Genomic DNA, 56,834 nt, shown 5'->3' with positions numbered 1-56,834 from the left:
ACCTTTGAAAATGACGAAAAGCAAAAAGCTCTGAAGATCTGGAGACACTGCTAGCCCTACGGTAGACAGTGTGCGGAGTAAGACGCCGGATACTAGTGTTTTCCTTACGTCATATCGATCTATCAGCGTTCCTACGATAGGACCTAGAAACAACATAGGGGCACCCAGGCAAAAGGCCAAGAACGCTATTGATGAAGGAGAGGCATGCCATAGATAAACAGGAACCGTGAAGATTAAAAAAATATCAAGCCATAGTGAGAAACTGGATAGCGCTTGCACGAAAATAAGCTTGCTTGACGTTTTCATCAGGTCGATCTGAATGTAGGAAAAGTGTGTCTTCAAATACGAAGCCGTCGAGCTCATGTTCACTGGCGAATCGATACAAGTCGCTAAGTCTATTTATAAAGCCGCGTCCGTTAAAATTTAAGGAAGTGTTACAAAGTACGCCGACTCCTGACATAGCACGATAGGCGACTAGCAGTTGATGTATACGAAAATTTTGCGATTTATTGACTGATTGAGGGCGCGCTGAGTTATCAACGTGCGTCACCGCCGGAATGCTAGCTGAAATAACTTTGCGAAACTCCAGCATGTAGGGGGAGGGGTTAGACGGGCAGAAGTATTCAGCCATACATTCTTCTAAACATATCGGTGCTATAGGGCGAAATCCTTCGCGCTTCTTGATTTTGTTCAATCTAATGAGATTTTCTCTATTTGATTACTAGCTTTCTGCTGTCAGAAGCTTCGATAACGCTACCCCCATCGTTGGGAATAAATTTGTAGCGGGGTACAGTCACCGTCTTAATTGAGAAGTGACGGGTCTGGTACGCGTCGTTTGACTGATTGTTGAGCGTCGGTTCTATAATTACACGTTTCATATATAGTTCCTCTGTGTTGGTGTCTTCGCAGATTTGCGATGCATTTAAACCGTATGAGCGCTTATTGCGAATGTCAATTTGTATTTTTTGAATTGTATTATTTTTCAGCTGAGTCCTTGTGTGTTTTTGTAGGGGTTTGTCGGATAGTTCTGATTGGTATTTCCCACATCTCGCTCTGTCGCTGATATCTAAAAATACTGATTAATACACAAGGCTGTAACATCCAGTTGCATATATACCGAAGATTCGGTTGTCATTGTGGTTCACATGTTTTTCTTCGCGGGTGCTCAATTTAGAGCGTTCAGTCGGGGACACCAAGTGCGGCGTATGGAATGTCTACGTTGATAGTGACCTGCATCTGGGATTTACCCTATCGGCCTTGAACGCCATGCGTGCTGTGTATTACGCGTTATAAAGCGTGTGGTACTGCGGGTAATGCTTCGAAGATCAAACCTGTCTCGTTGGAAGCGATGTATCAGCGGTATTTGAAAGGTGAGTTGAACGCTAAGGTGAACTGAGCCGAAAGCGTTTGAAAAGAAGCCCGCAGCGATGCGGACTTTTTTGTTGGTGGAATTTGATTTGTTGTATTTATTGAAATGTCCGTTAAAGCGGACATTTCGCGGCGGGCTCCCCAAAAAGTCCGCTATAGGTGACATTCAGGTTGTTTGAAGTGAAGCCTTGATCAGCCAGGGGCTGGTCTATCGAAACCCCGGTGCTCAATCACCCGAAACACATCGCTCACGTCCTGCACCAGGATGCGTGCGGTATTGGCCACGTTATTCAAGTCGCGCTCTGCAAAGTCCGGCAGGCTGGAGCAGGCCAGCAGGTTGAGGTGTTCGAGGGCGGCGTTGAGGCGTTCGCGCAGGCAGGCGTGGAGGTCGAGCAGTGGGGCGTCGCTGTCTATCAGGAGCACGGGGTTTTCGGTGGCGGTTTCGGTGCAAGGGTAAAAGCGGCGCGGGGGGAGTTGGTTCTTCATGGCAAATCCTTAACTCAAATAGAAGAAAGCCACCGTTTGCTGCGAAACAAATAAGGTGGCAACTGTGCGCGGGTTCGCAGACCGAGGAGTTAAGACCCGGCAGACCCGAAGGTCTCCCACGCACAGCCGCCATAACAAAGACGGCCTTCGGCAGGAATGCCGGGGCTGTTTTGACGGGTGCGGTTTTAACTCTGTAGGGCTGCGAAACCCTATCGCCAGTCAATGCCGGCGACGGGGCGAACTATAAGCGGCGATTTTGCTTGTCGCAATGGTCGTGTAGGACGAGCACAGCGTCTTCAGGCAAAGCAGATCAACTGCGGGAGCCGGGCTTGCCCGCGATAGCCATGCATATCTGCACATCTTTGGTGAAAATATTACCTGAGCCCACGAGGCTCTTGTGGTGAGCGGGCTTGTCCCGCGCTGGGCTGCGCAGCAGCCCCAATAAGGTCACCGCAGAGTGCCAGAATCACTCAAGGTGAAGGTTTTGGGGCTGCTTCGCAGCCCAGCGCGGGGCAAGCCCGCTCACCACAGAGTTATGTGTCAGCACTTTAAGTGCCTATGCCGCTATCGCGAGCAAACCCGGTTCCCACAGGGATGGTGGCGTGTTTAATACGGTCGCTTCACCGAGGAATCGTCCTTGGCGCCACCGGACACTTCACTCGTGATCAATATCCAACTTCGCAAACGTCACCTTCGCGCCTTCCTTGCTGTCCCCGCTGTTGTCCTGCACATAAGCGCCTGCCTTGAAGTACAGCGGCTTGGCGGCCCACGCTGCACCGATGCGTTCATTCCACTCGCTGTCGGCGGCGTACACGCTGAGCAGCCCGGCTTTGTTGAGGTTGATTACGTAGGTGAAGCTTTTCTCCAGCGGCACATTGGACGCGACGATGATCACGCGGCTTTCATCTTCGTCCGGGCGCATGCGCACCTTGGCGACGATGTTGCCGGTCTGGGTCTTTTCCTTGAACTGGTATTCGAGCTTGATCAGCGGTTTCTGGCTGTCATAGGCGTGGATCTGGCCGATGACGATCTTGCCGCTGGAGGGCACCTGGTTGACCGCCAGGGTGGCGCGCAGGAAGTTGTCGGCTTCGGGGTAGGTCCAATTGCGCAGGCGGCCGTCGGCGTAGGTTTCGCGCAGTTCGCTGCGCGGGTACACGGCGTTTTCGGTGCGGGTGCCGGTGACGGGGGTCCAGAATTGCACGTTGCTGCCTTCGGCCTGGAAGTATTGGTCGTTGAAGCCGCTGAGCAGCCTGGGCGTGTCGATCGTCGCGGGGGGCGAGCCGACCGGAATGCTCAGGTTCCAAGTGGAGAGGTCGATCATGGCATTGGCCTTTTACAGGGGGTGAAGGCTTTGGCCCGGGGGCCTGACAGGTTCTTTATAGGCGGTGGCCGGCCAGTTGTTAAACGTTTGCTGGCAATTTATTGGCGCCAAGGGAATGCCAAAAAGCCATGTTTCCCATGAACCGTGGGCTGTAGAGGTTGACCGTTAGTCGGCTGACTGAACTTTGGCGCAATGATGGCGTCCACGTCACTTCTGATTTTCAGGATCCGGGGCTAGAGTGAGGCCTCAATGTTTGTCCGGGTTTTCTCTCAGAAGTGACCGGAGTAGACCCAAGGAAGAGACCTAGCATGGAATGCGCTCCACCTCATGGCGATGGCAGTTCGGTTCTTCTGGTGGTCGATGACTACCCGGAAAATCTGATCAGCATGCGTGCGCTTCTGCAGCGTGATGATTGGGTGGTGATCACCGCCGCGTCCGGGGTGGAAGCCCTCGAGTTGCTGCTGCAGCATGAGGTCGACCTGGTGCTGCTGGATGTGATGATGCCCGGCATGGACGGTTTCGAAGTCGCTCGCTTGATGCGCGGCAGCCAGCGCACGCGCATGACCCCGATCATTTTTCTGAGTGCCAACGCCCAATCCCCCGCCGCCGTGCTGGAAGGCTACGCCAGCGGCGCCATCGACTACCTGTTCAAGCCCTTCGACCCGCACATCCTCAAGCCCAAGGTCCAGGCGTTGCTGGAGCATCAGCGCAACCGCCGGGCCTTGCAGCGCCTGAGCCATGACCTGGAGTCCGCCCGGGCGTTCAATGCCTCGGTATTGGATAACGCCGCCGAGGGCATCCTGGTGGTGAGTGAAGAGGGCGTGATCGAATACGCCAACCCGGCGATTTCGCGCCTGCTCAATGCCACGATCCAGGAACTGCAAGGCCAGGACTTCCTGAGTTTCCTGCAAAAGCCCCATGTGCCCACTTGGCCGGATTCGCAAATGTACGCCGACTACCGCCGCGGTGAAACCTGGCGCCTGCACGATGCGCTCCTGCGCACCAGCCGTGGCCAGCAAGTGCCGGTGGCGTTGTCCTGCGCGCCGCTGCCCGCAGAGCAGAAGGCCATGGTGGTGACGGTGCTGGATATGTCCGAAGTGCGCCACCTGCACCAGCAGCTGGAATTCCAGGCCGTGACGGATCCGCTGACCGGGCTGTTGAACCGGCGTGGTTTCTACCAGGCGGTGGAAAACACCTTATCCCGCAGTGAGCGGACAGAGCAGTCCCTGGTGTTGCTGTACCTGGACCTCGACGGTTTCAAGCGGGTCAACGACTCCCTGGGCCATGATGCCGGCGACCGTGTATTGCGCTGGGTCTCGGAGCAATTGCAGGGCTGTCTGCGCTCCTACGACATTATTGGCCGCATGGGCGGCGATGAATTCACGGCGCTGCTGGAGCTGGAGTTCCCGGAGCAGGCGGCAAAGATCTCGGAAAAGCTGATCGAGCGAGTGTCGGTGTGCCAGCAGGTCGACGGTTTGGATGTCATGCTCGGCGTCAGCATCGGCATTGCCACCTTCCCGGATTGCGGCGCGGATTTGAGTGGTTTGCTGCGCGCGGCCGACATCGCCATGTACGAAGCCAAGCGCGCCGGCCGCCAGCAATATCGCTATTACGACCAGGAAATGAACGGTCGCGCCCGCTCGCGGCTGATGCTTGAAGACAGCGTGCGTACGGCGATTCAAAACAAGGATTTCACCCTGGTCTATCAGCCCCAGGTTTCTCTGGTGGATGGGCGTTTGCGCGGCGTTGAGGTGTTGTTGCGCTGGCGGCACCCCAGCGTCGGCGATGTGCCGCCGGGGCTGTTTTTACCGTTGCTGGAAGAGGCGCGGCTGATCAGTCAACTGAGCACGTGGATCTATCAGCAGATCGCCGCCCAGCGCCAGGCGTGGCAAGCCGCGTTCGACGATGAATTGGTGTTGAGCGTGAGCCTGAGCAGCAGCCAGTTCAATATGCCGAACCTGGTGAACCAACTGCAGCAGATGCTCGAGCGCTATGGGCTGGAGGGGTACCAGTTGGAGGTGGAAATCAGCGAGGACTGCCTGATGAGTAACCTGGAAGAGGCCGCCAAGCAGCTCAAGTTGCTGCGCCGTATCGGGGTGCGTATCGCCCTGGATGACTTCGGTTCGGGCCAGTGTTCCCTGGCGCATTTGCGCGACCTGGCCTTCGATACACTCAAGCTTGATCCGCAATTGGTTGCGCGGCTGCCGGGCTCGGTGCGGGACGCGGCGATGGCGCGCAGCATTATCGAGCTGTGCAGGCATTTTGAGGTGGTCGTGGTGGCCGAGGGCGTGGAAACCCAGGAGCAGGCCCAGTGGCTCAAGGCCCAGGGTTGCCCGTTTATCCAGGGGCCGTGGGCGGCGCAGCCCCTGATGGCTGAAGAAGTGGTCGACTGGTCACGCGCCCGCGTGCGCTGAATTCGCTACACTGGCGCCCATCCGAATCCTGTTGCAGACCCCAATGACCGCGCTGAAATACCTCCAGGCCTACCCCGCTGCCCTCCAGGAGCAAGTGCGCCAACTGATCGCCAAGGACCAGTTGGGCGCCTACCTGGAACAGCGTTACCCCGATCGCCATGGGGTGCAGAGCGACAAAGCCCTGTACGCCTATGCCCAGGCCTTGAAGCAGGAACACCTGCGCAACGCGCCGGCCATCGACAAAGTGCTGTTCGATAACCGCCTGGACCTGACCCACCGCGCCCTGGGCCTGCACACCACGATTTCGCGGGTGCAGGGCGGTAATCTCAAAGCCAAGAAAGAGATCCGCATTGCCTCGCTGTTCAAAGAGGCCGCGCCGCAATTCCTGCGCATGATCGTGGTTCATGAGCTGGCGCACTTCAAGGAATCGGACCACAACAAAGCGTTCTACAAACTCTGCGACTACATGATGCCCGGCTACCACCAGGTGGAATTCGACCTGCGGGTATACCTCACGTATCGCGACCTGCAGGGCAAGCCCTGACCGCACAAGGCGACCAACCATGGATGTGAGCAAGACCAAAAGCAGCTTCTACCGCCGGCTGTACGTGGCGTACCTGATCGACAGTGGGCTGGCCAGCAGCGTCCCGGCGCTGACCGATGTCACCGGCATGCCCCGGCGCACCGCGCAGGACACGATTGCGGCGCTGGCGGACCTGGATATTGTGTGTGAGTTCGAGCAGGAGGATGGGGCCCGCAACCATGCCGGGCATTATCGGATTCGCGATTGGGGCGCGATTGATCGGGGGTGGATCGAGGTGAATCTCAGCCAGATCAAGCGGGTTCTGGGTTACCCCTGAGTTCAGCGGTGGCTGGGCGGCCTCAAGCGCGCCGCATCCCGATATGCGGAATGTCATCCTCCAGGTATTCCTCACCCGCCACCACAAACCCATACCGCCCGTAATACCCCTGCAGATGGGCCTGGGCTGACAGGAAGATCGGCATCTCAGGCCAGATCTCGTCAATCTGCCTGAGGGTTTCTTCCATCATCTGGTGCCCCAGCCCGGTGCCCCGTGCAACCGGCGCCACGATTACACGGCCGATCACCACGTCGCCGCCCTGGGACTCCGGGTCCAGCAGGCGCAGGTAGGCCACCAGCTCGTCGTCTTTCCACGCCATCAGGTGGTGGGTATCGCCCGCCAGGTCTTGCCCGTCGATATCCTGGTAGACGCACTTCTGCTCCACAACGAAGACCTCGCCGCGCAAACGCAAAATGGCGTACAGCTGCTCCTTGCCCAGGTCGGTGTGATGTTTACAGACCCAATCGACTGTCATGGTGTGTTCTCACTTGAATGTCTGTTCTGGATAGTAAGCGCGACGGACGACTCTGTCTAAATCGACTATTTTTTGTGAATGAAATCAATTTGCCATCATTGAGTGCTCTCGACGTCCGTTTCTTTGTGTAATCTGAGCTAATGTTAGAACCTCAGGCCCTGCCTGAGCCAAGGCCACCGCCCGCCGCCAAGGATTTTGAGCATGCCGCGATTGTCTCGTGCCGTTGCTTTGATTGGAGTGTTGTTGCTGGCGACACCTGTGTTCGCACAGCGTCTGCGCCTGGTCGCGGATGCCTGGCCACCGTTTACCGATGCCACCTTGATCAACGGTGGCCTGGCCACCGATATAGTCACCACGGCCCTGGCCCGTGCGGGCTATGCCAGCGACTTCCAACAGGTGCCCTGGGCGCGAGCGCTGATGGGGGTGGGCGATGGGCGCTATGACGTGCTGGTCAACGCCTGGTACGACGAGGCCCGTACACAATTGGGGCAGTTTTCCGGCGAATATCTGCTCAATCGCGTGCGTTTCATCAAGCGCCGTGACGATCCCATCGAGTTTCAGAACCTGGAGCAGTTGCACGACTATCCCATTGCCGTGGTGCGCGGTTATGCCTATTCAGCGGCGTTCGATGGGGATGGGCAGTTGCAGAAAGTGCCGGTGCATAGCTTCGCCATGGCGGTACGCATGCTGGCGGCGCAGCGGGTGCGGTTGACCGTGGAGGATGAGTATGTGGCGCGCTATTACCTGTCGCGCGAGTCGGCGCGGGTGCGCAATGCGGTGGAGTTTCTGCCCACGCCACTGAGCGAAAACAGCCTGCATATCCTGGTCAGCCTGAAGAACCCCGAGCATGCGCAGATTGTGGCGAGCTTTGACCGCGAGATTGCCAGGATGAAGGCGGATGGCAGTTATGAGCGGTTGATGAAGGCCCATGGCATGTAGTGCCTGTGTGGGCCCCCGATAGCGACCTAAGCCGCGCTGGTGTCCTTGATCAAATGCGCCGCCAAGGTGCGCAACGGCCCCAATTGCCGGCATATCAACGCCAACTGCGTCTGCACCAACCGCTGCCCTTCATCAATCTCATCCGGCATCTGCTCCAGGTCCGCCGCCAAGGCCTCCTCGGCATCGCTCTGAATCGCAATCGGCTGCTTGTTCGCCAGCCCGGTGGCGATTTCGTCAATGCTCGCCGCCAGGCTATTGCCGGCGCCATCGATCAAGTGCGCGCGCACCTCGGCCGGCAGTTGGGTTTCGCGGTGTGCCCCGAGCCCCGACAGGTAGCTGAGCAAGGTGTGCGACAGCACCAGGAAGCGGAAGCCCACATCCGCTTCCTTACGGAAATGCCCAGGCTCCATCAGCATATTGGCCAGGGTGGTGGACAGCGCCGCATCGGCGTTGTGGGCATTGCGCCGGGCCAGGCGGTAGGCCAGGTCGTCGCTCTTGCCAGCGGCGTATTGCTGCATGATCTGGCGCAGGTAGATGCTGTTGCAGGTCAGGGTGTTGGCCAGCACTTTGTTCAGGCGCCGGCCTTGCCAGTCCGGGAGGAACAGGAACACCGCCAGGCCCGCGATCAGGCTGCCAAGCAGGGTATCGAACAGGCGTGGCAGGAACAGTCCGTAGCCATCGCCCACCTGGTTGAAGCAGAACAGCACCATCAGGGTGATCGCCGCCGTGGCCAGGGTGTAGCGGGTGGTGCGGTTGATAAAGAACACCAGGCCGGCGGCGATGGCGAACATCGATTGCACCAGCGGGCTCGGGAACAGGTCGAACAGCGCCCACGCCACGGTGAGGCCGATGGCTGTGCCGATGATCCGCTGGCCGAGCTTGCGCCGCGTGGCACCGTAGTTCGGTTGGCAAACGAACAGCGTGGTGAGGATGATCCAGTAGCCCTGGGAGGCGTGGATCGCATGCAGCATGCCGTAGCCGACGGTCAGCGCCAGGGACAGGCGCAGCGCGTGGCGGAACAGCAGCGATGTCGGCGTGAGCTGGGTGCGCAGGCGCGTCCACATTTCCTTCAGGTTACGCGGGGCGCGGTCCAGCAGGTTGCTGTCGGTGGCGTCGGCCAGGGCGTCGGGGTTGCTGGCGTCGCCGAGCAGGCGGTCGAGGGTGGACAGGTTGGCCGCCAGGGCGCGCAAGGAACGCAGCAGGCCGCGCCAGGCCGGGTTGCTCTGGATGCGCAGGTGTTCCAGGGAGGCATTCAGGTCGCTGAGGGCTTGGGCGAAGCTGTCGTCATAGATGAACGGCTGGCGCAGCTGGATCGACTCGGCCAGGGCCTGGCAGGCCTTGCCTTGCTGACGCAGCAGGCGTTGGCAGCGGAACAGTACATCGCTGTGGAAAAACGCATCGGCCAGGGCGTTGTAAGGATAGTGGGACGAGCTGGCGCGTTCGTGGATGTCCTGGGCCAGGAAGTACAGCTTGAGGTAGCGACTGACCTTCGACCCCGGCCGGCCATTGCCGACACGGTGCAGGATGATTTCCTTCGCCGCATTCAGCGCCGCCACCACCCGGCCGTTTTGCTGGGCCAGTTCCAGGCGGCGGGCTTCCACGTCCAGTTGGCGAATCGGTTCGAACAACGATGATTTGAGCTTCAGGTAACGCCCCAGCTCGCGGAACAACCGCGCCAGGCTCTGCTGCACCGGCTGGTTGGAGAACAGCGCCTGCCACAGCACCGATAACGCGCCGTACCAGGCGGCGCCGGCCACCAGCAGCAACGGCTCGTGCCAGAAATCACTGACGGCGCCGCCGCGCTGGTCCACGCCGATCATGGTGTAGACCGACAGGATCAAGGTGGCCGAAGCAATCGCGCCATAGCGTTCGCCCAAGGCGCCGAGCATGGTCAGGCAGAACGTGGCCAGGGCCAGGGAGATGGCGAAAATCCAGGGGTAGGGGAACAGCAGCTCCACCGACAGCGCGGCAATGCTGAAACACACCAGCGTCACTGCCAGGGCGTTGAGGCGGCCTTGCCAACTGTCGTCGGTCTCGGCCAGGGCGCTGGCGATAATCCCCAGGAACAGCGGGATCAGCAGGGCCATTTCATCCTGATACCAGCACAGCGCCATGCTGCCGGTGAGGGCGATAAACACCCGGATGCTGTAGCTGAATTTATCCAGCGCCCACAGGCGCCGCATGGACTGCTTGAACGAGGTCGATGACATGAAGTCTGGAGTCTTCCGGGACGATGCCGCTAAATTGAGCCATCAGTGACGCCACGGCAAGGGTGGTGATCACATCTGGCAGCAAATTATTCCCAGGCATACCGTAAATCAAATGTGGAAGGGAGCCAGCCCCCTCCCACATTCATCAGGCGTACTGCGCTGCGGCGTAACCCGAGGCCCAGGCCCACTGGAAGTTAAACCCGCCCAGATGCCCGGTCACATCCAGCACTTCCCCAATAAAGTACAGGCCCGGGCTTTTCAGCGATTCCATGGTCTTGGACGAGACTTCCCGCGTATCCACCCCGCCCAAGGTCACCTCGGCCGTGCGGTAGCCCTCGGTGCCCGCCGGCACCAGTTGCCAGCTCGAGAGTTTTTGCGCGATATCGGCCACTTCAGCGTGGGTGTACTGCTTCATCGGCTTGGACGCGAACCAGGTGTCCGCCAGCAGGTTGGCCATCTTCTTGGTGAAGATTTCACCCAGCAGGGTTTTCAGCTCGCTGTTGGGGCGCTCCACCTGCTGCTGTTGCAGCCAGGTGTGGGCGTCGTGGTCGGGCAGCAGGTTGATCTCCAGCGTGTCGCCGGACTCCCAGTAGGAGGAAATCTGCAGAATCGCCGGGCCGCTGAGGCCGCGATGGGTAAACAGGAGGTTTTCGCGAAAGCTCTGGCCGTTGCAGCTGACCAGGCAATCCACCGAGGTCCCGGACAGCTCGCCACACAAGTCCTTGAGCTGGTCGGTGATGGTGAACGGCACCAGCCCGGCGCGGGTCGGCAGCAGTTCGTGGCCGAACTGCCTGGCGACTTGATAGCCAAAACCGCTGGCGCCCAGGGTCGGGATCGACAGGCCGCCGGTGGCGATCACCAGGGATTCGCAGCGCAGTTCACCCAGGGTGGTCTGCAACTGGTAGCCGCTGTCGACCTTGGCGATTTCTTCAATCGAGGTGTCCAGGTGCAGGCTCACGCCGGTCTGGATGCACTCGTCCAGCAGCATGCCGAGGATGTCACTGGATTTGTTATCGCAGAACAGCTGGCCGAGTTTCTTCTCGTGGTAGGGCACACCGTGCTTGGCCACCAGCCCGATAAAGTCCCACTGGGTATAGCGGGCCAGGGCGGACTTGCAGAAGTGCGCGTTGTGCGAGAGGAAGTTGGCCGGCTCGGTGTACATATTGGTGAAATTGCAGCGGCCGCCGCCTGACATCAGGATCTTCTTGCCGGCCTTGTTCGCATGGTCGAGCAACATCACCTTGCGCCCACGCCCGGCGGCGGTCAGTGCGCACATCAAGCCTGCGGCGCCGGCGCCAATGATCACAACTTCGGTCGAGCGCACAGCAATGTCCTCACAAAAATAGGGGGCTGAAATGCAATCAAAACTGGGGGAGGGGGCTTGCGCCCCGATTCAGTGGGGCTGCTTCGCAGCCCAGCGCGGGGCAAGCCCGCTCACCACAGCAAGCCCGCTCACCACAGCAAGCGCCCTCCCACATTGGATCTCCATATAGGTCGGAGACCGTGTTACAGGATCCGAACGCGCAACGAACGGCCTTTGATCTTGCCGTCGTTCAAGCGCTGCAACGCCTGCTTGGCGATGCCGCGTTCCACGGCCACGAAGGCCTGGAAGTCGAAGATCGCGATCTTGCCGACCTGGGCACCCGGGATGCCGGCTTCGCCGGTCAATGCGCCGAGGATGTCGCCCGGGCGCACCTTGTCTTTGCGCCCGGCGGCGATGCACAGGGTGCTCATCACCGGCAGCAGCGGACCACCGCTTTGCGGCTTGAGGTTGTCGAGTTGGTCCCAGTTCAGCGGCGACTTCTGCAGTTGCTCGATGGCCTGGGCGCGATGCGCTTCGGACGGCGCCACCAGGCTGATGGCGATGCCGGTCTCACCGGCACGACCGGTACGGCCCACGCGGTGGATGTGGATTTCCGAGTCGCGGGCCAGTTCGACGTTGATGACCATGTCCAGCGCGTCGATGTCCAGGCCGCGGGCGGCGACGTCGGTGGCCACCAGGACCGAGGTACTGCGGTTGGCGAACATCGCCAATACCTGGTCACGGTCGCGCTGTTCCAGGTCGCCATGCAGGCCGACGGCGGAAATGCCCTTGGCCGTCAGGTGATCGACGGTTTCCTGCACTTGCTGCTTGGTGAAGCAGAACGCCACGCAGGAGGCCGGGCGGAAATGCGCCAGTACCTTGGTCACGGCGTCCATGCGTTCTTCCGGGGAGATCTCGTAGAAACGCTGCTCGATCTGGTCGTCGGAGTGGAACGCTTCGGCTTTCACTTGCTGCGGCGCGCGCATGAATTTCGACGCCAGTTGCTTGATGCTCACCGGGTAGGTGGCCGAGAACAGCAGGGTCTGGCGGCGCGGCGGGGTCTTGCTGATGATGTCTTCGATGGCGTCGTAGAAGCCCATGTCGAGCATGCGGTCGGCTTCGTCGAGGATCAGGGTGTTCAAGCCGTCCAGCACCAGCGAACCCTTGCGCAGGTGTTGCTGGATACGGCCCGGGGTGCCGACGATCACGTGGGCGCCGTGCTCCAGGGAGGCGATCTGCGGGCCGAGGGACACGCCGCCGCACAGGGTCAGGACCTTGATGTTGTCTTCGGCGCGGGCCAGGCGGCGGATTTCCTTGGCGACCTGGTCGGCCAGCTCACGGGTCGGGCACATCACCAGGGCCTGGCAGCCGAAGTAGCGCGGGTTGATCGGGTTCAGCAGGCCAATGCCGAACGCCGCGGTCTTGCCGCTGCCGGTCTTGGCCTGGGCAATCAGGTCCAGCCCCTTGAGGATCACCGGCAAGCTTTGCGCCTGGATCTGCGTCATCTCGACATAACCCAGTGAGTCGAGGTTAGCCAGCATGGCGGCGGACAGGGGCAAAGTATTAAAAGCGGTGGCGATGGTAGTCACGGGACTGGCTCTGCAAAACAAAATGTCGCGCAGTGTACCAGCCCTGTGGGAATTTCCCCGCAAGTTCTAGACGAGACGCCCGTTAATGCTCGATATGCTGTTCCGGGCTGGCCGCCCGTTTGCCGTCTTTGGGCGACAATTGCAGGAAGATCGCCGCCGCCAGCATCGCCATGATGCCCACGGTGAGGAAGGTCAGCTGGAAGGCGCCGAGCACGCTTTCCACGCCATCGTTGCCGGACTCGGCAGTAAAGCCGCCAAGCAACGCACCGGCGCATGCTACCCCAAGGCTCAGGGACAATTGCGCCACCACTGACAGCAAGCTGTTGCCGCTGCTGGCCTGGGCGTCGTCAAGGTCGATGAGGGTGACGGTGTTCATCGCGGTAAATTGCAGCGAGTTGATCGCCCCCAGCACCGCCAGCATGGCCAGCAGCAGCGGGTAGGGCGTCTGTTCGCTGACCAGGCCCATGCTCGCCAGCATGATGCCCAGGGCCAGGGTGTTGCCGGTCAGCACCACGCGATAACCCAGGCGCTCGATCAACGGGCGCGCCACCGACTTGGCGAACATCGCCGCCGCCGCCAGGGGCAGCATGCTCATGCCGGCCTGGGACGGCGAGTACCCCAGGGCCACTTGCAGCAGCAACGGCACCAGGAACGGCAAGGCACCGCTGCCCAGGCGCGCGAACAGGTTGCCGAGGATGCCCACCGCGAAGGTGCGGGTCTTGAACAGCGCCGGTGAAAACAACGGGTTATCGATATGCCCGGCGCGCAGCCAGTACGCCGCCAGGCACGCCAACCCGCCGAACAGCAACAGCATCACCCGCAGGTGGGGCAGATGCAGCTCGCCCAGACCTTCCATGGCAATGGTGATCAGCACCATCGCCGCGCCGAACAGCAGGAAACCGAGGCCATCGAAGCGCGTGCGCTCGCTGCCGCGCAGGTCGGGGATGAATTTCCACACGGCGTAGCAACCGATCATGCCCACCGGCAGGTTGATCAGGAAGATCCAGTGCCAGGTCAGGTATTGCACCATCCAGCCGCCCATGGTCGGGCCGAGCAAGGGCCCGAGCAGGCCGGGGATAGTAATGAAACCCATGATCCGCACCAGCTCGGAGCGGGGGTAGGCGCGTAGCACCACGAGCCGCCCGACCGGCAGCATCAGCGCACCGCCGAGGCCCTGGATGACCCGCGCGCCCACCAGCATGGTCAGGCTGCTGGACAGGGCGCACAGCAAGGAGCCGATGCTGAACAGCATGATCGCACCGAAGAAAATCTTCTTGGTGCCGAAGCGGTCGGCGATCCAGCCCGAGGCCGGGATCAGCAAGGCGACGGTGAGCATGTAGGCGATCACCACCCCTTGCATGCGCAGCGGGTTTTCCGCCAGGTCCCGGGCCATGGCCGGCAGTGCCGTGTTGAGAATCGTCCCATCCAGCGATTGCATGAAGAAGGCAATCGCGACCACCCAGGGGAGCCAGCGGGCGGTCTTGGCATCGAGAGGGGCACGATCTGGCATGGGGTACCTTTTTGTTAGCCGGCTATGTGTCGGCGATTATGCGCCATTCGTCGCTCCTTTTCCCACTGGCGGTTCGTCTAAGTCCGACAAGTTCGCGTGCTCTCCCACCAGGAAATCCAACAACGCCCGGTGCACCGCCAAAGCGGCCTCGCGGGACTCCAGGTCGAGTAAATGCCCAGTGTGTTCGGCCACCGCAAAGCTGCTGTGGCCCACGTACTGTTTGAACAGTCGGGCCTCGGCGGCGGGGGTGTATTCGTCCAGCGCACCATTGAGAAAGTGCACCGGGGTTTCGATCTGCCGCAGCGCCGGCAGGTAGTTGCCATCACCCAATGCCAGCACCTGGTGGATATGAAAGCGCGCCTGGCGGTACTCGGTGGTGGCCATGTTTGACAGGTGCCGATGGTTGTTGCGCTTGAGGCGTGGCGACAGGTATTTGCCGACGGTCTCGTTCAGCAGGTGGCCGACGGCGGATTTGTCATCGGCCTCGATCAGCACCCGCACGCGCTCCACATAGTCGAGCATGGCCTGGTTGAGGTTGGGCGCCAGGGCCATCACCACCGAGCTTTCGATCGACGGCGGGTTGTGCGCCAGGGTCAGCAGCGTGGAGATGCCGCCCCAGGAGGCCGAGACCAGATGGTTGACCTGGAAGCGTTCGACCAGGGCGCGCAGGATTTGCACCTCGTCATCCTTGGTCACCAGGTCGAGGTCGGTGTTGTGTTCGCGGGAATAGCCCGAGAAGGGCAGGTCGAACAACAACACATTGAAATGCTCGGCCAGGCATTTGCTGGTACGGGCGAATGAGCGTGTGGTGGACAGTGCGCCATTGACCATCAGAATGGTGTTCTTTTCCGAATCGTTTCCCAGTTGCTCAACATGAACGTTGTAGTGCTTGAACAGCTTTTCTATGACAAAACTTCCATGGTTCATGTCAACGCTCCAGCTTGCCCTTCCCGGGCAAGGTCGTGCTCTCGTGGGTGGGGTGGCGGGGTGCCACTAACCGTTATAACGAGGTTTTTCGCAGGCGACAACAGGCTGCCCGTGCAGACTGGGAGGAAGAGAATTTACGGTAGGAAGGGATGAAACCGGGATGTCTGAAATCAGCACAGGACAAGGTGGGAGAGGGCAAGCCCGCTCCCACAGGGGGGGGGTATCTACAGGGTCAGGGTCAGGCGTTTAACCAGGGCACCCGGTAACAGGTTGGACGCGGTATTGCGCTGGCTATAAGTGCTGGCCGACAGCAGCAGTTCCCGCTCGGCGGTCAGCGCTTCCAGTTGCGAACCGAGCAACTGGTAGACGCTGTCATCAAAACGCATGGTGCTGACCGGCGCCTTGATCTCGCCGTCTTCCACCCAGAACGTGGCGAAGCGCGTCATGCCGGTCAGGCGTGCGGCGGGCAGGTCGGAGTAGTTCAGGTACCACAGGTTGCTGATGTAGAGCCCGGTGCCCAGTTGCTTGAGGATCTCGGCCTGGGCCAGGTTGCCCGCCGCGATCTGCAAGGCGCTCGGTGACTCATCGCCGCTGGCGCCGTTGGCGCTGAGGCCATATTCGGCGGCGCTGCGGGAGTTCACCAGTTGGCCCTCGGCCTGGCCGGCATTGATCAGGGTGACGTCACTGCGCGGGTAGCCTTCGCTGGAGAACGCCTGGCTCAGGGAGTCGGTGATATGTTCTTTCACCGTCACCAGGGGGCTCAAGGACTGCTCGCGGGCATACAGCCGTTGCAACGAGCTGCCTTTGCTGGCGATGGCCTGGGCGGAAAAACCACCCCAGGTGATGATGCTGATGATTTCTTCCAGCGCCGCCGGCGCGAGGTAGGCGCGGTATTGTCCGGGCGCCAACGGGTGCAGCGGGCGGCCGAGGAATTCCAGCTGTTCACGCGCCAGCTGGAAGCGCCGGGCGAACTCGGCGCTGTCCCAGGCGTCGCCGGCGTAGCTGGCTTTTACCGCCTCGCCATTGGCGTGGAACAGGCTGAAATCGAAGTTGAAGCTATTGGCCTGATGCCAGCCAAACGCACCGTCCGAACTGGCGAAGCCCCGGCTGATCGGGCCGGCGGCATAGAAGCCGACCAGGTCGAGGCCATCGGCGGCCTGGCTGATTTCTTCCAGTACCTGGGCCAGGTCGGGCAGGGGGCGGGCCTGTTCGTTGTGGCTTTGCCAGGCGTTGTGGTTGAGCAGCAGGTACGGGTCATGGGGCAGCAGCGGCAGGGTTTCGCGCAATTGGCGCAGGCCGTCGGCGAGGCGCTGGCGATCCAGCTCGGGCTCGCCGGCCAGGGTGATGCCGAGGTCGGCATGGCGGCCATCGCTGATCAGCTTGAGGTTGAGGCTGGCCTGCTGCACGTGCCCGGCCTGACGCACCTTGGCGTGGTTGAAGCGCACGAACTCGGACGATTCTGCCGCGTAGCCCAGGTGGAATTGTTCCTTGTCGGTGATGGCCTGCTTGAGCCACTGCACCAATGCCTTGAAGGTGTTCATCAGGCATCTCCTCCAAATACGTCAACGTTGCTGAACACACAGGCCGGCGACGCATGGCCGACGCGGATCACCTGGTTGGGCTCGCCCTTGCCGCAGTTCGGCGTGCCCAGCACCTTGAAGGTGCTGGCGTCGCCCACGGCGCTGAGGTTGCGCCAGAACTGCGCGGAAATCGCCCGGTAGTTGGGGTTCTTTACCACGCCCTTGAGCTCGCCGTTTTCAATCAACTGGCCCCACTCGCAGCCGAACTGGAACTTGTTGCGTGCATCGTCGATGGACCACGAACGGTTGGTCGACATCAGGATGCCGCTTTCGATGCCGCCAATCAGTTGCGCCAGGTTCTTATCGCCGGCTTCGATATTCAGGTTGGCCATGCGGTCGATCGGCGGGCGGTTCCAGCTGCTGGCGCGGCTGTTGGCCACGCCGCCCATGCCCGAGCGGAACTGCGACAACGCCCCACCCAGGGGCTTGAGCAGCAGCCCTTCGCGGATCAGGAATTGCTTGCTGGCGGCGGTGCCGTCGTCGTCATGGCCGTAGCTGGCCAGTTGCTCGGGAATGTCCGGGTCGAACGTCACGTTCAACAGCTTGGAACCGTATTGCAGTTGGCCGAAGTCGCTGGCCTTCACAAAACTGGTGCCGGCGTAATTGCGCTCGTCGCCGAGGATGCGGTCGAGTTCCAGTGGGTGGCCGATGGACTCGTGGATCTGCAGGATCATCTGGTCGGGCATCAGCAGCAGGTCGCGCGGGCCCTGGGGCGTGTTTGGCGCCAGCAGCAGTTGCAGGGCTTCGTCGGCAATGCGCGGCGCGGCGCCCACCAGGCCGAAGCGGCTGATCACGTCAAACCCGCCTTGCTGGCCGAAGTTGCTGCCGCCGAGGGTGCGCGACTGGCTGTCGTTGCCGTCGTAGGCGGTGACGTTGACGCCGGGGAACACAAATCGCTGGGCCTGGCGCAGTTCGGCGCCGGCACTGTTGAGGTAGATCTGCTCGACGTGGGTCAGGCCGAGGCTGACTTCCCAGTTCACCAGGCGCTCGTCCTGGGGCACTGCAGAGGACTCATCGCCGAGCAGTTGGTAGCAGTCGCTCAAGGACGGGAAGGCGTGCTCGAGGTGCGGCGACAGGTAGTCGGCGACGTCGCTGGACACCGGTTGGTCGCGCAGGTCGAGCAGGGCGTGAGGTTTTATCAGGCGGGCTTGCTGTTCGGCGCGCTCGAGGGCGGCTTGCAGGCCAGGCAGGGAAATATCGTGGGTCGCGGCGTAGGTTTCCACACCGTTCAAACGCACGGTGAGCATGGCGCCTTCGTCGTGGTTCAGGTGCGGCGGTTCGGCGACGTTCTTGCGCACCGACAGGTACTGGCCGGACTCGCGCACGTAACGCAGGGAGAAAAATTCGGCGGTGGTGCGCAGGGCACTGAAGTGCTGCTTGAGTGTGGCGTGGTGGTCGAACATGGGGCCTTCCTTGTGGGCGGCTCAGCGCGGGCAGGCACACAGAGTAGGCCTGGGCTGGGGAGCGATCAAGGAGAGGTGATTCTTTGTGGCAAGTGCCCCTGTGGCGAGCGGGCTTGCCCCACATTGGCTGCGCAGCGGTCCCAAAAATATTGGGAGCGCTGCGCACTCCAGCGCGGGTGTAAGCCCGCTCACCACCGGGTTTAGCGTTATTGCGCCAATGGCCCCACTTCACGCAACGGCTTGCCACGCACCGGCGCGTCGCCGGCCACGTAGTAGTCGGCAGTGCTGCGCGGCAGCGGCTGGCGGCCACGGATCTTGTCGGCGATTTTTTCGGCGATCATGATCGTCGGCGCGTTCAGGTTGCCGGTGGTGATGATCGGCATGATCGACGCATCGACTACGCGCAGGCCCTGCATGCCATGCACGCGGCCTTCGCCATCGACCACGGCCATCTCGTCGTCGCCCATCTTGCATGAGCAGGACGGGTGGAACGCGGTTTCGGCGTGCTCGCGGATGAACTTGTCCAACTGCTCATCGGTTTGCACCTCGATACCCGGGCTGATTTCGCGGCCACGGTACGGGTCCAGTGCCGGCTGCTGCATGATTTCGCGGGTCAGGCGGATGCCGTCGCGGAATTCCTGCCAGTCCTGCTCGGTGGCCATGTAGTTGAAGAGGATGCTCGGGTAGTCCCGTGGGTTCTTCGACTTCAGTTGCACGCGACCACGGCTCGGCGAGCGCATGGAGCCCATGTGCGCCTGGAAACCGTGCTCTTTCACACCGTTGCTGCCGTTGTAGTTAATCGCGACCGGCAGGAAGTGGTACTGGATGTTCGGCCATTCGAATTCTTCACGGGTACGGATGAAACCGCCCGCTTCGAACTGGTTGCTGGCGCCGATGCCGGTGCCGTTGAACAGCCACTCGGCACCGATGGCCGGCTGGTTGTACCAGAGCAGCGACGGGTACAGCGACACCGGCTGGGTGCACGCATATTGCAGGTACAGCTCAAGGTGGTCCTGCAGGTTTTCGCCGACGCCAGGCAGGTCGTGGACCACCGGGATGTCGAGGCTTTCCAGCAGCTTGGCCGGGCCGACGCCGGAGCGTTGCAGCAGTTGCGGCGAAGCGATTGCGCCGCTGCACACCAGCACTTCTTTACGCGCACGGGCTTCAACGCGCTCTTCGGCGGCACCGATCAGGTAACGCACGCCAACGGCACGCTTGCCTTCGAACAACACCTTGTCGGTGAGGGCGTGGGTGACGATGGTCAGAGTCGAACGCTTCTTGGCCGTGTCCAGGTAACCGCGCGCGGTGCTGGCGCGACGGCCGTTAGGCGTGACGGTGCGGTCCATCGGGCCGAAGCCTTCCTGCTGGTAGCCGTTCAAGTCCTCGGTGCGCGGGTAACCGGCCTGCACGCCCGCTTCAACCATGGCGTGGAACAGCGGGTTGTTGCCGGCTTTAGGTGTGGTCACGCTGACCGGGCCATCGCCGCCGTGCCAGTCGTTGGGGCCGATGTCGCGGGTTTCGGCCTTGCGGAAATACGGCAGGCAGTCGAGGTAGCTCCAGTCTTCCAGGCCCGGCAGCTTCGACCAGTTGTCGTAGTCCATGGCGTTGCCACGGATGTAGCACATGCCGTTGATCAGCGAAGAGCCACCCAGGCCCTTGCCGCGTCCGCATTCCATCCGGCGGCCGTCCATGTGTGGCTCCGGATCGGTCTCGTACGCCCAGTTGTAGCGGCGGCCTTGCAGCGGGAAGGCCAGGGCGGCGGGCATCTGGGTGCGGAAATCGAGGCGGTAGTCGGGGCCGCCGGCTTCCAGCAGCAGGACGGTGACGCCTTCGTCTTCGGTCAGGCGGGTCGCCAGGGTGTTACCGGCGGAGCCGGCACCCACAATGATGTAGTCGTATTCTTGGGACATAAATGCACCCTCTTAAAAGTTTGGCCGCCCGTAGCAGCTGCCGAGGAACGAGGCTGCGTTGGGCTGCGTAGCAGACCCCAAGATCGCTACGCAGCCTCGCTTGCGCTCGTCAGCTGCTACGGCGGACCTTGGGATCGATACGCGCTGAGTTGAGTGGGGTTGCTTAGAACACCGAGGCGTAGTCGCCCAGCTCAACCTGTACCGATTTGATGCGGGTGAAGTTGTTCAGCGAGCTGATGCCGTTTTCACGGCCCACACCGGATTGCTTGTAGCCACCCACCGGCATTTTCGCGTCGGATTCGCCCCAGGCGTTGATCCAGCAGATGCCCGCTTCCAGCTGGTGAATCACGCGGTGGGCGCGGTTCAGGTCCTTGGTCACAAGGCCCGCAGCCAGGCCGAAGTCGGTGTCGTTGGCGCGGCGGATCACTTCTTCTTCGGTTTCGTAGGTGAGGATGCTCATCACCGGGCCGAAGATTTCTTCACGGACGATGGTCATCTCGTCGGTGCAGTCGGTGAACACGGTCGGGGCCACAAAGGCGCCTTTGGCCAGGTCGCCGTCGGTCAGGCGGTCGCCGCCGCACAGCACGCGGGCGCCTTCTTCCTTGCCTTTGGCGATGTAGCCCAGCACGCTTTCCATGTGGGCGAAGCTGACCAGCGGACCGAAATTGGTGTTGGCGTCCTGGGGGTCGCCAACGCGGATGCGCGCAACACGCTCAACGATCTTGGCTTCGAATGCCTCTTGCAGGTGCTTGGGCACGAACACGCGGGTGCCGTTGGTGCAGACCTGGCCGGAGCTGTAGAAGTTGGCCATCATCGCGATGTCGGCCGCACGATCCAGGTCGGCGTCTTCGAACACAATCAGCGGCGACTTGCCGCCCAGTTCCATGGTCACTTCCTTGAGCGACGAGCTCGAAGCGCTGGCCATGACTTTCTTGCCGGTGTCGGTGCCGCCGGTGAACGAGACTTTCTCGATGCGCGGGTGCTCGGTCAGCCAGGTGCCGACTTCACGGCCGCTGCCGGTCAAGACGTTGAACACGCCTGCTGGAACGCCGGCTTCGGTGTAGATCTCGGCCAGTTTCAGGGTGGTCAGCGAGGTGACTTCGCTTGGCTTGAAGATCATCGCGTTACCGGCGGCCAGGGCCGGTGCGGATTTCCACAGGGCGATCTGGATCGGGTAGTTCCAGGCGCCGATACCGGCGACCACGCCCAGGGGCTCGCGGCGGGTGTAGACGAACGAGGTGTCGCGCAGAGGGATCTGCTCGCCTTCGATGGCCGGTACCAGGCCTGCGTAGTATTCCAGCACGTCGGCGCCGGTGACGATGTCGACGTACTGGGTTTCGGAGAAGGCTTTACCGGTGTCCAGGGTTTCCAGGGCGGCCAGTTCGTCGTTGCGCTCGCGCAGGATGTCGACGGCACGACGCAGGATGCGCGAACGCTCCATGGCGGTCATGGCGGCCCAGATTTTCTGGCCTTTTTCCGCGCTGACCACGGCACGTTCAACGTCGTCGAACGTTGCGCGTTGCACTTGGGCGAGAACTTCACCGTTAGCCGGGTTGATGGCGTCGAAGGTGGCATCGCTGCCAGCGTCGCTGTAGCCGCCGTCAATGTAGAGTTTTTGCAGGTCGAAACGGGCCATAAAGTCCTCGCAAGTGCATAAGTGGTTGGCGTTACCCGCCGCAAAGTGGGCCATGAGGGTGTGGCAACACTGGGCGGCGGACGTTCAGGGGTTGAGCGTTTATAAGGGCTCTAACTCACCTGCTTGGCCAATTGGAAATCCATGTATTCGTAAGCGATCCGTTGCGCCTGCGCCGTGTCGAAAGCGTCTCCCGACAGGGCACCGCGCAACCACAAACCGTCGATCAGGGCCGCCAGGCCTCTGGCTGCTTTGCGTGCGTGCGGCAGCGGCAGCACTCGGCGGAACTGGCAGCACAGGTTGGAATACAGACGTTGATCGTTGATCCGCTGCAACCTGTGCAATGACGGGTGATGCATGCTGGTGGCCCAGAAGGCCAGCCAGGTTTTCATTGCCGGGCCATTGACCTGGCTGGCGTCGAAGTTGCCCTCGATGATCACCCGAAGGTGCGCCCGTGGGCTGTCGTCCTTCAGCGCAAGCCTGCGTTCGTGGACGTTCTCGATCAGCACGTTCATCAGGTAGCGCATCGTCGCGGCGATCAGGCCGTTCTTGTCCTGAAAGTAGTGACTGATGATGCCGTTCGAGACCCCGGCCAAACGGGCGATCAGCGCGATGCTGGCATCTCCCATTCCGACCTGGTCGATGGCCGTCAATGTGGCTTCGATCAACTGTTGGCGGCGTATGGGTTGCATACCGACCTTGGGCATGTAGCACCTCTCCTTAGGCCTGCCGACGGGCGATGAACGTTCGTCGACTTGAAGGCCAGTCTATTTTGTTTTGATTGAACGTTCAATCAACAAAGAATAAGCTCTGCGACAAATGGTCGCTGCCTACAGGTATTTCCTACGTGAAGGCCGCGACATCCGGCACCTGCAAAAACCTTTGAAACAGGCGGTATCAAGGCCTGCCCACTGCCTGGTGGGGCTCAAGGATTTTCGGGGTGTCTTTATAACACCCGTCCGTCGACTGCCGAAAAATCGATAGGCCGGGATAACCGTTGCCTTGTGTTTCTCTCTCGCACTGCCTGGAGCATCTGCGCCATGAGTTCTGCCTCTCTTATAAAGACCCCGCCGGAAAAGGTGCGGGTCAACGGTTGGGTGTTCTACACCTCCACCGCGCTGATTCTGTTGTTGACCGCCATTCTGATCATCGCTCCGCAGGAGGCCGGGCGCATGCTCGGCGTAGCCCAGGCCTGGCTTTCCAAAAGCTTCGGCTGGTACTACATGGTGGTCATCGCCGCTTACCTGGTGTTTGTGGTCGGCCTGGCGTTTTCGTCCTATGGCAAGTTGAAACTGGGCAGCAAGGACGACACCCCGGACTTCAGCTACGGCGCCTGGGCCGGCATGCTGTTCTCGTCGGGCATCGGTATCTCGTTGCTGTACTTCGGTGCCTCCGAGCCGCTGGATCACTACTTCAACCCGCCCGAAGGCGCCGCCGCCAGCAACGGCGCGGCACGCCAGGCGTTGCAGTTGACCTTTTTGCACTGGGGCCTGCATGGCTGGGCGATCTATGCGCTGGTCGGCCTGGCGGTGGCGTACTTCGCCTACCGGCATAACCAGCCGCTGGCCTTGCGTTCGGCGCTGTACCCGCTGGTGGGTGAGCGTTGGGTGAAGGGCGCGGCCGGTCACGCGGTGGATGGTTTCGGCATGTTCGTGACCCTGTTGGGCCTGGTGACCAACCTGGGCATCGGTTCGATGCAGGTGTCGTCCGGCCTGGAAAACCTGTTCGGCATGGCGCACAGCAACACCAACCTGCTGATCGTGATCATCGTGATGAGCACCGTGGCGACCATCGCCGCCGTGTCGGGCGTGGAGAACGGCATCCGCCGCCTGTCCAACCTCAATATCGTGCTGTTCAGCGGCTTGCTGATCTTTGTGCTGCTGTTCGGCCCGACCCTGCACCTGCTCAATGGCCTGGTGCAGAACACCGGCGACTACCTCAACGGCATCGTGCTGAAAACCTTCGACCTCTATGTGTACGAAGGCGACGGTGACAAGACCGAACGCTGGATGGGCCTGTGGACCCTGTTCTACTGGGCCTGGTGGATTTCCTGGGCACCGTTCGTGGGCATGTTCATCGCGCGGATTTCCCGTGGCCGCACGGTGCGTGAACTGGTGGCCGGCGTGTTGCTGATTCCCCTGGGCTTTACCCTGGCGTGGCTGTCGATCTTCGGTAACTCGGCGCTGGACCTGGTGTTGAACCATGGTGCGGTGGAGTTGGGCAAGACGGCGCTGGAACAACCGTCCATGGCCATCTACCAACTGCTGGAGCATTACCCGGCGTCGAAAATCGTCATCGGCGTGTCGATCTTCGTGGGCTTTGTGCTGTTCCTGACCCCGGCGGATTCCGGTGCGGTGATGATGGCCAACCTTTCCTGCAAAGGCGGCAATGTGGATGAAGATGCGCCGCACTGGCTGCGCATCTTCTGGTCGGCGGTGATCACCCTGGTGACCATCGGCCTGCTGTTTGCCGGCAACTTCGAAGCCATGCAAACCATGGTGGTGCTGGCGGGGCTGCCGTTCTCGGTGGTGCTGATTTTCTTTATGTTCGGTTTGCACAAGGCGATGCGCCAGGACGTGGCGATCGAACAGGAGCAGGCGCAACTGGCTGAACGCGGGCGTCGTGGCTTCAGCGAGCGCTTGACGGCACTCGACCTGCAACCGAGCCAGGGCACTGTGCAGCGCTTTATGGACAAGCACGTCACGCCGGCGCTGGAAGAGGCGGCGGTCGCGTTGCGTGAGCAAGGGTTGGAAGTGCAGACGCTGTTGGGCAAGTCCAAGCGCTGCATCGGTGTGCGCATCGAGATGGAAGAGGGCAACCCCTTCGTTTATGAAGTGAGCCTGGATGCTTACTCGTCGGCACCGAGCGACCTGCCCGAAGAAGAACGCACCCGCTATTACCGGGCCGAGGTGTACCTGCACAACGGGCCTCAGGAATACGACCTGATGGGCTTCGCCCAGGAACAGATCACCCGGGACGTGCTCGATCAGTTTGAAAGCCATCGGCAGCTCCTTGGCCGTGTCTATAGCTGATGCGTTGAAAGCCCGGTGGTGTCACTGACATCACTGGGGCAAAAAATGTGGGGGGCAAGCCCCCTCCCACATGTTTGACCCGGTTTCTGCACTGGCGTTTGCGGTGTTTGCTAGCCCAGGTTTTTGCCCAGCAGGGCGTGGTAGAGCTCACTGTCGCCAAGGATCCCCACCACCTGGTTGTTGTCATGCAACACCAGCTTGTTCCCCGTCTGGTAACGAATCTGCAGCGCATCACGCATGCCGATATTCGAATCCACCAGGGTCGGTACCCGGCCCAAACCTTCCACCGGTTGCCCCGGCGCCCAGTTCTGCAGGTTCATCACCATGCCATTCTGGCGGGCGCCCTGGATGGTGTTGCCTTCGGACAGGTCCAGCCACGAATCGCCGCCCGGGTCGAGGCACACCGAACCGTTGACGCGTTTGCAGTTGTCCAGTGTGCGCATCAGGCTGCGGCCGCACAGTACGTTCAGCGGGTTGGTATGGGCGACGAAGGTGCGTACGTAGTCGTCCGCCGGGTTCAGCACGATCTCTTCCGGCACGCTGTACTGGATGATCTTGCCGTCTTTCATGATCGCGATGCGGCTGCCCAGCTTGAGCGCCTCGTCGAGGTCGTGGCTGACGAACACGATGGTCTTGCTCAGCTTGCTTTGCAGTTCCAGCAACTCGTCCTGCAGGCCCTGGCGGATCAGCGGGTCGAGGGCGGAGAAGGGCTCGTCCATCAGCAGGATGTCGGCGTCCATCGCCAACGCGCGGGCCAGGCCGACGCGTTGTTGCATGCCGCCGGACAGCTCATCGGGCTTCTTGTTGCGCCACTGGGTCAGGCCCACCAGCTCGAGTTTCTCGTCCACCAGCTTGCGCCGTTCTTTTTCCGGGCGGCCCTGCATTTCCAGACCAAAGCTGATGTTCTCGCGCACCGTCAGCCAGGGCATCAGGGCGAACTTCTGGAACACCATGGCGATGCGCTTGGTGCGCATCATTTTCAGCTCGGCGGGGCTGCAGGAGGCGATGTCGATCTGGCGACCTTCATGCTCGACGAACAGTTGGCCACGGCTGACGGTGTTGAGGCCGTTGATGCAGCGCAGCAGGCTCGACTTGCCGGAGCCAGACAGGCCCATCAGCACGCAGATCTCGCCTTTTTCCACATCCAGGCTGGCTTTTTCAACGCCGACAATCTGCCCGGTTTTTTTCAGGATCTCGTTACGGCTCATGCCCTGGTCCAGCAGCTTGAGCGCTTCGCGTGGGTCTTTGGAGAAGATCACGTCGACATTGTCGAATCGGATAATGCTCATGCATCACCCCCTACTTTGGCGTCGGGTTGTTTGCAGATGCGGTCGAGCATGATGGCCAGCAGCACAATCGCCAGGCCGGCTTCAAAGCCCAGGGCGATATCGGCGGTGTTCAGCGCGTTGACCACCGGCTTACCGAGGCCGTCGGCGCCCACCAGGGCCGCGATCACCACCATCGACAACGACAGCATGATGCATTGGGTAATACCGGCAGCGATGCTCGGCATGGCGTGGGGCAGTTCAATGCGCGAGAGCAACTGACGGCGCGAGCAGCCAAAGGCCTTGCCGGCGTCCATCAACTCTTGCGGTACATCACGGATACCCAGGTAGGTCAGGCGGATCGGCGCGGCAATCGCGAACACCACCGTGGAAATCAGTCCGGGCACCACACCCAGCCCGAAGAGGGTCAGGGTAGGGATGAGGTAGACGAAGGTCGGCACGGTCTGCATCAGATCGAGCACCGGCCGCATCATGGTGTAGAACAGCGGTTTGTGCGCGGCAACAATGCCCAGCGGCACACCGATGACCACGCAGACCAGGGTGGCGAACAGCACCTGCGCGAGGGTCTCCATGGTTTCCTGCCAGTACCCCAGGTTGAGGATCAGCAGGAAAGAGACGATGACAAAAACAGTCAGTCCCCATTTACGTTGAATAAAGTGAGCCAGCAGCGCAATCAGACCGATCAATGCCAGCGGATTGAACCAGGTCAGCGCGAACGTCACGCCGTGGATCATCGTTTCCAGTGTCGATGCGATTGCGTCGAAGTAGTTGGCGCCGTGTTGGGTCAACCATTCGACGAAGGCAGCGATGTACTGGCCTAGTGGGATTTTCTGTTCAGTCAGCATGGTAGTGAATGTCCACATGCGAAGAGGGAAAACATCCCGGGGCAGCGCACCGCCCCGGGGTCAGCGGGATTACTTGGCGAGATACGCTTTGACGGCCTCCAGGCCTGGTTTGCCATCGACGGTATTGACTCCGGCGAGCCAGGTGTCGAGGACTTGCGGGTTCTTTTTCAGCCAGGCCTTGGCGGCGGCATCGGGCTTCATCTTGTCGTCCAGGACGTTACCCATCAGGGTGCTTTCCATGTTCAAGGTGAACACCAGGTTCTTCAGCAACTGACCGACGTTGCTGCATTCCTCGGTGTAGCCCTTGCGGGTGTTGGTATAGATGGTGGCCTGGCCGTAGTTGGGGCCGAACGAATCGTCACCCCCGGTCAGGTACTTCATCTTGAAGCGGGTGTTCATCGGGTGCGGTTCCCAGCCGAGGAACACGATGGCCTGGTCACGCTTGGTGGCGCGCTCAACCTGGGAAAGCATCCCGGCTTCGCTGGATTCGACCACTTTGAAACCGGCGGTCTTGAGGCCGAAGGCGTCTTTGTCGATCAGCGTCTGGATGGTGCGGTTGCCGTCGTTACCCGGCTCGATGCCGTAGATCTTGCCGCCCAGCTCATCCTTGAATTTGGCGATATCGGCGAAGTCTTTCAGGCCCTTGTTGTACAGCGCCTCGGGTACCGCCAGGGTGTACTTGGCGTTTTCCAGGTTGGCGCGCACGGTTTCCACGGTGCCGGCATCACGGTACTGCTTGATGTCGTTTTCCATGGTCGGCATCCAGTTGCCGAGGAACACGTCCATGTTCTTGCCGTCGGCCAGGGACTTGTAGGTCACAGGAACGGAAATCATCGTGGTCTTGGTCTTGTAGCCCAGGCCCTTGAGGATTTCGCTGGTGGTCGCGGTCGTGACGGTGATGTCGGTCCAGCCGACATCGGAGAAGTTGACGGTCTTGCACTGTTCCGGTTCTGCGGCGTGCGCCATGACTGGCAGACTCAGCATGGCGGCCAACAACAACGAGGGTGAACCTTTCATCTGGGTAGACTCCTGTGTTTTTTCTGGCGGCATTCGCCGCGCTTTATAAGTGTTGCGGTTGGAGCGTGCGGCAACAGCTCTGCCACGGTGCCTTGCAAACGAGTCGAGACTGATCATGTACCAGTGAAAATCTGACGCCTACAGGGGGCGTCGTATCCAGTACAGGGAGGGTCGTATCCAGTGTCGGTGACGTCGCTTACAGGTTTTTCCCAAGGTAAAACCGCTGTTTTTGCCCGTCTGCACCGCTAAAAACGGCTGAAACAGGCGATCGCACGGGAGCGACGCTGGTGAGCATGGGTGCGTCGGTGTGAGACGCCGTGAGCGACAGCAAAAGCTTGATGATGCCGCCATCTGGGCGATCTGAGCGTAGCACCTCGTTCAAGCCTGGCCGTGCTTATCGAGGAGTTCTACCGTAATGGCTATCAGTGTTTTCGACCTGTTCAAGATCGGCATCGGGCCTTCCAGTTCTCACACCGTCGGCCCCATGCGCGCCGCGGCGTTGTTCGTCCAGGGGTTACGTGAACGTGAACTGTTGGAACAAGTCAGGCGTGTCGAAGTTCAGCTGTACGGTTCGCTGTCCGCCACCGGCATCGGCCACGGCAGCGACACCGCCACCATCATGGGCCTGATGGGCGAGTGGCCGGACGCGATCGATCCGTCGCAGATCGGCCTGCGCATCCACACCCTGCGCGAAACCGACACATTGCTGCTCGATGGGCGTTTGCCCGTGCCGTTCGTGTGGGCCCGGGACATGCGCCTGCTCGACGAAAACCTGCCGTTCCACCCCAACGCCATGACCCTGGTGGTGTACGGCGATGAAGGCGAGCTGCACCGCGACACCTACTACTCAGTGGGCGGTGGTTTTGTGGTGGATGAAGCCCAGGCGCAGAGCGGTGTGGCGGACATGGACCGCACCGAGTTGCCCTATGATTTCTCCAGCGCGGTGGAGTTGCTGCAGCTGTGCAAGACCCACAACCTGCGCGTTGCCGAGTTGATGCTGGCCAATGAAAAAGTCTGGCGCTCCGAAGACGAAATCCGCAGTGGCCTGATGAAGCTCTGGCGCGCCATGCAGGCGTGCGTGGAGGAGGGCCTCAAGCACGAAGGCATCCTGCCCGGCGGCCTCAATGTGCGCCGTCGTGCCGCCAAGTTGCACCGCAGTCTGCAGGAGTTGAACAAGCCGAATGTGATCGGCTCGACCTTGAGTGCGATGGAGTGGGTCAACCTGTTCGCCCTGGCGGTGAATGAAGAAAACGCCGCCGGTGGGCGCATGGTCACGGCGCCCACCAACGGTGCGGCGGGGATCATTCCGGCGGTGCTGCACTACTTCATGAAGTTCAGCGACGAAGTCACCGAAGCCAACGTGGTCGACTACCTGCTCAGTGCAGCGGCGGTGGGGATCCTGTGCAAGAAGAACGCCTCGATCTCCGGGGCCGAAGTCGGTTGCCAGGGTGAAGTGGGTTCGGCCTGCGCCATGGCCGCTGCCGGGCTGGCAGAGATCCTCGGCGCAACCCCGGAGCAACTGTGCAACGCCGCCGAAATCGGCCTGGAGCACAACCTCGGCCTGACCTGCGACCCGGTGGGCGGGCTGGTGCAAGTGCCGTGCATCGAGCGCAATGCGATTGCCGCGGTGAAGGCGATCAACGCGGCGCAGATGGCCCTGCGCGGTGATGGCCAGCACTTTATCTCCCTGGACCGCGTGATCCGCACTATGCGCGATACCGGGGCGGATATGCATGACAAGTACAAGGAGACGTCCCGGGGCGGGTTGGCGGTCAGCGCGGTGGAGTGCTGATGAGCTTGTTGTGATGAGTGGGGCCTTTGTGGTGAGCGGGGCAAGCCCGCTCACCACAAGTGAACACACAGACCCCACAGCGCCACCTTTTAGCGCGTCGCAAACAGATAAGTAGCTTCCAAACGATTTCCCCCTCGACCACCCGTCACCTGTGCGTGCGGTGACAGACTTTTCCTACGCGCTGAAAGCGCCTTCCCACAAGTGATACCGAACTGCTCACACACCTTGAGCAGGGCCGCTCCGACGTCTATTTCAGCCATATCCCGTACTCCTCGCGCGGGCTTATTTAGACGCGTCATCAGGTCGTTTTCAGGATTTGTTGAATAGCCATTCAAATTTAGGCATGGCATTTGCTCTACCAATTCAAAGCCTCTCGCCTTGCCGGATGAAGAGCGCAATAACAAGAGCCTCGCCTGAGGCCATCACCTGCTTTGTGTGAGGAGATACCGCCATGACGTCGTTCAACTCCGGGGCCCAACCCCAGAACCGTGCGCCTCAATCCATCGGCTTTTTGCTGCTGGACAATTTCACGCTGATTTCCCTGGCCTCGGCCGTGGAACCGCTGCGCATGGCCAACCAGCTGTCCGGCCGCGAGCTGTATCGCTGGACAACCCTGAGTGTCGACGGCAACCAGGTATGGGCCAGCGACGGTCTGCAAATCACCCCCGATGCCTCCATGCACAAAGCCCCGGCCCTGGACACTGTGATTGTGTGCGGCGGCGTGGGTATCCAGCGTACCGTGACCCGTGAGCATGTGTCGTGGCTGCAAAGCCAGGCGCGCCAGTCCCGTCGCCTTGGCGCAGTGTGCACCGGCAGCTGGGCCCTGGCCTGTGCCGGTCTGCTCGACGGTTTTGATTGCAGCGTGCACTGGGAATGCCTGGCGTCGATGCAGGAAGCCTTCCCGCGTGTGTCGATGAGCACCCGTTTGTTCACCCTCGACCGCAACCGCTTCACCAGTTCGGGCGGCACCGCGCCGTTGGACATGATGCTGCACCTGATCAGCCGCGACCATGGCCGTGAACTGTCGGCGGCGATCTCCGAGATGTTCGTGTACGAGCGCATCCGCAACGAACAGGATCACCAGCGTGTGCCGCTCAAGCACATGCTTGGCACCAACCAGCCGAAGCTGCAGGAAATCGTCGCGCTGATGGAAGCCAACCTCGAAGAGCCGATCGACCTCGACGAACTGGCGGTGTACGTCGCCGTGTCGCGTCGCCAGCTGGAGCGGCTGTTCCAGAAATACCTGCACTGCTCGCCGTCGCGCTATTACCTCAAGCTGCGCCTGATTCGCGCGCGGCAGTTGCTCAAGCAAACGCCGATGTCGATCATCGAAGTGGCCTCGGTGTGCGGGTTTGTCTCCACGCCGCACTTCTCCAAGTGCTACCGCGAATACTTCGGCATTCCGCCACGGGATGAGCGCGTAGGCTCCAACACCACCCAGCAGGTGGCGATGATGCCGATTCCGCAGGCGCTGGTGTTATCACCGCTGTCGGGACCGATGGCGGCGTTGAGCCAGGCGCGCAATGAGTCGACTTTCGCGAGTGTACGGCTCTAAACCGAGTTGACTGCATCGGGGGCTTGCCCCCGATAGCGGTCTGTCAGGCGCCGGAGTTCTGCTTGAACTGCATCAGCGCCGGCAACAGTTGCTTATCGATCGCCTGGCGCACCGCCGGCAAAATCGTCGCACTGCCGGTGTACATCTGCTCAACCATACCCTTGAGCGCCTTGGCCCGTGCTTCGCTCAAACCGCGTACGGCACATTCGCAGGCCTGCTCGGCAGTAGAGCCGCTGGAGACTTCGAAACCCAGCGAGCGCAGTTGGCTCAGCAGGTCATCCTGGTCAATCAAATCCGCATGCATCATGACGTTTATCCTGGTGAGGGGAGCGGGGTTCGACCTCGATTCTGGTAGCCACCCAAGCGGTCGGCAAGGGCAGAATGCACGAATGCCTCAGATGGCTATGGGCATGTCGTTTTCGGGCCATTTGCCGAAGGCACTTACCGGCACACTGAACCCAGGCACACAGCTTGATGGTTTGGTCACCCTCGGGATGTAACGCTCTCACAAGGCACCTCTGCCCCGATCCAGTCACGGCTGGATCGGGGCTTTTTTTGCCTGGGTTTTTTCGGTGTCTGTGCCGGCCTCATCGGGGCACAAGTATCTACACAACTTCAGTAGGATAACGCGTAGCAGCTGTCGAGCCTTGGCGAGGCTGCGTTTGCGGCGCGTCTGACACACCGCCGACGCAGCCTCGCCAAGGCTCGACAGCTGCTACGCAGGGGGCTCGGCTCAAGATGTGTAGATACCTATGCTCATCGGGGGCACCACGGTTTACCGCTGTAACACCAATATCCTTGAGAGCAACTCGTCGCGATCGATATAGCATCCCTGGAAATGCCGCGCCCCCGAAGTGGGATCAAACGCATTGCGCGCATGCAACGTGCGGCGGTTATCGAAGCACCACAGCTCGCCCGGGTTCAGGCGCTTGACCAGCCGAAAGCGCGCCTCGCGCGTCATCGCGATAAAGCGTCGATAAGCCTGATACAGCAACGGCATCTGCGCCACCGACGTCTCGAACGGCCCACGCAAAAAGTTGGCCATGCGAATCTCTGCCACATCCCCCAGTGCGTCCAATGCGATGATCGGCGCGAGGCGACGATAGTCGCTGTGGCGGTCTTTGTTGCGAAACTCCACGGGTATTTCACACAAGGCACGAAACGCTTCGGGATCTTCCTCGCGCAGGGCATTGGCGATGGCAAACCCATCGACAAAAATACTTTCGCCCCCGTCGGCATCGTTGACCAGGCAATGCAGGAATTGCAGCCCCGGTTGCAGCTCCCGGGTCGGCAAATCACTGTGCAAGGGCAGGTTGAAAGCGGTGTAGGCATTGCTGTCGGCATCGGCCTTGGATTGCACGTTGAACAGCACGCCGAAATTGCTCTCGCGGATAAATGAAATACGCTGGGCAACACGCGCCAGGGAGCCGGGTTCGGTGGGTACGCCGCGCATTTGCGTCAGGCCCGCGTCACGCAAGGCCAGCAGCCATTGCAGCAGCGCCGCAGGGTCTTGCATGACCGCCGCGTAGTCGAATATAGGCAGTTCGAAGGTGTTGTCCCAGAGCCGCGATTTTGGTTTCGCCGCCCGGCGTTCGGCGCGGGATTCATCGTCGTAGGCATGGGCCCGCAGCCAGCCGGGATCGTACCGGCTGCGATGACCGCCGTGCCATTCCACGCTGAGGAAGCCCTGGTCGATACGCACGCTGATGGCGCTGAGGTTTTCATCCACATCGACAATTTCCAGCACTTGCTCGCGGGTCACGCTGTACACGCATTGCGTGCACGGGCAGTTGTCCCGCAGCCACTGATGGTGAAACGGGCTGACCCGGCCATCGGCCCATGTCACGCGAACCTGATCGTCCAGCACCTGTGCATCGGCGAGGTCGAAGCGTTTCGGGTAAATACGGAAATCGGCAACAGCGGCGGCGGTTTGCATGATGGCTCCTTATTTTTTTGGGGGCAGTCCAATCACCCGGCCGAGGAGGGCGGGCCTTGGCAGGTCGGCTTGCTCAGCGCTGATCGCAATGAGTTTCTCCAATGTCGCCTCGGCAAATGGGGCCGAATGCGGACCCGCCAGGTCGACGTGCAGCAGCATCTGTTCGTTGCCGGCCAATGCTTTCTCATCGCCCACTAAATGCAGGCTGTGATAAAGGTGCAGGCGCTTGGCGTCGTGGGCGATCAGTTGCGTGTGCACCTCCACTTCGGCACCGAGTTTCACTTCGTGCAGGTAGTTCAGGTGCAGTTCCAGGGTGAACAGCGAATGGCCGCTGGCTTCGCGGTTTTCACTGTCCAGGCCGAGGGTGTCCATCAGCGCGTCGGTGGCGTAGCTGAAGATCAGCAGGTAGAACGCGTCGCGCAGGTGGCCGTTGTAGTCCACCCAGTCGGCAAGGACTGGGGTGGTGTAGGTGGTCAGTGCAGGCATGGTGAGGGTTCCGTTATTCGGCGAAGGTCATGCCGTGCTTGGCTTTGGTGGTTTTCACCGCTTCCAGCACCGCCAGCAGGCAATCATCACGATAGCGTTCCAGCGCCGAAATGCTGTGTTTGCCCAGTTGCTCGCTGGTGCCATCGACCACATCGTCGATCAACTTGTCGGTCAGCTCCGGAGCCGGCAGGTAGGTCCACGGCAATTGCAACGCCGGGCCGAACTGCGCCATGAAGTGGCGCATGCCCGCATCGCCACCCGCCAGGGTGTAGGTGAGGAATGTGCCCATGAACGACCAGCGCAGGCCGGCGCCAAAGCGGATGGCATCGTCGATCTCGCCGGTGGTGGCCACGCCGTCATTCACCAGGTGCAACGCCTCGCGCCACAGCGCTTCGAGCAAGCGGTCGGCGATAAACCCGGGGACCTCCTTGCGCACATGCAGCGGGCGCATGCCGAGGGATTCATACACCTTGATCGCGGCCTGGATCGCTTGCGGCGCGGTGTGCTTGCCGCCGACCACTTCCACCAGCGGCAGCAGATAGACCGGGTTGAACGGATGGCCGACCACACAGCGTTCCGGGTGGGTCGAGCCCTCGTAGAACTCACTCGGCAACAACCCTGAGGTACTCGAACCGATCAGTGCATTGGGCTTGGCCGCGGCGCTGATCCTGCTGTGCAATTCCAACTTCAGTTCCAGGCGTTCCGGGGCGCTTTCCTGGATGAAGTCGGCGTCTTTCACACATTCTTCGATGGTGGCCACAAAGCGCAGGCGGTCTTGCGCGGCGCCGGGTGCCAGGCCCTGTTTTTCCAGGGCGCCCCAGGCATTGGCGACGCGTTTGCGCAACGCCGCTTCGGCACCCGGTGCGGGGTCCCAGGCGACCACGTCGAGGCCGTGGGCCAGGGCACGGGACACCCAGCCGCTGCCGATGACACCGCTGCCGAGGGCGGCGAAGGTTTTGATCTCAGTGATAAAGCGCATGGCGACGATCCTGAAGTATTCACACATTCTGTTTTGGGAACCGGCTCAAACTGTGGGAGGGAGCAAGCCCCCTCCCACATTTTTTAGCCGCGCTTGGTCAGGCCCATCTTGATGCGGCCTTCCGCCGGGGTCATGACCCGTGCGCCCAGGCGGCTGAGAATTTCACTGGCGCGTTCCACCAGTTGGCCGTTGGTGGCGAGTACGCCCTTGTCCAGCCACAGGTTGTCTTCCAGGCCGACCCGTACGTTGCCGCCCAGCAGCACCGCTTGCGCGGCCATGGGCATTTGCATGCGGCCGATCCCGAACCCGGCCCACACCGCGTCGGCGGGGAGGTTGTCGACCATGGCCTTCATGGTGGTGGTGTCGGCCGGCGCACCCCATGGGATGCCCAGGCACAGTTGGAACAGCGGGTTGTCGAGCAGGCCTTCCTTGATCATCTGCTTGGCGAACCACAGGTGGCCGGTGTCGAAGATTTCCAGCTCGGCCTTCACGCCCAGTTCCTGGATGCGCTTGGCGCCCGCACGCAACTGCGCCGGGGTGGAGACGTAAATCGTGTCGCCGTCACCGAAGTTCAGGGTGCCGCAGTCCAGGGTGCAGATTTCCGGCAGCAGCTCTTCCACATGGGCCAGGCGGGTCAGCGGGCCGACCAGGTCGGTATTGGGACCGAATTCCATCGGGTGCTCGCCGCCGCCGATCTCGAGGTCGCCGCCCATGCCGGCGGTGAGGTTGACGATGATGTCGATGTCAGCCTCGCGGATGCGCTCCATCACTTCGCGATACAGGGCAACGTCGCGGCTGAACTTGCCGGTCTCGGGGTCGCGCACATGGCAGTGCACCACGGTGGCGCCCGCCTTGGCGGCTTCCACCGCAGCGGCGGCGATTTGCTTGGGGGTGACCGGCACGTGTGGGCTTCTGGCGGTCGTGTCGCCAGCACCGGTGAGTGCGCAGGTGATGATGACGTCGTGGTTCATGGGGCGGTTCCTTACGGGCGTGTGATTTCAAGGCGTACGGTGCCGTTCGCAGCCAGGAGCGGCTGCGACACGGTGGTTCAAGTCAGGTTATTTGCTGGTGAGTTGCAGGTTGGCTGCAGCCGGTTTGCCATCGAAGGTGGTCACGCCTTCCAGCCAGCGCGCCTGGTCCTGGGGATGATCCTTGAGCCACTGCCTGGCGGACTCGAGGGCGTCCTTGTGATCCAGCAACGGCTGCATCATCCGGCTCTCGTCGGCGGCGGTGAAGGTCAGGTTGGTCAGCAGCTTGTGCACGTTGGGGCACTGTTCGGCGTAGGTCGGCGCGGTGACCGTCCACACGCTGGCCATGCCTTCGTTCGGGCCCAGGGCGTCATCGCTGCCGGTGAGGTAGGTCATCGCGATATTGACGTTCATCGGGTGCGGCGCCCAGCCGAAGAACACCACGGCTTCCTTGCGGCGTACCGCACGGTCCACGGCGGCAAGCATGCCGGCCTCGCTGGATTCCACCAGTTGGAATTTGCCCAGGCCGAACTGGTTCTTGGCGATCATCGCCTTGATCTGGGTGTTGGCCCCCGAACCCGGCTCGATGCCGTAGATCTTGCCGCCCAGCTCCTTCTCGAATTTGGCGATGTCGGCAAAGGTCTTCAGGCCTTTGTCCGCCAGGTAAGTCGGCACCGCGAGGGTCGCGCGGGCGTCTTCCAGGCTGGGTTTGTCGAGGACTTTGATTTGCTTGGCGTCGACGAACGGCGTGATGGTCTGGGTCATCAGCGGGTTCCAGTAGCCGAGGAACAGATCCAGGCGCTGGTCACGGATACCGGCGAAGATGATTTGCTGGGAGGCGCTGGTTTGTTTGGTCTTGTAGCCGAGGCCGTCGAGCAACACTTGGGTCATGGCACTGGTGGCGATGACGTCGGTCCAGTTCACCACGCCCATGCGCACGTTCTGGCAGGATGCCGCGTCGGCAGCCCATACGTTCGTGCTCAAGATGGCGCTGGCGCTGAGTGCAAGCACGCAGCGGCGAATCAGTCGGTTCATGGTGGATCCCTCGGCAGGTCGTTATTGTGGGGGCCGGCGTCTTTGTGCGCCGTGAGGCCAAGTTACGTAGCTTTGGAGGCGACAAAACGCACGGCGGCGACCAGCTCTTGCACTGCAGCGACCTGCCCCCTTGAATCCACCCGAGAACGGGAGTATCACAGTGCCACGCTGGCCGTCCTACGAGAGCGCCACCATGTCCCAGGATTTCTACTTTCTGCTGATGCCGGGGTTCTCGGCCATCGGTTTTATTTCTGCACTGGAACCTTTGCGCGTGGCCAACCGCTTTCGTGGCGAGTTGTACCGCTGGCATGTGCTGAGCGCCGATGGCGGCGCGGTGCTGGCGAGCAATGGCATGTCGGTCAATGCCGACGCCGCGCTGGAACCGCTGAAAAAGGGCGCGACGCTGTTGGTGGTGGCCGGCTTCGAACCGCTGCAGTTCGCCACGCCGGCGCTGGAGCACTGGCTGCGCCGTCTGGACCATGACGGCGTGACCCTCGGCGCCATCGACACCGGCGCCTGCGTGCTCGCCGAAGCCGGCCTGCTCGACGGTCATCGCCTGACCCTGCACTGGGAAGCCATCGATGCCTTCAAGGAGTCGTACCCGCACCTGAGCGTGACCCAGGAACTGTTCGAAATCGACCGTCGCCGCATCACCTGCGCCGGCGGCACCGCCTCCATCGACCTGATGCTCGACCTGATCGCCCAGGCCCACGGCGCCGACCTGGCGATCCAGGTCTCCGAACAGTTCGTACTCGGCCGCATCCGCCCGCGCAAGGACCACCAGCGCATGCAGATCGCCACGCGCTACGGCATCAACAACAAAAAGCTGGTGCAAGTGATCGGCGAGATGGAGCAGCACACCGAACCGCCCCTGAGCACCTTGGCGTTGGCCGACGCGATCAAAGTTACCCGGCGCCAGTTGGAGCGTCTGTTTCGCCTGCATTTGAACGATACCCCGAGCAACTTCTACCTTGGCCTGCGCCTGGAAAAAGCCCGGCAGCTGCTGCGCCAGAGCGATATGAGCGTGCTGGAGGTGAGCATTGCCTGCGGGTTCGAGTCGCCGTCGTATTTCACCCGGAGTTATCGGGCGAGGTTTGCCAAGTGTCCGAGGGAGGATCGGCGACGGGAGGTGGTTTGACGGGCAATTATAGTGAATTATACTCATCACTATAATTTATAGTTGTTTTCATAATTGAGTATAAATCCATGTCCAAACACAGCGGCTTCGTGTTCCGTCGCCCCGCCCTGGCAAGCAGTATTGCCGATGGCCTGGTGGGCGCCGGTATTCAGGATTTCACCTCTGGCCTGTTTCTCGCGGCGCCCCGTCGCACCGGCAAAAGCACTTTCCTGCGCGAAGACCTGATTCCGGAATGTCAGCTCCGGGGCTGGCTGGCGGTGTATGTGGATCTCTGGGCTGACAAGGAGAAAGATCCTGCGGAGTTGATTGCCAGTGCTATTGCGGCTGCCCTGGTTCCCTATGAAAAGGGCATCCGCAAACTGGCCAAGAATATTGGCATCGAGAAACTGAGCTTTCTGCGGACGCTCTCCTGGGACTTTACCAAGCCACAATTGCCTGTCGGTGCGACGCTGACCCAAGCCCTGGAATTGCTCCACAGTGCTGCAGAAAAACCCGTTGTGCTGGTGATTGACGAAGCGCAGCACGCCTTGACCACCGAGTCGGGTATCAATGCGATGTTCGCGCTAAAGGCTGCCCGGGATCAGCTCAACCAGGGCCGTGACGAAGAGGGCAGCGGCTTGCGCCTGGTGTTTACCGGCTCCAATCGCGACAAACTCGCCCATTTGGTATTGGGTAAAAGCCAGCCGTTCTTCGGTTCCAGCATCACGCCGTTTCCGCTGCTGGGTAAAGAGTTCACCCAAGCCTACACCGTGCACCTCAACGCGCACCTGGCCGAGACCAACCAGTTCAGCGCGGCTGATATTGATGAGGCGTTTGAGCTGGTAGGTCGGCGTCCCGAGATGTTGCGCACGATCATCGGTGAAGTCGCGTTGGAGCTGGGCGAGGCGAGCAATCTGGGCCAATTGCTGCACAGTCGCGCCGAACTGCTGCGCGCGGGTGTATGGACCGAGTTCGAAAGCGCCTGGAACGCCCTGACCATCCCGCAGCGCGCCGTGCTGGAGGTGATGGTGGAGCGTTCCCAGAACAACGAACCCTTCGCGCCCTTCACCGACAGCACCCTCACGGCTGTCAGCAAGGCGCTGGAAGCCATGGGCAGTGACGTGGTGCCGGGCACCCAGACCGTCCAGGCCTGCATCGATGCCTTGCGCGACAAGGAGTTGGTGTGGAAGTCGGGCCGCGGTGGTTATGCCCTGGAAGACAAGTCGTTCGGGGATTGGCTCAAGGTGCGCAAGGCACGCCAGTGATTTCCTCAGCCGTACTGCAGATGGCGCGTGGCAGGGAAATGTGTGGGGTAGTCGATGTGGGAAATATCTTTTTCTATGTTGCTGGCTATGTCTTGCGCAAGTGCGCTGTTACCGTCCAGTGGCCGCTGATTAAGCTGCTAGTTGGGCCGTATATAAATAAGAACGCTTGTACTTGATCAGCTCGGCATCCGCACTTGTATCCCCATTACTTGATCGATAAGAGGTCCCGTATGCTCAAAAGAATTGTTGCCGTCATCGCGTTCGCGTCCGCTCCCGCCTGGGCAGCCAAAACCCCGGCGCCCTTCACCGGGACCGATTACAGCGGGCGTTATGAGTGTACTGGCAAGGACCGTCATATTGGTGACTTCACCGGTGTTGTCGATATGAAAATCAACACCAGCCAAAGTACCGGCAAGTACGGTGCCTACACGTTCACCCTGACCCTGGAAGATAAATCCCGTTATGACGGGTTTGCCGCTGCCACCGCAGATACGCTGGCGGTTTATTTCGCCCATACCGATCCCGCCTTGAAAGACTACGGCGTCGGTATTGCGCAACTTGTTCCAACGCCGGAAGGCAAAGTGTCCTTCGTCAAATATTATTACGGACCTGAATACGAAGGCGGCGGCCACGGGGTCGAACACTGCGTCAGAAGTTAACGTGCGTTACTTCTTCATCAGGCTCGAACAGGCAGCCTTATAAGCTTCATGCTGATACTTGTTCAGCGTCGCCGGCAGATCAAAGTTGTGCTTCTTGTTCTGCGCATTGATGGTCTGCGGCGACAGCAGCGTCACCTCAACCCCCTCCAGCAACTGAAACACCCCTTCGATCTTGAAGGTTGTCGGGCCCCCGGCGAATTCACCTTTCTTGCTGCGTTTCTTGATGGCGATGCGCTGGATGGCGTTTTCCTGCACGAACGCCCTCACCTGGGCGGCGAAGGCTTTGACGTTAACGGCTTCCTCGTCGTCATCAAGGGCGATTTTCTTGATGGCCAGGGCGACATGGCTCAGCGTCTGGTTGTCCAGGGAGGCGAGGGCGATGATGGCTTCGCTGCCTTTGATTTCGATGCCGCAGATAGTCATGAATGGCCTTGGTTCAAAGAGAAAGTGGCGGCGATTGTCGCTTATTCCTGCCCAATCGACTCCAAAAACTCCGACCGCTCATCACTCATCCGCGCCAGGCAGTCATTCTGTGCAATCGCATAGGCCTTGGTGCCAGTCACCGCTGGAAAGGTGTCCACCGCGCAATCGGCGTCACGCAGTTTTTCCCACTTCTGCTGGGCATCCTTCAGACGAGCGGTAATGTCGGCAAGTTTGGTCTTGTCGCTGCCATAGGTGGAATGCATGCGTTCCAGCAGGCCTTGATAATTATCCTTGAGCAATTGCTCGGCAGTGGTTTTGTTGTAGGTGGCGCATTCCAGGGTTTGCTTGTCGTTTTCGATGCCATCGCACGGCGTGCTGTCGGTGTCTTCGGCCGCGTGGACGCCGGTTGCGATGAGTGCCAAAGCCAGGAAAATCGATTTCATTGCGCCGTCTCATATCAGGTGATGCGGGAATTCTGGCTCAAGCGTAAGACAAATAACAGCCGCCAGTCAGACCACTCATAACAGCCTTTGTCGTGGATTGACGCTTTCGGCAATTCCCCTGTCGTTTTTGCACCCGGCTCGGTCGGCCCCTGGGCATATGCTGGCCCCAAAGCGCCGGCAGACGATTCGGCGCATGAATCGCCAAAATAAGGGGACGCCTGATGAGCCCAGCCGAATTGCACGCCGACAGCATCGTTATCGACGGGCTGATCATTGCCAAGTGGAACCGCGACCTGTTCGAGGACATGCGCAAAGGTGGCCTCACCGCCGCGAATTGCACCGTGTCGGTGTGGGAAGGGTTCCAGGCCACGATCAACAACATCGTCGCCAGCCAGACCCTGATCCGCGAGAACAGCGACCTGGTGATCCCGGTGAAAACCACCGCCGACATCCGCAAGGCCAAGGAACAGGGCAAGACCGGCATCATCTTCGGCTTCCAGAACGCCCACGCGTTTGAAGACCAGCTCGGTTATGTAGAGATCTTCAAGCAGCTCGGCGTCGGTGTGGTGCAGATGTGCTACAACACCCAGAACCTGGTCGGCACCGGTTGCTACGAGCGCGACGGCGGCCTGTCGGGCTTCGGGCGCGAGATCGTCGCCGAGATGAACCGCGTCGGCATCATGTGCGACCTGTCCCACGTCGGCTCCAAGACCAGCGAAGAAGTCATCCTCGAATCGAAAAAGCCGGTGTGCTACTCCCACTGCCTGCCGTCCGGCCTTAAAGAGCACCCGCGCAACAAGTCCGATGAAGAACTGAAGTTCATCGCTGACCACGGCGGCTTTGTCGGCGTGACCATGTTCGCGCCGTTCCTGGCCAAGGGCATCGATTCGACCATCGACGACTACGCCGAAGCCATCGAATACACCATGAATATCGTCGGCGAAGACGCCATCGGCATCGGCACCGACTTCACCCAGGGCCATGGCCAGGATTTCTTTGAAATGCTGACCCATGACAAGGGCTACGCCCGCCGCCTGACCAGCTTCGGCAAGATCATCAACCCGCTGGGCATCCGCACCGTCGGCGAGTTTCCCAACCTGACAGAGACCCTGCTCAAGCGCGGCCATCCCGAGCGTGTGGTGCGCAAGATCATGGGCGAGAACTGGGTCAACGTCTTGAAGGACGTTTGGGGCGAATAAGCCAAGCACCCACGGGCAACATCACAACGAATTTTTCTGGAGTTAAGTTTCCATGGCCAAGATCGCCCCGCAATTGCCTATTGAAGTCGACAGCGAAACCGGTGTCTGGACGTCCGACGCCCTGCCGATGCTGTACGTGCCGCGCCATTTCTTCGTCAACAACCACATGGGCATCGAAGAGGTGCTGGGCGCCGACGCCTATGCCGAAATCCTCTACAAGGCCGGCTACAAGTCCGCCTGGCACTGGTGTGAAAAAGAAGCCGAATGCCACGGCCTGGAAGGCGTCGCGGTGTTCGAGCACTACATGAAGCGCTTGTCGCAACGCGGCTGGGGCCTGTTCAAGATCCAGGACATCGATCTGGATAAAGGCACCGCCAGCGTCAAGCTCGAACACTCGGCATTCGTCTATGTGTACGGCAAGGTCGGGCGCAAAGTCGACTACATGTTCACCGGCTGGTTTGCCGGTGCCATGGACCAGATTCTTCAGGCGCGTGGCAGCAAGATTCGCACTGTGGCCGAACAAATCTACGGAGGCTCCGAAGAGGGCCACGATGATGGTTTGTTCACCGTCAAGCCGTTGTAAGCCGAGGACCGTGCCATGGCTTTCGAAGCAATGTTCCAGCCGATCCAGATCGGCAAACTGACCATTCGCAACCGCGTGCTCAGTACCGCCCACGCCGAGGTGTATGCCACCGACGGCGGCATGACCACCGACCGCTATGTGAAGTACTACGAAGAAAAAGCCAAGGGCGGTATCGGCCTGGCGATCTGCGGCGGTTCCTCGGTGGTCGCCATCGACAGCCCCCAGGAATGGTGGAGCTCGGTGAACCTGTCCACCGACCGCATCATCCCGCACTTCCAGAACCTGGCGGATGCCATGCACAAGCATGGCGCCAAGATCATGATCCAGATTACCCACATGGGCCGTCGCTCGCGTTGGGATGGCTTTAACTGGCCGACCCTGATGTCGCCGTCCGGCGTGCGTGAGCCGGTGCACCGTGCCACCTGCAAGACCATCGAGCCGGAAGAAATCTGGCGCGTGATCGGCAACTATGCCAGCGCCGCCAAGCGCGCCAAGGCTGGTGGCCTGGACGGTGTGGAACTGTCCGCCGTGCACCAGCACATGATCGACCAGTTCTGGAGCCCACGGGTCAACAAGCGTACCGACGAGTGGGGCGGCACCTTCGAAGGCCGCATGAAATTCGGCCTGGAAGTGTTGAAAGCCGTGCGTGCCGAAGTCGGTGACGACTTCTGCGTGGGCATGCGCCTGTGCGGTGACGAGTTCCACCCGGACGGCCTATCCCACGAAGACATGAAGCAGATCGCCAAGTACTACGACGACACCGGCATGCTCGATTTCATCGGCGTCGTCGGCTCGGGTTGCGACACCCACAACACCCTGGCCAACGTGATCCCCAACATGAGCTATCCGCCGGAGCCGTTCCTGCACCTGGCGGCCGGTATCAAGGAAGTGGTCAAGGTTCCGGTGCTGCACGCACAGAACATCAAGGACCCGAACCAGGCCACGCGCATCCTCGAAGGCGGCTATGTGGACATGGTGGGCATGACCCGTGCGCACATCGCCGACCCGCACTTGATTGCCAAGATCAAGATGGGCCAGATCGACCAGATCAAACAGTGCGTCGGCGCCAACTATTGCATCGACCGCCAGTACCAGGGCCTGGATGTGCTGTGCATCCAGAACGCCGCGACGTCCCGTGAGTACATGGGCGTGCCGCATATCATCGAGAAGTCCACCGGGCCGAAACGCAAGGTGGTGGTGGTCGGTGCCGGCCCTGCCGGGATGGAAGCCGCGCGGGTGGCCGCCGAACGTGGCCACGACGTGACCCTGTTCGAGAAGAAAGAATTTATCGGCGGGCAAATCACCACCGCCTCCAAGGCGCCGCAACGCGACCAGATCGCCGGTATCACCCGCTGGTTCCAGCTGGAGCTGGCACGCTTGAAAGTCGACCTGCGCCTGGGCGTGGCCGCCGATGCCGAGACCATCCTGGACCTGCGTCCGGACGTGGTGGTGCTGGCGGTCGGCGGGCATCCGTTTATCGAACAGAACGAACACTGGGGCGCTGCCGAAGGCCTGGTGGTGAGCAGCTGGGACGTGCTCGACGGCAAGGTCGCACCGGGCAAGAACGTGCTGGTGTACGACACCATTTGCGAATTCACCGGCATGTCGGTGGCGGACTTCCTGGCCGACAAAGGCTGCCAGGTGGAAATCGTCACCGACGACATCAAGCCGGGCGTGGCGATTGGCGGTACGTCGTTCCCCACCTACTACCGCAGCATGTACCCCAAAGAAGTGATCATGACCGGCGACATGATGCTGGAAAAGGTCTACCGCGAAGGCGACAAGCTGGTGGCGGTGCTGGAGAACGAATACACCGGCGCCAAAGAAGAGCGGGTAGTGGACCAGGTGGTGGTCGAGAACGGCGTGCGTCCGGACGAAGCGATCTACTACGGGCTCAAGGAAGGTTCGCGCAACAAGGGCCAGATCGACGTCGAAGCCCTGTTCGCGATCAAGCCGCAGCCGTGCTTGAGCGAGGCGGGCGAGGGGTACTTGCTGTTCCGTATCGGTGACTGTGTGGCGCAGCGAAATACCCATGCCGCCATCTATGACGCCCTGCGCCTGTGCAAAGACTTTTGATGAGGTGAACGCGGTCAAATGTGGGAGGGGGCTTGCTCCCGATAGCGGTGGTTCAGCGACAACTGTACCAACTGACAGTCCGCCATCGGGAGCAAGCCCCCTCCCACATTCGGGCCAGTTTCACAGTAGACCTGTGCGGTCTGTGGGAGCTTCACCATGTTGAACACCTTGCTGCCTATTCTCTTATTTACCGCCCTGGGCCTTGCCGTCCTCGGCGCCCTGCGCCGGGTGAACATGTGGCGCCGCGGGCGAGCCTCCAAGGTCGACCTGCTGGGCGGCCTGCTGGCCATGCCCAAGCGCTACATGGTCGACCTGCACCACGTGGTCGCCCGCGACAAATACATCGCCAACACCCACGTCGCCACTGCCCTGGGCTTTGTGCTGTCGGCGCTGCTGGCGATCCTGGTGCACGGCTTCGGCCTGCATAACCGTATCCTCGGCTACGCCTTGCTGCTGGCGTCGGTGTTGATGTTTGTCGGCGCCACCTTCGTTTACCTGCGGCGGCGCAATCCGCCGTCGCGCCTGTCGAAAGGCCCGTGGATGCGCCTGCCGAAAAGCCTGATGGCGTTCTCGGTGAGTTTCTTCCTGGTGACGCTGCCAGTGGCGGGGATCCTGCCCGCCGACTTCGGCGGCTGGCTGCTGGCCGCGCTGTTGAGCGTGGGGGTGCTGTGGGGCGTGTCCGAAATGTTCTTCGGCATGACCTGGGGCGGCCCGATGAAGCACGCCTTCGCCGGTGCCCTGCACCTGGCCTGGCACCGTCGCGCCGAACGCTTTGGCGGTGGTCGTTCCACGGGTTTGAAACCCCTGGACCTGAGCGACAAAAGCGCGCCCCTGGGCGTGGAAAAACCCAAGGATTTCACCTGGAACCAACTGCTCGGCTTCGACGCCTGCGTGCAGTGCGGCAAGTGCGAAGCAGCGTGCCCGGCTTTCGCTGCCGGCCAGCCGCTGAACCCGAAAAAACTCATCCAGGATATGGTGGTCGGCCTGGCCGGCGGCACCGATGCCAAGTTCGCCGGCAGCCCTTATCCGGGTAAAGCCATTGGCGAACACAGCGGCAACCCGCACCAGCCGATCGTCAACGGCCTGGTGGACGCCGAGACCCTGTGGTCGTGCACCACCTGCCGTGCCTGTGTGGAAGAGTGCCCGATGATGATCGAGCACGTGGACGCCATCGTCGACATGCGCCGCCACCTCACCCTGGAAAAAGGCGCCACGCCGAACAAGGGCGCCGAAGTCCTGGAAAACCTGATCGCCACCGACAACCCCGGCGGTTTCGCACCGGGCGGTCGCCTCAACTGGGCGGCGGATTTGAACCTGCCGTTGCTCAGCGACAAAGGCAGCGTTGACGTGCTGTTCTGGGTCGGCGACGGCGCCTTCGACATGCGCAACCAGCGCACCCTGCGCGCATTCGTCAAAGTACTGAAAGCGGCCAAGGTCGACTTCGCCGTGCTCGGCCTGGAAGAGCGCGACAGCGGCGACGTCGCGCGGCGCCTGGGCGATGAAGCGACCTTCCAGATGCTCGCCACGCGCAATATCCAGACGCTGGCCAAGTACAGCTTCAAGCGCATCGTCACCTGCGACCCCCACAGCTTCCATGTGCTGAAAAACGAGTACGGCGCCTTCAACGGCAACTACCGCGTACAGCACCACAGCACCTTTATGGCCGAGCTGATCGGCGAGGGCGCGCTGAACCTGGGCCAGCACAAAGGCAACAGCGTGACCTACCACGACCCGTGCTACCTGGGCCGCTACAACGGCGAATACGAGGCGCCGCGCCAAGTGCTGCGGGCGCTGGGCATCGAGGTCAAGGAGATGCAACGCTCGGGTTTCCGCTCGCGCTGCTGCGGCGGTGGCGGCGGCGCGCCGATCACCGATATTCCCGGCAAGCAACGTATCCCCGATATGCGCATGGAAGACATCCGCGAGACCGGTGCCGAACTGGTGGCGGTGGGGTGCCCGCAGTGCACGGCGATGCTCGAAGGTGTGGTTGAACCGCGACCGTTGATCAAGGACATCGCCGAGCTGGTGGCCGATGCTTTGCTGGAAGACGTCGCACCGGCCAAAGCTCCCAACAAGCGTGAACCTGCGGAGGTGCACTGATGAGCGACATTATCCGCCGCGACCCACGGGCCGAATGGATCGCCCGTAACCGTCTGCACCCGCTGCATGCGGCGATGCAGCCGGTGCAACACAGCTGGATGGGGCCTAACGGCATCCTCCGCAAGAACGTGCATGGCGTCGGTTTTATCGGCCCCAACGGCATCAAGCGCATCGACCGCAGCGGTGCCCAGCAGGGCGGTGCGGCCAAGCGTACGGCGGCGATTGAAGTGCAGTTGCCGCTGCATCAGGTGCCTGCGCCTGCGTTCTACATCAACGTAGTGCCGGACATGGTTGGTGGCCGCTTGAGCAGCCACGACCGCGACCTGCTCGGCCTGGCGCGGCAACTCGCCGGCAACGACGGCGCGGTGCTGGCAGTGGTGTTTGGCGAACACAAGGAAAGCGCGTTTGCCACGGCCGGTGTCGATCGCCTGCTGGTGCTCGACGGCCACGAATTCGACGGTTATTCACCGGAGCAACGCGTGCAGGGTTTGCGCGCTGTGGATAACCAGTTCAACCCGCGCCACTGGTTGTTGCCCGACAGCCGCAGTGGTGGCGGCGAGTTGGGTCGGCGTTTTGCCGCCAGCCTCAAGGAACGCCCGGCCACTCGCGTCTGGCAGATCAAGGGCGACGAGTGCATTGGTCGCGCCGGTGCGGGCCGGGAAGACTTGGCGCGGCCGCTGCCACGCCTGATTCTGGCTGCCGCCGAATGTGCCGATCCGGTCAGCGACACACGCCATGAAGTGCTGCCTGTGGAGTTATCCACAGGCCTGGCACGCAGCCTGCCGCGTATCGAGGATCTTGGCGCGGTGGCGGTGGACCCGGCGGCGATTCCCATGGCCGAGGCCGAGTTTATTTTCTCCGGCGGCAACGGCGTGAAGGACTGGGCGCTGTTCCACCAGACCGCCGCGGCTTTGGGGGCCACCGAAGGCGCCTCGCGGGTGGCGGTGGACGATGGATTCATGGCCCGTGATCGCCAGGTCGGCGCCAGCGGTACCTGGGTGACGGCGCGGGTGTATGTGGCCGTGGGGATTTCCGGGGCGATCCAGCACCTGCAAGGCATTGGCGCCTGCGACAAGGTGGTGGCGATCAACCTCGACCCGGGCTGCGACATGATCAAGCGTGCCGACCTGTCGGTGATCGGCGAAAGCGCCGCGATTCTGCAAGCCTTGATCGCTGCGGTCGAGGCCTACCGCAACGGCGCCAAGCGCGATGCGGCTTGAGGACATGACCATGACCACGAATGTAATCAGCCTGGTGTCCATCGGCGCCCACCCCACCTCCGGCCGGCCACGCCGCGCCGAACAGGATGCGCGCGCCGTCGAACTGGGTCTGCAGATGGCTGGGGATAAGTTGCAGGTGCTGCACGCCGGCAACATCGCCGAACCGACCCTGCGCAGCTACCTGGGCATGGGCCTGCCACAGTTGCACGTGCTGGAACAACCGGAGGGCAGCGATGCGTTGCCGGTGCTCAGCGAGTACCTGCGCGACGCCGGTGCCCAGGTGGTGCTTGCCGGCAGCCAGGCCGAAACCGGTGAAGGCTCGGGCATGTTGCCGTTCCTGTTGGCCGAGCAATTGGGCTGGCCGCTGATTGTCGGGCTGGCCGAGGTGGAGTCTATCGACGGCGGTGTGGCCCATGTGCTGCAAGCCTTGCCCCGTGGGCAGCGCAGGCGCTTGAAGGTGCGCCTGCCGTTTCTGGCGACGGTGGATAACGCCGCGCCAAAACCTCGGCAAAGCGCCTACGGTCCGGCACAACGCGGTGAATTGGCGGCCCACGAAGTGGAAGTCGAGCAGGACGCGTTATTCACAGGCGCCGTGCTGCAACCGGCCAAGCCCCGGCCCAAGCGCCTCAAGGTGATCAAGGCCAAGAGCGGCGCCGACCGCATGAAAGCCGCCACCGCCAAGGCCAGTGGTGGCGGTGGGCAGGTGCTCAAGGGTGTGAGCGCCGAGGAAGGTGCCCAGGCAATCCTCAAGTTGCTCATAGAAGAAGGCGTCGTGCGCTAACCCACCAACACTGCAAAACAAATGTGGGAGGGGGCTTGCCCCGATAGCGGTGGACCAGTCAAGGATACTGAGACTGACACATTGCAATCGGGGGCAAGCCCCCTCCCACATTGGATCTTCATTGGGGCGCAGGTTCGGGCGCAGGCTTGGGCACCAGATCCGGCAGCAGTGGCGGCAGGGGTTGCCAGGTGGCATCCGGCTGTTGCATCGGCGGTGGCAGCGCCGGCGTGGGGTCGCCGCCAATCGGCTTGAGGATCATTTTGTCGGTGGTGTCGCGCAGGATCATGCCCTGGGTCGAACTGCGCGCCTCGGTGCCGCTGTGGAAGGTGCTGATCTGGGCAATCGGCAGGTCCAGGTTGCGTTCGATCCTCGGGGTCAGCAGCAGGATGATCTCGGTTTTCTGCTGGGTATTCTGGTTGGTGCCGAACAACTTCTTGCCGATCCACGGGATCTGGCTCAACCATGGCAGCCCCGAGCCCTCGTCGACGTCCGCCGTGCGGATCAGCCCCGAGACGATCTGGGTTTCATTGTTGCGCGCGGTCAGCAGGGTCTTGGTGGCCCGTGAGCCGAGTTCGAAGGTGGCCGGTACGTTTTCCGAGCCGGGAATACGCTTGGTGATATGGCTCATTTCCACGTTCAGCTCCAGGTTCACCTCATCGCTCAGGCTGATGTTCGGCTTGACCGTGATCTGCAGTCCCACGTCCTGGTAGGACACCGACGAGGTGGTGATCTGGTTGGCGGTGGTGGTGGTCACCACGGGGATCTTGTCGCCGATGTTCACCTGGGCTTCTTCGCGGTTGCGCACCCGCACCCTGGGGTTGGCCAGGGTCACGGTGTTGCCGCTGCGTTGCAGCATATTGATGCGCGCCGAGGTACTGCCCGCGTCGAGCAGGATGTTGTCGCCGTTGATCCCGCGCAATGCGCTGAGTGGGATACCCGCCAGCCCGGCAGGCACGTTGGCCAGGTTGCCCACGGACAGGCCGATGCTCTCCGGGTACTGGATGCCCAGGTTCAACTCGTCGGTCAGGCTGACCTCCAGCACCTGGATGTCGATGGTCACTTCCGATTGTGCGATATCAATGGCTTCCACCAGTTTTTCCACGGCGCTCAGGGTATCCAGGCCATCGCGCACGATCACCGCGTTCAGGCGTTCGTCCACCAGCACCTCTTTGGGCTTGAGCACCTGTTTGATCTCGGCGGCGATGACCTTGGGGTCGCCATGGCTGAGGTAGAAGGTACGCACGGCCAACTCGCGATATTCCCGTTCCTTGTCCGGGCGGCGGGGGTAAACCAGGAGGGTGTTGGCGTTGAGGACCTTCTTGTCCAGTCCCTGGGTGGTCAGCAGCAGGTTCAGCGCGTCTTCGGCGGTGGTTCGGCTCGCGGTCATGCTCGCCGAGGCACTGGGATTGACGTCCTTGTCGATGACGAAGTTGACCCCCGACAGGCGCGCAATGGTCTCGAAAATCGTGGTCAGGCTTTGGGCGCTGAACTCCAGGCTCAAGGGTTTGCGCATGGCCTCGGAGAGGTCGGCGCTGAGGTAATCGGCGCTCACCAGTTCACGGGTCAGGGCATTGCGAAAGTCCAGGGCCTCTCGGTAGTTGGGCTTTTGCGCGATGATCCGGCGCACCAGGTTGAGGGCTTCCACCGGGTTGGAGCGCTTCATTTCGTAGGCCTGGGCCAGTTGCGGGCGCAGTTGTTTCATCGCCTGGATGCTCTGGATTTCCTGGCGCGCGCCGAGGTTGCTGGGGTCGTATTTGAGGATGGTTTCCAGGGCGCGGATGGCAGCGGCATCGTCGCCACGCATCAGCGCGGTGCTGGCTTCGCGGCTGTATTGGGCCACCAGCAATTCCAGCTTGCTGAAGTTGGCGGTGCGCAGTTGCACATCGTCGGGGGCCTGTCTGGCTTCGGCTTGCAGCACTTCGACCGAACGGATGATGTCGCCCTTCTGGCGCAACTCGTCGCTCTCCTTGATCGCCCGCTGGGTCTGGCAGGCGCTGAGCAGGGCCACGGCCAGGCTCAAGGGTATCCACGTGCGTATGGCCATGATCGTGTCCTGCGCCGGTCAGTGAGTGTCCAGCCGCAAGGTGCTGACATGCTTGAGGGGCATGTAGGTCAGCACCACGGCGGTGTCGGTGAGTTTGTCCAGCCGGTAGTGCGCATCGAGCATCCTGCCGGGCACGATGCGCCCGGGTACCGAGCAACGGTTGCACAGGGTGTACTGGCTGCCATTGCCGCTGAGTACGACGATTTTCGCCTGGTTTTCGTAGCGCCATTGCGCGCTCACGGTGAAGGGCAGGGGCGGTGGCTTGGGCGTTGAGGTGTCGACCGGTATGGACGGCGGTGCAGGTGTCCAGGTCTGGGCAGGGAACAGGTCGATGGCTTCGGCCACCGCCGGTGCAGGTGCGGCAACCGGTGCCGAGGGCACCTGTACAGGGCGGGCGATCACTGGCACCGGCGAGGGTGCGGGGTTGTCCGCAGTGTCCTGCCAGAACAGCCAGCCGCAGCCGATCAAGGTCAGCAGCAACAGCACGCGCAGATACAGCGGCAGCGTCATTCCACCACCCCCAGCACACTCACCTTGAGGCTGATGTTCAACATGCCGCTGGTGATTTCCTTGCGCTCCAGGGCCAGGCGTTCGATGCGCACGGCCGGCTCATTGGCGACGTCGACCAGGGCATCGCGCAGCAAGGCGTAGGGGCCGACGAGGGGAATGTCCACGTCCAGCCGTTGCAGCCCGGTGTCGCCGGGCGCGGAGTAGGCCAGGGTGGTCTGTTCGATGATAAAGCCGCGCCGGGTGAGGACGTCCAGCAGCTTTTCCAGGCGTGGGGCGAAGTCCTGTGCACTGGGCAGGCGTTCGACCACGGCCGGTTCGGTCACCTGCACATCCTGGGGCTGCTCGGCGATACCGGCCTCCAGTTCCTGGCGCCGCAGGCTGTCGGCAATGCCTGCCGGATGTATCACTGTGACTTCGATCAGCAACGTTGCCGCCATCAGCCCCAACGCCAGCAGCCCCCAAAAGCCCAGGCGCTGCTGCCATTGCATCAGGTGCCAGCGCACGCGCGGGAGGTGGCGGGTCAGTGCGTCCATGGGCGACTACCCTGCACCAACCGCAAGTTTGACCTGCACCGGGTGTTGCGGGTCATTGGCCTTGCGTGCGCTTTGTTGCAGGTTCACGTGTACACCTGGCTGGGCCTTGAGCCGTTCGACAAAGCGAAAGGCATCGCCCAGCACCTTGGCTTCCAACTCCAAGTGAATCAGTCGGGCCTGGGTGTCGACCTCCACGCGCGTCAGCGCGACTTCCGCGGACCAGGCCCGGGCCACGGCGTCCATCAGCGCGAAGGGCGTGTCCTGCTGTCGGGAAAAGGCGGCCAGTTGTTGTTTCTGCTGGGGTGACAAGCGAATGGCGGCCTGGATCAATTGCTCCTGGCGACGTGTCAATTCGATAAAGCGCTGCTCCAGTGCGTCGGTCTGTTGTTGCTGATGCTCCATGCGCTGCCAGTGTTGCCAGGTCACGAAGACAAGCCCGGCGGCGACCAGCCACAACACACTCACCAGCGGCCGATAGACGGCATTGGGGTGCAGGAAGTCGATGCCCGGCGCCTGCCGCTGTCGCCAGGCACCGGCGAGTTGTGATTTCAGCTGAGCGATCATGCCAGCGGCTCTCCGAGCCAGGGATGCAGTGGCCCCAGCCAATGTTCAGTGGGGTGATTGGCGACGACCCATGTGGCCGCCGCGTGCCGTTGCGCCAGCAGGTCGGCGGTGAACAGGTTGTCGCTCAAGTGGCTGCCGGGTGGGGTTTGCAGCACGCAGACTTGTTGAGCCACACCCTGTTGCCGGTAAAGGCAACTGAGACCTCGCGCCTCAGGTACCGCCAGCACGCAATCGTCAGGCAATTGCTGCCAGTACCGTTGGGCCACGGCCGTCAACAATGGCGTGCATGTCACCAGCGGCAGGTGCTGTCGCTTGAACAACTCCCGCAGGTCTTGCAGCAAATTCCGTGGCGTCGCGACCGCCAGGCGTTCATCTCCAAAGGTGCTGTTGGCGACTTGCACTTGCCACTGTCCGGGGGCGATGCCGGCCTGTTGGTTGAAGGTCACTTCGGCCAAGCCTTGCCAGTCGGCCTGGCTGTACACGCCGGTTTGCCACGCCAGCATCAGGTAGTGCACATGGGGGAAGCCCAGCAGCACCGTGGCCCGGTCCAGAAACCCGACGCGGCCGCGCGGCGCCTGTTCCAGCAGTTCGGCACAGGCGGCCAATGGCTCGCCAGTCTGTTGCGCACGCCATACTGCCGCACCGCGCCAGCGCGGTCGTGCGGCCCATTCGGCGCCGTCGCTGTGCAGCCACACCACATGCTCAATAAAGGGAAATGACACGGTGGATCTCCTTGAGCGTGGTGTCGCCCTGGGCGGCGTGGGCCAGGGCGATGTCGCGGATAAACACGTGGCCGGCTTCACGGGCCAGTTCGCGCAGGGTGGCGGCCGAACTGCGGTTGAGCAGGCCCTCCTTGATGCTGTCGGTCAGTGTCAGCACTTCGGCCAGGGCGAGTCGGCCGCGATAGCCGGTGTGACGGCAGGCCTCGCAGCCTTTGCCCACGCGGTAGTGACCCTGTTGGAGTTGAGCCTCGGCGAGTTGGGCGAGGTGGGTGATCTCGGGGTCGGGGTCGGCATCCGTACCGCAATCCGGGCAGATGCGCCGCACCAGGCGCTGGGCGACCACGCCGTTAAGGGCTTCGACAAAGCTGGCCGGGTCCACGTCCATGTAGGTAAAGCGCTCCAGCACACTGAACGCGCTGTTGGCGTGCACCGACGACAGCACCAGGTGCCCGGTCAACGCCGCTTGCACTGCAATGCCGGCCGTTTCACCGTCGCGTATTTCCCCCACCAGGATGGTGTCCGGGTCGTGGCGCAGGATCGAGCGCAGGCCACGGGCGAAGGTCAGGCCCTTCTTGTCGTTCACCGGGATTTGCAGGACCCCGGGCAGTTCGTATTCCACCGGGTCTTCGATGGTGATGATCTTTTTCTCGCCGGTATTGGTCTCCGACAGGGCGGCATACAGCGTGGTGGATTTGCCGCTGCCGGTGGGGCCGGTCACCAGCAACATGCCATAGGGTTCGCCGGCCAATACACGGATGCGCGCGATGGTCTCGGCGTTCAACCCCAGGGTTTCCAGGCTCAGGGACTCACCGCGCTGGGACTTGTCGAGAATCCGCAGCACCGCATCTTCACCGTGGATGCTGGGCATGATCGACACGCGAAAGTCCACTTCGCGACCCTGGATCTTCATCTTGAAACGCCCGTCCTGGGGCACCCGCCGCTCGCCGATATCCAGCTCCGACAACACCTTGATCCGCGACAGTGCCTGCTCGGCCATGTCCAGGCCGCTGGCCTGGCCCATCTGCTGCAACACACCGTCGATGCGGTACTTGATCACCAGGCCCTGGGGCGTGGTTTCCACATGCACATCGCTGGCGCGGCTTTGCAGGGCATCGAACAGCATGGAGTTGACCAGGCGCACCACCGGGTTGTCGTCGCGGGCGATGCTGCTCAGGGAAATTTCCTGGGCGGCCTGGCTGACGCGGGCATTCTCGTCGTCCTCACCGAAAGGTTGCATCAACCGTTGGCTGGCTTCGGCCAGGCTCAACTGGGCCTTGACCGCGCCGGGCAGGCTCATGGCCAGGGGCAGTTGACGCAAGGTTTTCGAGGATTGCAGCCAGTGCCGGCTGGCCAGGGTGAAAGGGTCTCCCAGTACCAGGCACGGCTGCCCGTGGTTATCCACCGGCAGCACGTTATGGATCAGCGCCTGGGGCAGTGCCAGCAGATCGAAGCGCCAGTGTTCACTGAGGTTTTCCGGGGCGATGGCAAGCAGGCCCAGGGGCTGGGCGATGGTGCTTAATTGGTCGGGCGCTTTCTCCAGCACCTCCAGCAGGTAATTGGACAAGCTCAGCCCGCGTTGCTCTGCAAGGGCCTGCCATTGCCGTGTCTGTTCGCTCATCGCACTACCCCTGGATGGAGCCTGCCAGTTCGAAAATCGGCATGTACAACATGAATACGATCAGGCCGATCAGCCCGCCCACCACCAGCATCAACAACGGCTCGAAGACTTTGCTGAACAGCTCGATGGCACGCTCCAGCGCTTCATCGTGGAACTGCGCGATGCGCTCGCACATCGCCGCCAGCTCACCGCTTTGTTCACCCACGCGTAGCAGGCGTTCGGCGACGGCGGTGGTCAATCGATGGCGGGCGAGGGCAGTGGACAGTGGCTGGCCGGCCTGGATGTCGGTCATGGCCTGGCGCAGGTCCGCCTGGCGTTCCACGGGCAGCAGCGCACCGGACAGCTCCACCGCGGTGACCACCGGCATGCCGCCCATCAGCAACATGCCGGCGGTGCGATAAAAGCGCGCGAGGATAAACAGCGTGCGTTGGGCGCCCAGGCTGGGGATCTTCCAGAACAGCTGGGCGATGCGGCGCTTGAACCCGGCGCTGCGCAACAACAGCACCAGCGCGGCAATCGCCAGCACCAGGCCAAGCAGCAACTCCATGCCACGCGCGTCTACCAGTGCGCCCCACCACACCATAAAGCGTGCGGTGGCCGGCAGATCGGCCACGGCGTCGAACACCGAGGCAAAGCGCGGGATCACGAAGAACAGCAGGAACAGCAGGATCAACGCGCCGACGCTGAGTACCACCAAGGGGTACATCAGGGCGCCGCTGACGCGCTTCTTCACGGTTGCCAGGTGGGCTTCAAAATGATGGTAGCGGCGCAGGGCCACGGCCAATTGGCCGCTGTGTTCCGAGGACGCCACCGTGGCAATCAACAGCGGCGCAAAGGTCTGCGGCTTGAGCTGCATTGCCCTGGACAGCGAGTTGCCCTCATACATCGAGGCGAGCAGATCGCTCATGACCTGCCGGTTGATGCCGGCGGGCGCCTTGTCGCGCAGGGTTTCCACCGCTTCCACCAGCACCAGGCCGGCATCGAGCAGGACTACCAGCTCCTGGATAAACAGGCCCAGGGCGAACGTACTGCGACGGCTGGGCAATTTGAGTGGGCGGCGGGCTTTCAGCGAGATGACCTGGGCGCCGTCGGCCTGCAGTTGCTGGCGCGCCTGGGCGACGTCAACGGCTTGCAGGCGCAGGGTCTGCACATGGCCGTCACGGATGATGCGCACGTCAAAGTCGGTCATGGCATTTGCCCCGCCCGTTGTTGGCGCTGTTGCAACAACAACGCGTAGTAACGCCACACCGCCAGGGCGTAGCGTGAGCGCCGTGCTTCCCGGTCCGGCTTGGCCCCGGCGTTATAGGCGCCCACGGCCTGCCAGCCATAACCCTGCTCGCGGATAAACCCGGCAAGAATCCACGCGCCCACCATGACGCTGGTGCAGGGCTGGGTGATCAAGTGCTGCTCGGTGATGCCGAACCGGGCCAGTGCGGGCAAGTGGCGGCTGTTGATTTGCATCAGGCCGATGTCCTGGCTGCCATCGCTGTTGAGGTTGCGTGCGGTGGGGTTGAGGCCGGATTCGACCTTGGCGATGGCGTACAGCAACAGCGGGTCGACGTGGTAACGGCTGGCTGCCAGTTGCCAGCAGTTGGCCTGTGCCGTGCCCGTAAGGCACAGCAATGTGAGGGCCAGCCGCAAAATGGGCATGTCACAGGCCGTACACGATGTCGGCGTAGGTGTTCACACCGCCGGCCTTGCCGTCACGACCCAGGCAGATGATTTCTGCATCGTTGGGCGGTGTGCCGGGGTTCTTGTAGAGATACGGGTTGCCCCAAGGGTCTGGCGGCAGCGTCTTCACATAGGGGCCCTGCCAATGGCTGGCGGTGGCGGGCCGGGCGGTGAGGGTGTCGAGGCCCAGGGTTTCGTCGGGGTAGTTGCCGTTGTCCAGGCGGTACTGGTTCAAGGCATCGGCAAGGGCTTTCATCTGGCCCTGGGCGGTTTGTACCTTGGCCAGTTCCAGGCGGTCGAACATCTTCGGGCCGACGTAGCCGGCGAGCAGGGCGATGATCAGCAGGACGACCAGCAGCTCCAGCAAGGTGAAGGCACGCTGGGGGCTGTGGATAAATGAGTGAATACGCATGGAAATACCCTGTTGGGAGTGCCAAGGTACGGCGG

The 56,834-nt window shown here is 61.7% G+C and carries 51 protein-coding genes and 1 pseudogene (1 of these 52 only partly in view); 17 read left to right on the top strand and 35 right to left on the bottom strand.

Translation table 11 applies throughout. From position 1 onward, the window contains the following. Positions 1-306, bottom strand: partial view of an MFS transporter gene (locus BFQ01_RS31440; protein ID WP_256097733.1) — the beginning only. Its footprint begins 912 nt before the window's first position; the window shows 306 of its 1,218 coding nt (coding positions 1-306); its start codon is at positions 304-306; its stop codon lies beyond the left edge, outside the window. Then, positions 245-694: a carbamoyltransferase C-terminal domain-containing protein gene (locus BFQ01_RS33330; RefSeq protein WP_218061333.1), complete on the bottom strand. Its 450-nt coding sequence runs from the start codon at positions 692-694 to the stop codon at positions 245-247. Before BFQ01_RS33330 ends, BFQ01_RS31440 begins: the two co-directional genes overlap by 62 nt. Before the next feature lie 569 nt (positions 695-1,263). Here BFQ01_RS33330 and BFQ01_RS32885 point away from each other — a divergent pair. After that, positions 1,264-1,396: pseudogene (locus BFQ01_RS32885) on the top strand (fructose-1,6-bisphosphate aldolase); the annotation flags it as partial. Positions 1,397-1,560: 164 nt separating this feature from the next. Here BFQ01_RS32885 and BFQ01_RS12305 read toward each other — a convergent pair. Next, complete coding sequence (locus BFQ01_RS12305; protein ID WP_065925487.1) at positions 1,561-1,854, bottom strand: fructose-bisphosphate aldolase; 294 nt, start codon at positions 1,852-1,854, stop codon at positions 1,561-1,563. 655 nt (positions 1,855-2,509) lie between these two features. Beyond that, a complete protein-coding gene (locus BFQ01_RS12300) occupies positions 2,510-3,175 on the bottom strand; it encodes a polysaccharide lyase family 7 protein (protein ID WP_065925486.1) in 666 nt (221 codons plus the stop codon). A gap of 308 nt (positions 3,176-3,483) precedes the next feature. Here BFQ01_RS12300 and BFQ01_RS12295 point away from each other — a divergent pair, with 308 nt between their 5' ends. The 3 genes from BFQ01_RS12295 to BFQ01_RS12285 are packed head-to-tail and all read left to right on the top strand — an operon-like array spanning position 3,484 to position 6,449. Further along, on the top strand, positions 3,484-5,589 hold the full coding sequence (locus BFQ01_RS12295) for a putative bifunctional diguanylate cyclase/phosphodiesterase (RefSeq protein ID WP_065925485.1): 2,106 nt from the start codon (positions 3,484-3,486) through the stop codon (positions 5,587-5,589). A 43-nt stretch (positions 5,590-5,632) separates the two neighbouring features. Next, positions 5,633-6,133: a M48 metallopeptidase family protein gene (locus tag BFQ01_RS12290; protein ID WP_065925484.1), complete on the top strand. Its 501-nt coding sequence runs from the start codon at positions 5,633-5,635 to the stop codon at positions 6,131-6,133. Between the two features lie 19 nt (positions 6,134-6,152). Then, on the top strand, positions 6,153-6,449 hold the full coding sequence (locus BFQ01_RS12285) for a winged helix-turn-helix domain-containing protein (RefSeq protein ID WP_065925483.1): 297 nt from the start codon (positions 6,153-6,155) through the stop codon (positions 6,447-6,449). A gap of 22 nt (positions 6,450-6,471) precedes the next feature. Here the strand turns inward: BFQ01_RS12285 and BFQ01_RS12280 are convergent, their stop codons facing one another. Next, the gene (locus BFQ01_RS12280; RefSeq protein WP_065925482.1) at positions 6,472-6,924 is read right to left on the bottom strand and encodes a GNAT family N-acetyltransferase; all 453 of its coding nucleotides are present in this window, start codon (positions 6,922-6,924) and stop codon (positions 6,472-6,474) included. A 201-nt stretch (positions 6,925-7,125) separates the two neighbouring features. Between BFQ01_RS12280 and BFQ01_RS12275 the strand changes: the two genes are divergently transcribed. Continuing rightward, complete coding sequence (locus tag BFQ01_RS12275; protein WP_065925481.1) at positions 7,126-7,863, top strand: substrate-binding periplasmic protein; 738 nt, start codon at positions 7,126-7,128, stop codon at positions 7,861-7,863. A gap of 26 nt (positions 7,864-7,889) precedes the next feature. Here the strand turns inward: BFQ01_RS12275 and yccS are convergent, their stop codons facing one another. The 10 genes from yccS to betI all read right to left on the bottom strand — a co-directional run bounded on the left by yccS (position 7,890) and on the right by betI (position 22,635). Next, positions 7,890-10,073, bottom strand: coding sequence for a YccS family putative transporter (gene yccS / locus BFQ01_RS12270; protein ID WP_065925480.1), 2,184 nt, complete (start codon positions 10,071-10,073; stop codon positions 7,890-7,892). A gap of 145 nt (positions 10,074-10,218) precedes the next feature. After that, a complete protein-coding gene (locus tag BFQ01_RS12265; protein ID WP_065925479.1) occupies positions 10,219-11,397 on the bottom strand; it encodes an NAD(P)/FAD-dependent oxidoreductase in 1,179 nt (392 codons plus the stop codon). A gap of 182 nt (positions 11,398-11,579) precedes the next feature. Then, positions 11,580-12,917, bottom strand: coding sequence for an ATP-dependent RNA helicase DbpA (dbpA, locus tag BFQ01_RS12260; RefSeq protein ID WP_235865629.1), 1,338 nt, complete (start codon positions 12,915-12,917; stop codon positions 11,580-11,582). Between the two features lie 130 nt (positions 12,918-13,047). Next, complete coding sequence (gene mdtD / locus BFQ01_RS12255) at positions 13,048-14,475, bottom strand: multidrug transporter subunit MdtD (protein WP_065925478.1); 1,428 nt, start codon at positions 14,473-14,475, stop codon at positions 13,048-13,050. 36 nt (positions 14,476-14,511) lie between these two features. Beyond that, positions 14,512-15,402 (bottom strand): alpha/beta fold hydrolase, encoded by an 891-nt coding sequence (locus BFQ01_RS12250; protein WP_065925477.1) that lies wholly within the window; start codon positions 15,400-15,402, stop codon positions 14,512-14,514. Positions 15,403-15,626: 224 nt separating this feature from the next. Next, a complete protein-coding gene (locus BFQ01_RS12245) occupies positions 15,627-16,943 on the bottom strand; it encodes a TldD/PmbA family protein (protein WP_065925476.1) in 1,317 nt (438 codons plus the stop codon). Beyond that, entirely contained in the window at positions 16,943-18,385 is a 1,443-nt protein-coding gene (locus tag BFQ01_RS12240; RefSeq protein ID WP_065925475.1) for a TldD/PmbA family protein, read from the bottom strand. The genes BFQ01_RS12245 and BFQ01_RS12240 overlap by 1 nt, the downstream gene beginning before the upstream one ends. Before the next feature lie 206 nt (positions 18,386-18,591). Further along, positions 18,592-20,295, bottom strand: a complete 1,704-nt coding sequence (gene betA, locus BFQ01_RS12235; protein WP_065925474.1) for a choline dehydrogenase — start codon at positions 20,293-20,295, stop codon at positions 18,592-18,594. Between the two features lie 163 nt (positions 20,296-20,458). Continuing rightward, on the bottom strand, positions 20,459-21,931 hold the full coding sequence (betB, locus tag BFQ01_RS12230) for a betaine-aldehyde dehydrogenase (protein ID WP_065925473.1): 1,473 nt from the start codon (positions 21,929-21,931) through the stop codon (positions 20,459-20,461). Between the two features lie 110 nt (positions 21,932-22,041). After that, a complete protein-coding gene (betI, locus tag BFQ01_RS12225; RefSeq protein ID WP_053128113.1) occupies positions 22,042-22,635 on the bottom strand; it encodes a transcriptional regulator BetI in 594 nt (197 codons plus the stop codon). Between the two features lie 390 nt (positions 22,636-23,025). Here betI and BFQ01_RS12220 point away from each other — a divergent pair, with 390 nt between their 5' ends. Next, positions 23,026-24,960, top strand: coding sequence for a BCCT family transporter (locus tag BFQ01_RS12220; protein WP_242001078.1), 1,935 nt, complete (start codon positions 23,026-23,028; stop codon positions 24,958-24,960). A gap of 110 nt (positions 24,961-25,070) precedes the next feature. Here the strand turns inward: BFQ01_RS12220 and choV are convergent, their stop codons facing one another. From choV to BFQ01_RS12205, 3 genes are all read right to left on the bottom strand, one after another. Further along, complete coding sequence (gene choV, locus BFQ01_RS12215; RefSeq protein WP_065925471.1) at positions 25,071-26,249, bottom strand: choline ABC transporter ATP-binding protein; 1,179 nt, start codon at positions 26,247-26,249, stop codon at positions 25,071-25,073. Then, entirely contained in the window at positions 26,246-27,091 is an 846-nt protein-coding gene (gene choW / locus BFQ01_RS12210; RefSeq protein ID WP_065925470.1) for a choline ABC transporter permease subunit, read from the bottom strand. The genes choV and choW overlap by 4 nt, the downstream gene beginning before the upstream one ends. A gap of 69 nt (positions 27,092-27,160) precedes the next feature. After that, the gene (locus BFQ01_RS12205; RefSeq protein WP_027606017.1) at positions 27,161-28,108 is read right to left on the bottom strand and encodes a choline ABC transporter substrate-binding protein; all 948 of its coding nucleotides are present in this window, start codon (positions 28,106-28,108) and stop codon (positions 27,161-27,163) included. Between the two features lie 415 nt (positions 28,109-28,523). Here BFQ01_RS12205 and BFQ01_RS12200 point away from each other — a divergent pair, with 415 nt between their 5' ends. Together BFQ01_RS12200 and BFQ01_RS12195 are read left to right on the top strand one after the other, a co-directional pair. Then, positions 28,524-29,900: an L-serine ammonia-lyase gene (locus tag BFQ01_RS12200; protein ID WP_065925469.1), complete on the top strand. Its 1,377-nt coding sequence runs from the start codon at positions 28,524-28,526 to the stop codon at positions 29,898-29,900. 451 nt (positions 29,901-30,351) lie between these two features. Further along, positions 30,352-31,455, top strand: a complete 1,104-nt coding sequence (locus BFQ01_RS12195; RefSeq protein ID WP_065925468.1) for a choline metabolism transcriptional regulator GbdR — start codon at positions 30,352-30,354, stop codon at positions 31,453-31,455. A gap of 43 nt (positions 31,456-31,498) precedes the next feature. Here the strand turns inward: BFQ01_RS12195 and BFQ01_RS12190 are convergent, their stop codons facing one another. The 6 genes from BFQ01_RS12190 to BFQ01_RS12165 all read right to left on the bottom strand — a co-directional run bounded on the left by BFQ01_RS12190 (position 31,499) and on the right by BFQ01_RS12165 (position 36,859). Next, complete coding sequence (locus BFQ01_RS12190; RefSeq protein WP_065925467.1) at positions 31,499-31,762, bottom strand: hypothetical protein; 264 nt, start codon at positions 31,760-31,762, stop codon at positions 31,499-31,501. A gap of 468 nt (positions 31,763-32,230) precedes the next feature. Next, positions 32,231-33,391, bottom strand: coding sequence for a gamma-butyrobetaine dioxygenase (locus BFQ01_RS12185; protein WP_065925466.1), 1,161 nt, complete (start codon positions 33,389-33,391; stop codon positions 32,231-32,233). Positions 33,392-33,400: 9 nt separating this feature from the next. After that, entirely contained in the window at positions 33,401-33,877 is a 477-nt protein-coding gene (locus BFQ01_RS12180; protein ID WP_065925465.1) for a thioesterase family protein, read from the bottom strand. 13 nt (positions 33,878-33,890) lie between these two features. Continuing rightward, the gene (locus BFQ01_RS12175) at positions 33,891-34,856 is read right to left on the bottom strand and encodes an L-carnitine dehydrogenase (protein ID WP_065925464.1); all 966 of its coding nucleotides are present in this window, start codon (positions 34,854-34,856) and stop codon (positions 33,891-33,893) included. 83 nt (positions 34,857-34,939) lie between these two features. After that, the gene (locus BFQ01_RS12170; protein WP_065925463.1) at positions 34,940-35,827 is read right to left on the bottom strand and encodes a 3-keto-5-aminohexanoate cleavage protein; all 888 of its coding nucleotides are present in this window, start codon (positions 35,825-35,827) and stop codon (positions 34,940-34,942) included. Between the two features lie 87 nt (positions 35,828-35,914). Then, complete coding sequence (locus BFQ01_RS12165) at positions 35,915-36,859, bottom strand: choline ABC transporter substrate-binding protein (RefSeq protein WP_027606008.1); 945 nt, start codon at positions 36,857-36,859, stop codon at positions 35,915-35,917. Positions 36,860-37,052: 193 nt separating this feature from the next. Between BFQ01_RS12165 and BFQ01_RS12160 the strand changes: the two genes are divergently transcribed. From BFQ01_RS12160 to BFQ01_RS12150, 3 genes are all read left to right on the top strand, one after another. Beyond that, positions 37,053-37,997 (top strand): GlxA family transcriptional regulator, encoded by a 945-nt coding sequence (locus BFQ01_RS12160; protein WP_027606007.1) that lies wholly within the window; start codon positions 37,053-37,055, stop codon positions 37,995-37,997. Between the two features lie 68 nt (positions 37,998-38,065). Then, positions 38,066-39,241: an AAA family ATPase gene (locus BFQ01_RS12155; protein ID WP_065925462.1), complete on the top strand. Its 1,176-nt coding sequence runs from the start codon at positions 38,066-38,068 to the stop codon at positions 39,239-39,241. 230 nt (positions 39,242-39,471) lie between these two features. After that, positions 39,472-39,900: a hypothetical protein gene (locus tag BFQ01_RS12150; RefSeq protein ID WP_065925461.1), complete on the top strand. Its 429-nt coding sequence runs from the start codon at positions 39,472-39,474 to the stop codon at positions 39,898-39,900. 6 nt (positions 39,901-39,906) lie between these two features. Here the strand turns inward: BFQ01_RS12150 and BFQ01_RS12145 are convergent, their stop codons facing one another. Together BFQ01_RS12145 and BFQ01_RS12140 are read right to left on the bottom strand one after the other, a co-directional pair. Next, a complete protein-coding gene (locus BFQ01_RS12145) occupies positions 39,907-40,323 on the bottom strand; it encodes a DUF3010 family protein (protein WP_065925460.1) in 417 nt (138 codons plus the stop codon). A 41-nt stretch (positions 40,324-40,364) separates the two neighbouring features. Beyond that, positions 40,365-40,766, bottom strand: a complete 402-nt coding sequence (locus BFQ01_RS12140) for a lysozyme inhibitor LprI family protein (protein WP_027606004.1) — start codon at positions 40,764-40,766, stop codon at positions 40,365-40,367. A 221-nt stretch (positions 40,767-40,987) separates the two neighbouring features. Here BFQ01_RS12140 and BFQ01_RS12135 point away from each other — a divergent pair, with 221 nt between their 5' ends. The 6 genes from BFQ01_RS12135 (at position 40,988) to BFQ01_RS12110 (ending at position 48,725) form a co-directional block, all read left to right on the top strand. Continuing rightward, positions 40,988-41,965: a dipeptidase gene (locus BFQ01_RS12135; protein ID WP_010207105.1), complete on the top strand. Its 978-nt coding sequence runs from the start codon at positions 40,988-40,990 to the stop codon at positions 41,963-41,965. A 52-nt stretch (positions 41,966-42,017) separates the two neighbouring features. Further along, on the top strand, positions 42,018-42,548 hold the full coding sequence (locus BFQ01_RS12130; protein ID WP_065925459.1) for a DUF5943 domain-containing protein: 531 nt from the start codon (positions 42,018-42,020) through the stop codon (positions 42,546-42,548). Positions 42,549-42,563: 15 nt separating this feature from the next. Next, positions 42,564-44,624: a dimethylglycine demethylation protein DgcA gene (dgcA, locus tag BFQ01_RS12125; RefSeq protein ID WP_065925458.1), complete on the top strand. Its 2,061-nt coding sequence runs from the start codon at positions 42,564-42,566 to the stop codon at positions 44,622-44,624. A gap of 156 nt (positions 44,625-44,780) precedes the next feature. Next, entirely contained in the window at positions 44,781-46,724 is a 1,944-nt protein-coding gene (gene dgcB, locus BFQ01_RS12120) for a dimethylglycine demethylation protein DgcB (RefSeq protein WP_065925457.1), read from the top strand. Continuing rightward, a complete protein-coding gene (locus tag BFQ01_RS12115; RefSeq protein ID WP_065925456.1) occupies positions 46,724-47,944 on the top strand; it encodes an electron transfer flavoprotein subunit alpha in 1,221 nt (406 codons plus the stop codon). Before dgcB ends, BFQ01_RS12115 begins: the two co-directional genes overlap by 1 nt. 10 nt (positions 47,945-47,954) lie before the next feature. Further along, entirely contained in the window at positions 47,955-48,725 is a 771-nt protein-coding gene (locus BFQ01_RS12110) for an electron transfer flavoprotein subunit beta (protein WP_065925455.1), read from the top strand. Positions 48,726-48,843: 118 nt separating this feature from the next. On the opposite strand, the gene BFQ01_RS12105 is transcribed toward BFQ01_RS12110, so the two are convergent. The 9 genes from BFQ01_RS12105 to gspG are packed head-to-tail and all read right to left on the bottom strand — an operon-like array spanning position 48,844 to position 56,799. Further along, complete coding sequence (locus BFQ01_RS12105; protein WP_065925454.1) at positions 48,844-50,769, bottom strand: secretin N-terminal domain-containing protein; 1,926 nt, start codon at positions 50,767-50,769, stop codon at positions 48,844-48,846. 18 nt (positions 50,770-50,787) lie between these two features. Continuing rightward, positions 50,788-51,279, bottom strand: coding sequence for a hypothetical protein (locus tag BFQ01_RS12100; RefSeq protein ID WP_065925453.1), 492 nt, complete (start codon positions 51,277-51,279; stop codon positions 50,788-50,790). Then, positions 51,276-51,812, bottom strand: coding sequence for a hypothetical protein (locus tag BFQ01_RS12095; protein ID WP_027605995.1), 537 nt, complete (start codon positions 51,810-51,812; stop codon positions 51,276-51,278). The genes BFQ01_RS12100 and BFQ01_RS12095 overlap by 4 nt, the downstream gene beginning before the upstream one ends. A gap of 6 nt (positions 51,813-51,818) precedes the next feature. Further along, positions 51,819-52,376 (bottom strand): hypothetical protein, encoded by a 558-nt coding sequence (locus BFQ01_RS12090; protein ID WP_065925452.1) that lies wholly within the window; start codon positions 52,374-52,376, stop codon positions 51,819-51,821. Continuing rightward, positions 52,373-53,098, bottom strand: coding sequence for a hypothetical protein (locus BFQ01_RS12085; protein WP_256097732.1), 726 nt, complete (start codon positions 53,096-53,098; stop codon positions 52,373-52,375). Before BFQ01_RS12085 ends, BFQ01_RS12090 begins: the two co-directional genes overlap by 4 nt. Beyond that, positions 53,079-54,716, bottom strand: coding sequence for a GspE/PulE family protein (locus tag BFQ01_RS12080; RefSeq protein ID WP_065925450.1), 1,638 nt, complete (start codon positions 54,714-54,716; stop codon positions 53,079-53,081). Before BFQ01_RS12080 ends, BFQ01_RS12085 begins: the two co-directional genes overlap by 20 nt. A 4-nt stretch (positions 54,717-54,720) precedes the next feature. Further along, positions 54,721-55,905 (bottom strand): type II secretion system F family protein, encoded by a 1,185-nt coding sequence (locus BFQ01_RS12075; protein ID WP_065925449.1) that lies wholly within the window; start codon positions 55,903-55,905, stop codon positions 54,721-54,723. Next, positions 55,902-56,366, bottom strand: a complete 465-nt coding sequence (locus tag BFQ01_RS12070) for a lytic transglycosylase domain-containing protein (protein ID WP_065925448.1) — start codon at positions 56,364-56,366, stop codon at positions 55,902-55,904. Before BFQ01_RS12070 ends, BFQ01_RS12075 begins: the two co-directional genes overlap by 4 nt. A 1-nt stretch (position 56,367) precedes the next feature. Then, positions 56,368-56,799 (bottom strand): type II secretion system major pseudopilin GspG, encoded by a 432-nt coding sequence (gene gspG, locus BFQ01_RS12065; RefSeq protein WP_065925447.1) that lies wholly within the window; start codon positions 56,797-56,799, stop codon positions 56,368-56,370. Between the last annotated feature and the right edge of the window lie 35 nt (positions 56,800-56,834).

The sequence above is a fragment of the Pseudomonas sp. 8 R 14 genome (genome assembly GCF_900005955.1).
Lineage (GTDB): Bacteria > Pseudomonadota > Gammaproteobacteria > Pseudomonadales > Pseudomonadaceae > Aquipseudomonas > Aquipseudomonas marginalis.
The sequence above is the reverse complement of the archived record's forward strand: the minus strand, read 5'-3'. Positions and strand labels throughout refer to the sequence as shown.

Coding starts and splice junctions, on each gene's coding strand:
- BFQ01_RS12305 (WP_065925487.1), bottom strand. CDS start 1,854: ATGAAGAACCAACTCCCCCCGCGCCGCTTTTACCCTTGCACCGAAACC.
- BFQ01_RS12300 (WP_065925486.1), bottom strand. CDS start 3,175: ATGATCGACCTCTCCACTTGGAACCTGAGCATTCCGGTCGGCTCGCCC.
- BFQ01_RS12295 (WP_065925485.1), top strand. CDS start 3,484: ATGGAATGCGCTCCACCTCATGGCGATGGCAGTTCGGTTCTTCTGGTG.
- BFQ01_RS12290 (WP_065925484.1), top strand. CDS start 5,633: ATGACCGCGCTGAAATACCTCCAGGCCTACCCCGCTGCCCTCCAGGAG.
- BFQ01_RS12285 (WP_065925483.1), top strand. CDS start 6,153: ATGGATGTGAGCAAGACCAAAAGCAGCTTCTACCGCCGGCTGTACGTG.
- BFQ01_RS12280 (WP_065925482.1), bottom strand. CDS start 6,924: ATGACAGTCGATTGGGTCTGTAAACATCACACCGACCTGGGCAAGGAG.
- BFQ01_RS12275 (WP_065925481.1), top strand. CDS start 7,126: ATGCCGCGATTGTCTCGTGCCGTTGCTTTGATTGGAGTGTTGTTGCTG.
- yccS (WP_065925480.1), bottom strand. CDS start 10,073: ATGTCATCGACCTCGTTCAAGCAGTCCATGCGGCGCCTGTGGGCGCTG.
- dbpA (WP_235865629.1), bottom strand. CDS start 12,917: ATGCTGGCTAACCTCGACTCACTGGGTTATGTCGAGATGACGCAGATC.
- mdtD (WP_065925478.1), bottom strand. CDS start 14,475: ATGCCAGATCGTGCCCCTCTCGATGCCAAGACCGCCCGCTGGCTCCCC.
- BFQ01_RS12250 (WP_065925477.1), bottom strand. CDS start 15,402: ATGAACCATGGAAGTTTTGTCATAGAAAAGCTGTTCAAGCACTACAAC.
- BFQ01_RS12245 (WP_065925476.1), bottom strand. CDS start 16,943: ATGAACACCTTCAAGGCATTGGTGCAGTGGCTCAAGCAGGCCATCACC.
- BFQ01_RS12240 (WP_065925475.1), bottom strand. CDS start 18,385: ATGTTCGACCACCACGCCACACTCAAGCAGCACTTCAGTGCCCTGCGC.
- betA (WP_065925474.1), bottom strand. CDS start 20,295: ATGTCCCAAGAATACGACTACATCATTGTGGGTGCCGGCTCCGCCGGT.
- betB (WP_065925473.1), bottom strand. CDS start 21,931: ATGGCCCGTTTCGACCTGCAAAAACTCTACATTGACGGCGGCTACAGC.
- betI (WP_053128113.1), bottom strand. CDS start 22,635: ATGCCCAAGGTCGGTATGCAACCCATACGCCGCCAACAGTTGATCGAA.
- choV (WP_065925471.1), bottom strand. CDS start 26,249: ATGAGCATTATCCGATTCGACAATGTCGACGTGATCTTCTCCAAAGAC.
- choW (WP_065925470.1), bottom strand. CDS start 27,091: ATGCTGACTGAACAGAAAATCCCACTAGGCCAGTACATCGCTGCCTTC.
- BFQ01_RS12205 (WP_027606017.1), bottom strand. CDS start 28,108: ATGAAAGGTTCACCCTCGTTGTTGTTGGCCGCCATGCTGAGTCTGCCA.
- BFQ01_RS12200 (WP_065925469.1), top strand. CDS start 28,524: ATGGCTATCAGTGTTTTCGACCTGTTCAAGATCGGCATCGGGCCTTCC.
- BFQ01_RS12195 (WP_065925468.1), top strand. CDS start 30,352: ATGACGTCGTTCAACTCCGGGGCCCAACCCCAGAACCGTGCGCCTCAA.
- BFQ01_RS12190 (WP_065925467.1), bottom strand. CDS start 31,762: ATGATGCATGCGGATTTGATTGACCAGGATGACCTGCTGAGCCAACTG.
- BFQ01_RS12185 (WP_065925466.1), bottom strand. CDS start 33,391: ATGCAAACCGCCGCCGCTGTTGCCGATTTCCGTATTTACCCGAAACGC.
- BFQ01_RS12180 (WP_065925465.1), bottom strand. CDS start 33,877: ATGCCTGCACTGACCACCTACACCACCCCAGTCCTTGCCGACTGGGTG.
- BFQ01_RS12175 (WP_065925464.1), bottom strand. CDS start 34,856: ATGCGCTTTATCACTGAGATCAAAACCTTCGCCGCCCTCGGCAGCGGT.
- BFQ01_RS12170 (WP_065925463.1), bottom strand. CDS start 35,827: ATGAACCACGACGTCATCATCACCTGCGCACTCACCGGTGCTGGCGAC.
- BFQ01_RS12165 (WP_027606008.1), bottom strand. CDS start 36,859: ATGAACCGACTGATTCGCCGCTGCGTGCTTGCACTCAGCGCCAGCGCC.
- BFQ01_RS12160 (WP_027606007.1), top strand. CDS start 37,053: ATGTCCCAGGATTTCTACTTTCTGCTGATGCCGGGGTTCTCGGCCATC.
- BFQ01_RS12155 (WP_065925462.1), top strand. CDS start 38,066: ATGTCCAAACACAGCGGCTTCGTGTTCCGTCGCCCCGCCCTGGCAAGC.
- BFQ01_RS12150 (WP_065925461.1), top strand. CDS start 39,472: ATGCTCAAAAGAATTGTTGCCGTCATCGCGTTCGCGTCCGCTCCCGCC.
- BFQ01_RS12145 (WP_065925460.1), bottom strand. CDS start 40,323: ATGACTATCTGCGGCATCGAAATCAAAGGCAGCGAAGCCATCATCGCC.
- BFQ01_RS12140 (WP_027606004.1), bottom strand. CDS start 40,766: ATGAAATCGATTTTCCTGGCTTTGGCACTCATCGCAACCGGCGTCCAC.
- BFQ01_RS12135 (WP_010207105.1), top strand. CDS start 40,988: ATGAGCCCAGCCGAATTGCACGCCGACAGCATCGTTATCGACGGGCTG.
- BFQ01_RS12130 (WP_065925459.1), top strand. CDS start 42,018: ATGGCCAAGATCGCCCCGCAATTGCCTATTGAAGTCGACAGCGAAACC.
- dgcA (WP_065925458.1), top strand. CDS start 42,564: ATGGCTTTCGAAGCAATGTTCCAGCCGATCCAGATCGGCAAACTGACC.
- dgcB (WP_065925457.1), top strand. CDS start 44,781: ATGTTGAACACCTTGCTGCCTATTCTCTTATTTACCGCCCTGGGCCTT.
- BFQ01_RS12115 (WP_065925456.1), top strand. CDS start 46,724: ATGAGCGACATTATCCGCCGCGACCCACGGGCCGAATGGATCGCCCGT.
- BFQ01_RS12110 (WP_065925455.1), top strand. CDS start 47,955: ATGACCACGAATGTAATCAGCCTGGTGTCCATCGGCGCCCACCCCACC.
- BFQ01_RS12105 (WP_065925454.1), bottom strand. CDS start 50,769: ATGGCCATACGCACGTGGATACCCTTGAGCCTGGCCGTGGCCCTGCTC.
- BFQ01_RS12100 (WP_065925453.1), bottom strand. CDS start 51,279: ATGACGCTGCCGCTGTATCTGCGCGTGCTGTTGCTGCTGACCTTGATC.
- BFQ01_RS12095 (WP_027605995.1), bottom strand. CDS start 51,812: ATGGACGCACTGACCCGCCACCTCCCGCGCGTGCGCTGGCACCTGATG.
- BFQ01_RS12090 (WP_065925452.1), bottom strand. CDS start 52,376: ATGATCGCTCAGCTGAAATCACAACTCGCCGGTGCCTGGCGACAGCGG.
- BFQ01_RS12080 (WP_065925450.1), bottom strand. CDS start 54,716: ATGAGCGAACAGACACGGCAATGGCAGGCCCTTGCAGAGCAACGCGGG.
- BFQ01_RS12075 (WP_065925449.1), bottom strand. CDS start 55,905: ATGACCGACTTTGACGTGCGCATCATCCGTGACGGCCATGTGCAGACC.
- BFQ01_RS12070 (WP_065925448.1), bottom strand. CDS start 56,366: ATGCCCATTTTGCGGCTGGCCCTCACATTGCTGTGCCTTACGGGCACG.
- gspG (WP_065925447.1), bottom strand. CDS start 56,799: ATGCGTATTCACTCATTTATCCACAGCCCCCAGCGTGCCTTCACCTTG.